The organism is Yoonia sp. MH D7 (assembly GCF_054439475.1).
In genome coordinates this window covers 115343-171018 of sequence record NZ_JBTJCF010000003.1, presented here as the reverse complement: position 1 = coordinate 171018, position 55676 = coordinate 115343, and the positions used below count along the sequence as shown (strand labels likewise).

The 55676-nt window shown below is 53.5% G+C and carries 60 protein-coding genes (2 of these 60 running past the window's edge); 30 read left to right on the top strand and 30 right to left on the bottom strand.

Going from position 1 to position 55676, the window contains the following annotated elements; translation table 11 throughout:
* The 12 genes from ACXLHR_RS18020 to ACXLHR_RS17965 all read right to left on the bottom strand — a co-directional run.
* Nucleotides 1-726, bottom strand: partial view of an NAD-dependent succinate-semialdehyde dehydrogenase gene (locus ACXLHR_RS18020; RefSeq protein WP_458792852.1) — the 5' portion only. The gene continues 651 nt to the left of window position 1, outside the view; 726 of the gene's 1377 nt are visible here — the first part of the coding sequence; the start codon lies at nucleotides 724-726; its stop codon lies beyond the left edge, outside the window.
* 11 nt (nucleotides 727-737) lie between these two features.
* Nucleotides 738-2030 carry an FAD/NAD(P)-binding protein gene (locus tag ACXLHR_RS18015; RefSeq protein ID WP_458792851.1) on the bottom strand — a complete coding sequence of 431 codons (1293 nt, stop codon included), beginning with the start codon at nucleotides 2028-2030 and terminating at the stop codon, nucleotides 738-740.
* On the bottom strand, nucleotides 1976-2359 hold the full coding sequence (locus ACXLHR_RS18010) for an FAD/NAD(P)-binding protein (protein WP_458792850.1): 384 nt from the start codon (nucleotides 2357-2359) through the stop codon (nucleotides 1976-1978). Before ACXLHR_RS18010 ends, ACXLHR_RS18015 begins: the two co-directional genes overlap by 55 nt.
* A gap of 135 nt (nucleotides 2360-2494) precedes the next feature.
* Nucleotides 2495-2947 carry a host attachment family protein gene (locus ACXLHR_RS18005; RefSeq protein WP_458792849.1) on the bottom strand — a complete coding sequence of 151 codons (453 nt, stop codon included), beginning with the start codon at nucleotides 2945-2947 and terminating at the stop codon, nucleotides 2495-2497.
* A complete protein-coding gene (locus tag ACXLHR_RS18000; RefSeq protein WP_458792848.1) occupies nucleotides 2934-3110 on the bottom strand; it encodes a hypothetical protein in 177 nt (58 codons plus the stop codon). Before ACXLHR_RS18000 ends, ACXLHR_RS18005 begins: the two co-directional genes overlap by 14 nt.
* A 50-nt stretch (nucleotides 3111-3160) precedes the next feature.
* Nucleotides 3161-3814, bottom strand: a complete 654-nt coding sequence (pdeM, locus tag ACXLHR_RS17995; protein ID WP_458792847.1) for a ligase-associated DNA damage response endonuclease PdeM — start codon at nucleotides 3812-3814, stop codon at nucleotides 3161-3163.
* Complete coding sequence (locus ACXLHR_RS17990; RefSeq protein WP_458792846.1) at nucleotides 3811-6213, bottom strand: ligase-associated DNA damage response DEXH box helicase; 2403 nt, start codon at nucleotides 6211-6213, stop codon at nucleotides 3811-3813. Before ACXLHR_RS17990 ends, pdeM begins: the two co-directional genes overlap by 4 nt.
* 37 nt (nucleotides 6214-6250) lie before the next feature.
* Nucleotides 6251-6436 (bottom strand): hypothetical protein, encoded by a 186-nt coding sequence (locus ACXLHR_RS17985; protein ID WP_458792845.1) that lies wholly within the window; start codon nucleotides 6434-6436, stop codon nucleotides 6251-6253.
* A gap of 88 nt (nucleotides 6437-6524) precedes the next feature.
* Complete coding sequence (locus tag ACXLHR_RS17980) at nucleotides 6525-6698, bottom strand: DUF1328 domain-containing protein (protein WP_458792844.1); 174 nt, start codon at nucleotides 6696-6698, stop codon at nucleotides 6525-6527.
* Nucleotides 6699-6770: 72 nt separating this feature from the next.
* Entirely contained in the window at nucleotides 6771-8336 is a 1566-nt protein-coding gene (locus ACXLHR_RS17975; RefSeq protein WP_458792843.1) for a phospholipase D-like domain-containing protein, read from the bottom strand.
* 1 nt (nucleotide 8337) lies between these two features.
* A complete protein-coding gene (locus ACXLHR_RS17970; RefSeq protein ID WP_458792842.1) occupies nucleotides 8338-8922 on the bottom strand; it encodes an RNA polymerase sigma factor in 585 nt (194 codons plus the stop codon).
* Nucleotides 8900-9055, bottom strand: a complete 156-nt coding sequence (locus ACXLHR_RS17965) for a NepR family anti-sigma factor (RefSeq protein WP_458792841.1) — start codon at nucleotides 9053-9055, stop codon at nucleotides 8900-8902. The genes ACXLHR_RS17970 and ACXLHR_RS17965 overlap by 23 nt, the downstream gene beginning before the upstream one ends.
* Nucleotides 9056-9189: 134 nt before the next feature.
* On the opposite strand from ACXLHR_RS17965, the gene ACXLHR_RS17960 reads away from it, so the two are divergent.
* From ACXLHR_RS17960 to ACXLHR_RS17915, 10 genes are all read left to right on the top strand, one after another.
* Nucleotides 9190-10011 (top strand): response regulator, encoded by an 822-nt coding sequence (locus ACXLHR_RS17960; RefSeq protein ID WP_458792840.1) that lies wholly within the window; start codon nucleotides 9190-9192, stop codon nucleotides 10009-10011.
* Nucleotides 10012-10082: 71 nt separating this feature from the next.
* Nucleotides 10083-10406 carry a DUF883 family protein gene (locus tag ACXLHR_RS17955; protein ID WP_458792839.1) on the top strand — a complete coding sequence of 108 codons (324 nt, stop codon included), beginning with the start codon at nucleotides 10083-10085 and terminating at the stop codon, nucleotides 10404-10406.
* Entirely contained in the window at nucleotides 10406-10744 is a 339-nt protein-coding gene (locus ACXLHR_RS17950; RefSeq protein ID WP_458792838.1) for a phage holin family protein, read from the top strand. The genes ACXLHR_RS17955 and ACXLHR_RS17950 overlap by 1 nt, the downstream gene beginning before the upstream one ends.
* A 34-nt stretch (nucleotides 10745-10778) precedes the next feature.
* Nucleotides 10779-11798: a phosphatase domain-containing protein gene (locus ACXLHR_RS17945; RefSeq protein WP_458792837.1), complete on the top strand. Its 1020-nt coding sequence runs from the start codon at nucleotides 10779-10781 to the stop codon at nucleotides 11796-11798.
* Nucleotides 11791-12177, top strand: coding sequence for a YidH family protein (locus ACXLHR_RS17940; protein WP_458792836.1), 387 nt, complete (start codon nucleotides 11791-11793; stop codon nucleotides 12175-12177). Before ACXLHR_RS17945 ends, ACXLHR_RS17940 begins: the two co-directional genes overlap by 8 nt.
* Nucleotides 12178-12273: 96 nt before the next feature.
* Nucleotides 12274-12948, top strand: a complete 675-nt coding sequence (locus ACXLHR_RS17935; protein WP_458792835.1) for a Crp/Fnr family transcriptional regulator — start codon at nucleotides 12274-12276, stop codon at nucleotides 12946-12948.
* 89 nt (nucleotides 12949-13037) lie between these two features.
* On the top strand, nucleotides 13038-14147 hold the full coding sequence (locus ACXLHR_RS17930; protein WP_458792834.1) for an HWE histidine kinase domain-containing protein: 1110 nt from the start codon (nucleotides 13038-13040) through the stop codon (nucleotides 14145-14147).
* Nucleotides 14134-14505: a response regulator gene (locus ACXLHR_RS17925; RefSeq protein ID WP_458792833.1), complete on the top strand. Its 372-nt coding sequence runs from the start codon at nucleotides 14134-14136 to the stop codon at nucleotides 14503-14505. The genes ACXLHR_RS17930 and ACXLHR_RS17925 overlap by 14 nt, the downstream gene beginning before the upstream one ends.
* 21 nt (nucleotides 14506-14526) lie before the next feature.
* Nucleotides 14527-15531 carry a ligase-associated DNA damage response exonuclease gene (locus ACXLHR_RS17920; protein ID WP_458792832.1) on the top strand — a complete coding sequence of 335 codons (1005 nt, stop codon included), beginning with the start codon at nucleotides 14527-14529 and terminating at the stop codon, nucleotides 15529-15531.
* Nucleotides 15528-17117, top strand: coding sequence for an ATP-dependent DNA ligase (locus tag ACXLHR_RS17915; protein WP_458792831.1), 1590 nt, complete (start codon nucleotides 15528-15530; stop codon nucleotides 17115-17117). The genes ACXLHR_RS17920 and ACXLHR_RS17915 overlap by 4 nt, the downstream gene beginning before the upstream one ends.
* Here ACXLHR_RS17915 and ACXLHR_RS17910 read toward each other — a convergent pair.
* Both ACXLHR_RS17910 and ACXLHR_RS17905 read right to left on the bottom strand, forming a co-directional pair.
* Nucleotides 17089-18510, bottom strand: coding sequence for a UdgX family uracil-DNA binding protein (locus tag ACXLHR_RS17910; protein WP_458792830.1), 1422 nt, complete (start codon nucleotides 18508-18510; stop codon nucleotides 17089-17091). The genes ACXLHR_RS17915 and ACXLHR_RS17910 overlap by 29 nt on opposite strands.
* Entirely contained in the window at nucleotides 18510-19745 is a 1236-nt protein-coding gene (locus ACXLHR_RS17905; RefSeq protein ID WP_458792829.1) for a putative DNA modification/repair radical SAM protein, read from the bottom strand. Before ACXLHR_RS17905 ends, ACXLHR_RS17910 begins: the two co-directional genes overlap by 1 nt.
* A 730-nt stretch (nucleotides 19746-20475) precedes the next feature.
* On the opposite strand from ACXLHR_RS17905, the gene ACXLHR_RS17900 reads away from it, so the two are divergent.
* Entirely contained in the window at nucleotides 20476-21207 is a 732-nt protein-coding gene (locus tag ACXLHR_RS17900) for a universal stress protein (RefSeq protein ID WP_458792828.1), read from the top strand.
* Between the two features lie 51 nt (nucleotides 21208-21258).
* Entirely contained in the window at nucleotides 21259-21480 is a 222-nt protein-coding gene (locus tag ACXLHR_RS17895; RefSeq protein WP_458792827.1) for a hypothetical protein, read from the top strand.
* 402 nt (nucleotides 21481-21882) lie between these two features.
* Here the strand turns inward: ACXLHR_RS17895 and ACXLHR_RS17890 are convergent, their stop codons facing one another.
* Nucleotides 21883-22080, bottom strand: a complete 198-nt coding sequence (locus ACXLHR_RS17890) for a CsbD family protein (protein ID WP_458792826.1) — start codon at nucleotides 22078-22080, stop codon at nucleotides 21883-21885.
* A gap of 218 nt (nucleotides 22081-22298) precedes the next feature.
* Between ACXLHR_RS17890 and ACXLHR_RS17885 the strand changes: the two genes are divergently transcribed.
* From ACXLHR_RS17885 to ACXLHR_RS17875, 3 genes are read left to right on the top strand one after another with little or no spacing between them, the layout of a single operon-like run.
* Nucleotides 22299-23414 (top strand): AI-2E family transporter, encoded by a 1116-nt coding sequence (locus tag ACXLHR_RS17885; protein ID WP_458792825.1) that lies wholly within the window; start codon nucleotides 22299-22301, stop codon nucleotides 23412-23414.
* Nucleotides 23411-23863, top strand: a complete 453-nt coding sequence (locus tag ACXLHR_RS17880) for a CreA family protein (RefSeq protein ID WP_458792824.1) — start codon at nucleotides 23411-23413, stop codon at nucleotides 23861-23863. The genes ACXLHR_RS17885 and ACXLHR_RS17880 overlap by 4 nt, the downstream gene beginning before the upstream one ends.
* Before the next feature lie 58 nt (nucleotides 23864-23921).
* Entirely contained in the window at nucleotides 23922-24416 is a 495-nt protein-coding gene (locus ACXLHR_RS17875) for a Dps family protein (protein ID WP_458792823.1), read from the top strand.
* A gap of 54 nt (nucleotides 24417-24470) precedes the next feature.
* Here ACXLHR_RS17875 and ACXLHR_RS17870 read toward each other — a convergent pair whose 3' ends face one another.
* Entirely contained in the window at nucleotides 24471-25283 is an 813-nt protein-coding gene (locus ACXLHR_RS17870; RefSeq protein WP_458792822.1) for a response regulator, read from the bottom strand.
* A gap of 115 nt (nucleotides 25284-25398) precedes the next feature.
* Between ACXLHR_RS17870 and ACXLHR_RS17865 the strand changes: the two genes are divergently transcribed.
* A complete protein-coding gene (locus tag ACXLHR_RS17865; RefSeq protein ID WP_458792821.1) occupies nucleotides 25399-25554 on the top strand; it encodes a hypothetical protein in 156 nt (51 codons plus the stop codon).
* A gap of 13 nt (nucleotides 25555-25567) precedes the next feature.
* Here ACXLHR_RS17865 and ACXLHR_RS17860 read toward each other — a convergent pair whose 3' ends face one another.
* Nucleotides 25568-27244: a sensor histidine kinase gene (locus ACXLHR_RS17860; protein ID WP_458792820.1), complete on the bottom strand. Its 1677-nt coding sequence runs from the start codon at nucleotides 27242-27244 to the stop codon at nucleotides 25568-25570.
* A gap of 131 nt (nucleotides 27245-27375) precedes the next feature.
* Complete coding sequence (locus ACXLHR_RS17855) at nucleotides 27376-27729, bottom strand: hypothetical protein (RefSeq protein ID WP_458792819.1); 354 nt, start codon at nucleotides 27727-27729, stop codon at nucleotides 27376-27378.
* Between the two features lie 160 nt (nucleotides 27730-27889).
* Between ACXLHR_RS17855 and ACXLHR_RS17850 the strand changes: the two genes are divergently transcribed.
* The 5 genes from ACXLHR_RS17850 (at nucleotide 27890) to ACXLHR_RS17830 (ending at nucleotide 31910) form a co-directional block, all read left to right on the top strand.
* Nucleotides 27890-28093: an orotidine 5'-phosphate decarboxylase gene (locus ACXLHR_RS17850; RefSeq protein WP_458792818.1), complete on the top strand. Its 204-nt coding sequence runs from the start codon at nucleotides 27890-27892 to the stop codon at nucleotides 28091-28093.
* 290 nt (nucleotides 28094-28383) lie between these two features.
* Nucleotides 28384-29235, top strand: a complete 852-nt coding sequence (locus ACXLHR_RS17845; protein ID WP_458792817.1) for a PRC-barrel domain-containing protein — start codon at nucleotides 28384-28386, stop codon at nucleotides 29233-29235.
* Nucleotides 29236-29536: 301 nt separating this feature from the next.
* Entirely contained in the window at nucleotides 29537-30229 is a 693-nt protein-coding gene (locus ACXLHR_RS17840; protein ID WP_458792816.1) for a hypothetical protein, read from the top strand.
* A 221-nt stretch (nucleotides 30230-30450) separates the two neighbouring features.
* Entirely contained in the window at nucleotides 30451-31536 is a 1086-nt protein-coding gene (locus tag ACXLHR_RS17835; protein ID WP_458792815.1) for an HWE histidine kinase domain-containing protein, read from the top strand.
* Nucleotides 31533-31910: a response regulator gene (locus tag ACXLHR_RS17830; protein ID WP_458792814.1), complete on the top strand. Its 378-nt coding sequence runs from the start codon at nucleotides 31533-31535 to the stop codon at nucleotides 31908-31910. Before ACXLHR_RS17835 ends, ACXLHR_RS17830 begins: the two co-directional genes overlap by 4 nt.
* Here the strand turns inward: ACXLHR_RS17830 and ACXLHR_RS17825 are convergent.
* A complete protein-coding gene (locus ACXLHR_RS17825; RefSeq protein WP_458792813.1) occupies nucleotides 31902-32135 on the bottom strand; it encodes a hypothetical protein in 234 nt (77 codons plus the stop codon). The two genes, ACXLHR_RS17830 and ACXLHR_RS17825, sit on opposite strands and share 9 nt — an antisense overlap.
* Before the next feature lie 155 nt (nucleotides 32136-32290).
* Here ACXLHR_RS17825 and ACXLHR_RS17820 point away from each other — a divergent pair, with 155 nt between their 5' ends.
* From ACXLHR_RS17820 to ACXLHR_RS17810, 3 genes are all read left to right on the top strand, one after another.
* On the top strand, nucleotides 32291-33109 hold the full coding sequence (locus ACXLHR_RS17820) for an alpha/beta fold hydrolase (RefSeq protein ID WP_458792812.1): 819 nt from the start codon (nucleotides 32291-32293) through the stop codon (nucleotides 33107-33109).
* A gap of 4 nt (nucleotides 33110-33113) precedes the next feature.
* Nucleotides 33114-34454 carry a sensor histidine kinase gene (locus ACXLHR_RS17815; RefSeq protein ID WP_458792811.1) on the top strand — a complete coding sequence of 447 codons (1341 nt, stop codon included), beginning with the start codon at nucleotides 33114-33116 and terminating at the stop codon, nucleotides 34452-34454.
* 77 nt (nucleotides 34455-34531) lie between these two features.
* On the top strand, nucleotides 34532-35008 hold the full coding sequence (locus tag ACXLHR_RS17810; RefSeq protein ID WP_458792810.1) for a pyridoxamine 5'-phosphate oxidase family protein: 477 nt from the start codon (nucleotides 34532-34534) through the stop codon (nucleotides 35006-35008).
* Nucleotides 35009-35343: 335 nt separating this feature from the next.
* On the opposite strand, the gene ACXLHR_RS17805 is transcribed toward ACXLHR_RS17810, so the two are convergent.
* The 6 genes from ACXLHR_RS17805 to ACXLHR_RS17780 are packed head-to-tail and all read right to left on the bottom strand — an operon-like array spanning nucleotide 35344 to nucleotide 41624.
* Nucleotides 35344-36471 (bottom strand): RuBisCO large subunit C-terminal-like domain-containing protein, encoded by a 1128-nt coding sequence (locus tag ACXLHR_RS17805; RefSeq protein ID WP_458792809.1) that lies wholly within the window; start codon nucleotides 36469-36471, stop codon nucleotides 35344-35346.
* Nucleotides 36471-37475, bottom strand: coding sequence for a transketolase family protein (locus tag ACXLHR_RS17800; RefSeq protein WP_458792808.1), 1005 nt, complete (start codon nucleotides 37473-37475; stop codon nucleotides 36471-36473). Before ACXLHR_RS17800 ends, ACXLHR_RS17805 begins: the two co-directional genes overlap by 1 nt.
* Nucleotides 37476-37490: 15 nt before the next feature.
* Nucleotides 37491-38417 carry a transketolase gene (locus tag ACXLHR_RS17795; protein ID WP_458792807.1) on the bottom strand — a complete coding sequence of 309 codons (927 nt, stop codon included), beginning with the start codon at nucleotides 38415-38417 and terminating at the stop codon, nucleotides 37491-37493.
* Nucleotides 38414-39481: an S-methyl-5-thioribose-1-phosphate isomerase gene (gene mtnA, locus ACXLHR_RS17790; protein WP_458792806.1), complete on the bottom strand. Its 1068-nt coding sequence runs from the start codon at nucleotides 39479-39481 to the stop codon at nucleotides 38414-38416. Before mtnA ends, ACXLHR_RS17795 begins: the two co-directional genes overlap by 4 nt.
* Nucleotides 39462-40790: an amidohydrolase family protein gene (locus ACXLHR_RS17785; RefSeq protein ID WP_458792805.1), complete on the bottom strand. Its 1329-nt coding sequence runs from the start codon at nucleotides 40788-40790 to the stop codon at nucleotides 39462-39464. Before ACXLHR_RS17785 ends, mtnA begins: the two co-directional genes overlap by 20 nt.
* Before the next feature lie 3 nt (nucleotides 40791-40793).
* Entirely contained in the window at nucleotides 40794-41624 is an 831-nt protein-coding gene (locus ACXLHR_RS17780; protein WP_458792804.1) for a purine-nucleoside phosphorylase, read from the bottom strand.
* Nucleotides 41625-41678: 54 nt separating this feature from the next.
* Here ACXLHR_RS17780 and ACXLHR_RS17775 point away from each other — a divergent pair, with 54 nt between their 5' ends.
* From ACXLHR_RS17775 to ACXLHR_RS17750, 6 genes are read left to right on the top strand one after another with little or no spacing between them, the layout of a single operon-like run.
* Nucleotides 41679-42884 carry a BMP family lipoprotein gene (locus ACXLHR_RS17775; protein WP_458792803.1) on the top strand — a complete coding sequence of 402 codons (1206 nt, stop codon included), beginning with the start codon at nucleotides 41679-41681 and terminating at the stop codon, nucleotides 42882-42884.
* Nucleotides 42885-42923: 39 nt separating this feature from the next.
* Complete coding sequence (locus ACXLHR_RS17770; protein ID WP_458792802.1) at nucleotides 42924-44462, top strand: ABC transporter ATP-binding protein; 1539 nt, start codon at nucleotides 42924-42926, stop codon at nucleotides 44460-44462.
* The gene (locus ACXLHR_RS17765; RefSeq protein WP_458792801.1) at nucleotides 44459-45484 is read left to right on the top strand and encodes an ABC transporter permease; all 1026 of its coding nucleotides are present in this window, start codon (nucleotides 44459-44461) and stop codon (nucleotides 45482-45484) included. The genes ACXLHR_RS17770 and ACXLHR_RS17765 overlap by 4 nt, the downstream gene beginning before the upstream one ends.
* Nucleotides 45481-46380 (top strand): ABC transporter permease, encoded by a 900-nt coding sequence (locus tag ACXLHR_RS17760; RefSeq protein ID WP_458792800.1) that lies wholly within the window; start codon nucleotides 45481-45483, stop codon nucleotides 46378-46380. Before ACXLHR_RS17765 ends, ACXLHR_RS17760 begins: the two co-directional genes overlap by 4 nt.
* Nucleotides 46370-47344, top strand: coding sequence for a sugar-binding transcriptional regulator (locus tag ACXLHR_RS17755; RefSeq protein ID WP_458792799.1), 975 nt, complete (start codon nucleotides 46370-46372; stop codon nucleotides 47342-47344). The genes ACXLHR_RS17760 and ACXLHR_RS17755 overlap by 11 nt, the downstream gene beginning before the upstream one ends.
* A 27-nt stretch (nucleotides 47345-47371) precedes the next feature.
* The gene (locus ACXLHR_RS17750) at nucleotides 47372-49642 is read left to right on the top strand and encodes a molybdopterin-dependent oxidoreductase (RefSeq protein WP_458792798.1); all 2271 of its coding nucleotides are present in this window, start codon (nucleotides 47372-47374) and stop codon (nucleotides 49640-49642) included.
* A gap of 133 nt (nucleotides 49643-49775) precedes the next feature.
* On the opposite strand, the gene ACXLHR_RS17745 is transcribed toward ACXLHR_RS17750, so the two are convergent.
* The 5 genes from ACXLHR_RS17745 to ACXLHR_RS17725 form a co-directional block, all read right to left on the bottom strand.
* Nucleotides 49776-50786, bottom strand: a complete 1011-nt coding sequence (locus ACXLHR_RS17745) for a hypothetical protein (RefSeq protein WP_458792797.1) — start codon at nucleotides 50784-50786, stop codon at nucleotides 49776-49778.
* Nucleotides 50787-51681: 895 nt separating this feature from the next.
* Entirely contained in the window at nucleotides 51682-52764 is a 1083-nt protein-coding gene (locus tag ACXLHR_RS17740) for an ABC transporter ATP-binding protein (RefSeq protein WP_458792796.1), read from the bottom strand.
* A 3-nt stretch (nucleotides 52765-52767) separates the two neighbouring features.
* Nucleotides 52768-53553, bottom strand: a complete 786-nt coding sequence (locus ACXLHR_RS17735; protein ID WP_458792917.1) for an ABC transporter permease — start codon at nucleotides 53551-53553, stop codon at nucleotides 52768-52770.
* 14 nt (nucleotides 53554-53567) lie between these two features.
* Entirely contained in the window at nucleotides 53568-54554 is a 987-nt protein-coding gene (locus ACXLHR_RS17730; protein ID WP_458792795.1) for an ABC transporter permease, read from the bottom strand.
* A 70-nt stretch (nucleotides 54555-54624) separates the two neighbouring features.
* On the bottom strand, nucleotides 54625-55676 hold the 3' portion of the coding sequence (locus tag ACXLHR_RS17725; protein ID WP_458792794.1) for an ABC transporter substrate-binding protein. It continues 58 nt past the right edge of the window; the window shows 1052 of its 1110 coding nt (coding positions 59-1110); its start codon lies off the right edge, out of view; it ends in the stop codon at nucleotides 54625-54627.

The window sequence follows — 55676 nt, the reverse complement described above, 5'->3', positions numbered from 1 at the left end:
ATCTAGCACGAGGTAGGCATCATTGGAGCCGAGCTCTAGCACGGTTTTCTTGAGCGCTTTTGCCGCCATTGCGCCAACGTGCCGGCCTGTGCCGTCGCTGCCTGTCATTGTGACGGCGCGAACGCGCGGATGCGCAATTAACTTGTCGCTGGTGTCGTGGTCAATGAGGACAACTTGGAACAGCTCGCGCGGCAGGCCCGCGTCAATGCAGAGTTCGCGCAACCGCAGCGCTGATCCGGTGCAGATGCTTGCGTGTTTGAGCACACATCCATTCCCTGCCATCAGGTTTGCGGCCAGCACGCGCAGGGGTTGGTAAAGCGGGAAATTCCATGGCTGGATCGAGTCAATCACGCCGATGGGTTGATAGGTCACGATGCCGCGCTTGCCATCAGCGCCGTGGGTTCGATCTTCGTCAGCCAGAAAATCAGGTCCGTTTTTCGCCGTGTACTCAAGGATCGCGGCGCAGAGTTCGACCTCGGTGTATCCATCTTTCAACAGTTTTCCGGTCTCGGCGGTCATGAGCGCGGCGAGTTCGTCTGCATGATCACGCAGCTTTTGCGCGATCTTTGTGAGGTAAGGTGCGCGGTCGGTGTGGGACAGCTTGCGCCAGTCCTCAAACGCTTCGTGGCAGGCTTCCAGTCGGGCGATGGCGTCTTCTTCGCTCATCAGGTCATAGGTTTTGATGTTCTGCTCTGTGGCGGGGTTTGTAGTGGTGATCGTTGACATGGTCACTCCTTTTAGGTTGCCGACCCAACGGTTGTCGCGGACATTGGTTCCTTGGCGATCACGGCTTGCGCCCATTTGGCGGGTTTTGAGCCGAAGCAATCATGGAGCGAATCCACGGCGATGACACTGCCCAAGGTCAGCCGTCCGAGCATACCGGCGTCGCGAGAATGTGTCAGATGCCCGTCGCAAGTGATCTGTGCGCCAAGGTCATCGGTGACGGCCGCCATATGCCACGCGTCTTGCAAGCCGCACAAAAGCGGATCGCTGACGTCGTGCAGGCAGGGTGCGGGCAGTACTGCGTCTATCATCACATGCGCCAGTGTTTCGTCGTCGTTCTCGGACAGCGACCAGCCGTCGGGTGTTGGCATAATGGCGGGGTCGTCGACTTTGCCCAAGGTCACGAGGCCGAGATCAATCAAAGCCAGCAACTGTTCGGCGGCACTGACAGGCGGGCCGTAGCTGTAGCGTTTGAGGCCCTCGTCAAATGCGATAATCGCGGCGGCGGTATCTGGTGGGTGACCTGCGGTGTTAAATCCGTCGCGGATTTCTGTCTGCCATTTGCGCCAGATTTGCCCGATGACATAGCCGATCGAGGGGCTAATGCGGCCATGCGCCATGGCGATAAACGCGGTCAGGCTTTGGTAGGCGGTGCGAGTGTTTTGTGCGCCAGGGTCCTCGCGTTCAACGGCGAGCCATCGGGTAATGTCTTGTGCGGTTTTCGCATCGTTGTGGGCCTGCAAGATGCGCAGGGTCGGCTCAATCAAAGCGGTACAGATAGTTTCGACAGGGCCTTTTTCAATGGCGTGTTGCAGGGCGCGGGTCTCTGTGGGCAGCGGGTCAAATTTGGCGTCTAACGCGGCGGTTGCAGGTTTGGCGGCGGGCGGTTGTCCATTTAGTGAAAAAGGCAGGATTTTGCGTGGCTCGTTCCCTGAAGGGGTGTATTTTCCTTGCGAAAACGTACCCCCGGTGCCTTCGGTTAAGGCACGCAGGACGTCGAAAGTTGACAGACCAAGGCCACGCACAGCCACCGTTTTGCCGTTCCAATCGGCGGCGGCGGCGATCAGGGCATTGACGGGGTACGCCGGCATCAACGTCAGAGCGTGCGCGTGTGCGTGTTTGGTCCAGCGTTGCAGCTGTTTGTCGGGGGTGGTTTCCGGCTGGCCTTGCGACAGCAGAATTTCATCGTAAGGACCATGCTGCCCGCTTTGCGTGAACAACATCCAACCTGAGCTGGTATGCGCGGCACGGATCACGGTGTGTTGCAGGTGGGTGGTGCTGATATAATTTGACAGCGTATCGCGCACCACTTGGGTGCGGGCGGTGAAATACGCGCCAAGATCGCTGCGCGGTGGTAGTCATGCGCAGACCAGTCGGCAAACGTACCAATTTTGCCGGACAGAAACGCGGGCGGATCAATGTCGAGCGCTCTGACAGGGATATTTAAAAGGGATAATGGGCTTTGATCAGGAGCGAAATTCGGGCCTGCGCCGAGATGGTGTTGTGGGTCAAAAATGTCGATTGTGATCTTAGTTAATTTTTGGGTAGATGCGGTTCCCAATGCTTCTAACGCGCCAAGGCCGCGCGGTCCGAACCCGACGATCGCAATGCGGCGGTCTTTGGTGTGTCGCGTCATCTGGCGGGCCTTTGAAATGCAGGTTTGATCGGTGCCAGCAAAGGTGGCGGTGATGAATAAGATATCGGTATCGGCGGGGTTATATGAGCAGGGCCGATGCAGATGACTGCTATCGGCCCCGTGATACGTGCGGTTCTATGCTGCGAGATCGTTCACAAGGATTTTCTCGATGTCTTGCAGCGCGTGGTTGGTTAGCGTTTTGGGGATCTCGGCGATCACTTTATCCGTGACGACCTGATGCAATTTCGCGCGCAGCTCGCCCAAGATATTCGGAGCCGCAGCAAGGATAATCTTTTCAAAGTCGCCGTTGTGCGCCCGCTTGTAAAGAATATCGGCAAGGTCAGCAGCAAAGCGTTCTTTGGCGAGTTCGTGCCAGTCGGTGTCGTCGTAGGCAGATTTGCCATGCGTCGCACTTTGCCCCACACGACCGGGCCTGTTGGCCGATTGGTCAATGTCTTTGGGGTTTTCCTGTTCTTCCTTGCGGATCACTTGCAGGTTCGGGTTTTCCGCATCTGTCTCATTACGCAGAAACAGCGCTTTTTCACCGTCCGCGATTAGCACCCATGTGCCGTTTTCAATCTGCGTCATTGTCATACCCCTCTGTCGGTGCAATTTCATCCGCTGTTTTGCGGGTGTGGCTGACGCCTGTCACAAGTGGGTCATCGCTGTCAGGCTTGCCTTTGGCGCCTGCAACGGATGTGTCTTTTGCCATTTTTGGAGGCTGGTCTTTGGGGTTTTTATCTTCGGCCATTGGTCGTCTCCTGTATTAAATGTCTGCAGAACCAACATGTTTGACGCGAATTAGTTCCTGACCGGCACGGGCAGGGCGGTTTTTCCGGTCAGAACGGCGATTGCGCCTGTTGGGAAAAGAGCGCGTAGAACGGGCCTTTGTGCCGATAAGCCGCCTGTGAAGGTGCCGTAGGCGGGCAGGATTATTCGGTCCCGGTCGTAGAGAAAGCAGGCGCGTGCGGGCCCCAACCCTTTGATCCCGAATTTAGGATGATAATGGCCTGACACCTCTGCCTTCGCCGATGTCGCAATATGGCGAAAAGTTAAGTTCGCATGGGTGAAGGCCTGAAGCGCTGTTCCGCCAAGGCCGGTTGGCGCGGGGTCGTGGTTGCCTTCGACCCATATCCAGTCGCGGTCGGATTGAAGGCTGGCGAGCATTGCGCGTGCATCGTCACTAAGTTCGGTGCTGGCCGTAAGGTCATCAAAGCTATCGCCAAGACAGATGACGGTTTCGGGCTGGTAGCTTGCAATATCCTGACCCAGTCGCAACAGGGTGTCGATTGTGTCAAAGGGGGGGAGCATGGTGCCAGTGCGTCGCGCGATACGTCCCGACTTGCCCAGATGCAGGTCGGATACGCATAATGTTTTCGGTCCCGCCAGCCAGAGCGCGCCAGTGGACGTGGCGGTCAGTGGGGTGCTGGCAAGCGTGAAGTTATGGTTACTCACAGTGGCAGTCCCGAGTTTGTCATAAGTGCTGCGGTCGCGTCTTGTAGTAGTTTTTCACGGCCTAGTCCTGCGATCGGAACTTTGCCCATCTCAAGGATCATCGGGGCTGCGAGCGGTGAGATCCGGTCTAGGGTAACGTGGTCAATAGCTCCTTTTGTGCGGTGCAGCATGTCTTCGATGCGGCCAAAATCGACAAGTCCGCGCATTGCTTCCTCGCGGGCAATACGCAGAAGCAGATGATCGGGATCGTATTTGGACAGCGTATCGTAAAGGATATCGCTGGAAAAAGTAGCTTGCCGCCCTGAGGTGCGGGCTTGGGGTAGGTTACGTTCAATCAGCCCTGCGATGGTGGCCGCGCCCCGGAACGTGCGTTTCATCACCGCATTACCGCCAAGCCAGGCGTTAAATCCGTGGTGCAGGTTGGCCGGATCAAGCAGCGGTGCGGGGTCGGTGATCGCGTCTAGCCCCCATACCAGCGTGGCGTAGTCTGTGGCGACAAAGCCCAGCGGATGCAGACCGGTTTGTTCCATCCTTTGGGTCAAGAGCAGCCCAAGGGTTTGTTGTGCGTTGCGTCCCGCGAACCCGTAGAAACAGGTATAGGCTTTGTCGTCGTGACGGAAGCTTTCGACAAGGATGCGCCCCGATTGTGGTAGCTGCGAGATGCTACGCTGTGTTTGCAGCCACGCGGCGGTGTGGGCAGGGAGTTGTGGCCAGTCGGGTTCCGCGAAAATCGCAAGGATCCGCTCGCTGAGCTGTGTTGACGTGGCAAACCGTGTGCCTGCATAGGTCGCGATTTTCGGAGCTTTTGTGGCGCGGTTTGTGACCTCGACCGTCATGTCGCGCAGCCGCTCGTAGCGCACAACCTTGCCGCCAATCAGAAAGGTGTCGCCAGCGGTCAAGGTCGCGGCAAAGGCTTCTTCGATTTCGCCCAAGGGTTTATGGCCGCGCTGGAGTTTGACTTTTAACGTATCGGTATCCTGGATCGTGCCGATGTTCATGCGGATGCGCACAGCCGCGCGCGGGTCGCGCAATTGCCAGAGGCCGTCGGGCCGTTGAAGCAGCCGTTTCCATTTGTCATAGGCGCGTAGAGCGTAGCCGCCGGTTGCGCAGAAATCGAGACAGTCGTTAAATTCGGCGCGCGAAAGGGCGACATAAGCGCCGACAGATTTGACCTCGTGGTAGAGGGTCGTGTCATCGAACGGGCCGGCGCAGGCGCGGATCAAAATGTGTTGGCACAGCACATCGCGTGGTCCCGCGCCGCGTGGTTCGCCGTCGAGGTCGTGGGCGATCACAGCCTCTAATGCAGCGACACATTCCACGACTTCAAACCGGTTTGCGGGGACTAGCAGTGCCTTTGACGGGGCGTTGTAATGGTGGTTGGCCCGTCCTATGCGTTGCACAAGTCGTTTGACGTTTTTGGGCGCACCGATCTGGATGACCAGATCAACGCAGCCCCAGTCGATGCCCAAATCCAGCGTGCCGGTGCAGACGATTGCGCGTAGATCACCTGCGACCATACGTTCTTCGACGCGGGTGCGTTGCACCCGATCAAGACTGCCATGATGGATGCCGACCGGCAGGTTTTCATCGTTGGCAAGCCAGAGGTTGTGAAAAAAGATTTCGGCCTGCGCGCGTGTATTGTGAAATATAAGTGTGGTTTTATGCTTTTTGACCTCATTTAGAACGGCGGGTATGCTGTATTTTGCGCCACTACCAACCCAAGGCGGTGGTGTGTCAGTAACCAGCATAGAGATATCGGGGTTTGGTCCGGGGTCAGCCATAAGGATTGGACAGGGGTCGGGGTGGTGCGCGAGAAGTGTCGCAATCGCCTGAGGATCGTCGACGGTTGCAGACAGGCCAATGCGCCGCAGGGTCGGTGCCATCGCTTGCAGGCGGCTAAGCGCCAGCATCAGCTGATCGCCACGTTTGCTTTCTGCGAGGGCGTGAATTTCGTCGACGATGACGCGTTGCAGCCCTGCAAACATCAGATCCGCATCAGGGTAGCTGGTCAGCAGTGCAAGGCTTTCGGGGGTGGTTAGCAGGATATGTGGCGGGTCGGCGCGTTGTCTGCGTTTTCGCGCAGAGCTGGTATCGCCTGTGCGGTCTTCGACGCGAATGGGCAATCCAATGTCGTCGATAGGTTTTTGTAGGTTGCGTTTGATGTCAGATGCCAGCGCTTTGAGCGGCGAGACGTAAAGCGTGTGCAGCCCTTGATGAGCGCCGTTCGAAAGCTCGTTCAGGGTTGGCAAAAAACCTGCGAGCGTTTTCCCACCCCCTGTGGGGGCAATGAGCAACAAAGCGGGGGCGTCCGCCTGCGCCAGCATATCGGTTTGATGCGGATGCAAGGACCAGCCGCGCATAGCAAACCAGTTGTTGATCGAAGGGGTTAGGTGGGACATGTAACCAAGGTGTTGCTGCAGTCTTCGCTGTCAAGGTTTAGTCGGGCAGATCCGGCGGAGTGATGTCGGGCAGGTCGGTGGGGGCGTCGTCGGGCACTTCGATCGGATTTGTATCAGGCACCTCTACCGGGCGCGGATTAGGCGTGATGGATGGCTCCGTTACCGGAACTTCAGGGGGTGCGGGTGGTGTGGAATTTGGCGGAATGGGTGTCGGGGTGTTCATTTTTTATCTCCGGAACAGGGGGGCAAATTGGGCAAGGAAAAAGCCACACGCTTGGGCATGTGGCTTTCTCCTTTTGGTCTTGTCCAACTTAAGTTGGCGGACGGCCACGCAGTGCGCGCGACACCATTGCAATGAGGAACAGAACAATGAAGACAAAGAAGAGAATTTTTGCGATGCCTGCGGAAGCGCCCGCGATACCGCCGAAACCTAGCGCCGCGGCAATCAGCGCGACAACTAGAAAAGTAAGAGCCCAGCTTAACATATCTATCTCCTGAATCGTTGAGTTTGTTTTCTGTTAAGATAACGTGATGGGACCTGAATAGTTCCGCAGGTTCTAGACCAACTCTTCAGGCGCGCCCGGAATTGGCAAGCCTAACGCCTTTGCAGGTTCGAGGTCGTATGGCATCACAAACCCTTCACGGTCCTGCGCTGGCTTTTGTGCGTTAGACAGCGCCAGTGCATGCCAACGTTGCAACGCGCTTTGCGGGGCAAAGTAGGACGGGTCGGCATCAGCTGGTAACCAATGGCCGAATACCGCATCGCGCAACTGCTTGACCTGATCGGGTTCCGAGAGAGCAACGCCGGTTTCAACGTCCCATTTCAACGAACGACCGTTCAGATTGGCCGAGCCGACAATCGCGGTTTTTTCGTCAAAAATCGCTACTTTTGCGTGAACATAGACGATCGGGGCTTCGTTGAGCGTTGCGCGATCTTCGTCGCTGTCTTGGGGTTTCAGGGCGCGGGGCTGCACGGGGGTGACGATGAAAAACCGTCGCCCGAAGGCCCGACGTACTTGCCGGATCGTACGGGCTTGAAGGTATTCGCCAAACCTTGCGTCCAGACTATGCGAGCCGTGAAACGCGATGTCGCTGGGGGCTGCGGGCAAAAGCAGCAAGAGTTTCAAGTTCGGAGACCGTTTTGCGGCGGCAACCAGTGCTTTTGCGATGCGCCTGTCGCGGAAATACTGTGTCTCGATATAGATTAAATCGCGGGCAGTGCTGATCTGGATCAGGTGTTCTTTTAGCAGGGTGTCGCTAATGGTGGTGGGGGCCAATGCAAAAATATTCGGGCGCCGTTTGCGAGACAGTGTTGCGCGAAACCCTGAGCTGATCGGGGCAGGGGGCTGTGTGCCTGCCGTGGTTTGGGGCAATGTCTGCAAGAACGCCGCCGCGTCGCGGGCAAGGGCCGTGTCGCGCACAATCAACTGTACATCGTGCCATGTTTCTTGCGCGGGCCTGTCGTGATTTTTATCATCGTATCTGCGATCATTCAGATCCAGCCCGCCAATATATGTGGTGGTGCCGTCAATGACTGCCATTTTCAGATGCAGGGTCACGGGGAACACTCTGGGCAAGGTCCAGGGACGCAACGCCGCGTCGCCTTGCGGCGTTTTGAGCGGTTCGCGCAGGTGGGGGATGAATTTGAAACGTTGCTTTTCGTCAGGTCTTTCGTTGATATCATCAGCAATGGTGTGCAGTTTTTTACGGGTTTGCGGGGCGAAAATTAGACGTGGGATAATCCCGCCAATGGCCGGATGTTGCAGACATGTGACCTTGAGCACCCCCGCATTATCCCCGCTAATTTCGGCGAGCGCATGCAGGATACGCACGGTTTCCCACGCGCCGCGGTGCAGATCGTAACCTGCAATCGGGTCAAAATCCGATATTGTGACATCAATATCCACGCCGCGGTTCAGGGTCGCCAAAATCAGATCGGCCCAATTGTCGCCGATTTTGCGTGCCGCGTCAGAGTGTAGTTTTGTGAGCGGATCAAAGATGCGAAAGCCCAGAAGGATAGATTTTTCCGCGTTCAAAAACAGATTTTCGAACGCGGGATATGCTTCAAAGGCGGTGACGAGAACCGCTAGCGCGCCGGTGCCTGCCGGATGGGCCGAGGTCATGTTAGGCTTTTCTAACGGGCAGTTGTGATGTGAGAACGGCCATGGTGCCTTTGTCAGTCAGCTCCATTGAATCGTCGTCAGCCAGATCAAGCAATTCGACCAGACGCAAACGCGCGCGGTTCACGCGGCTTTTCATCGTGCCGGTTGCCACGCCACACATTTCTGCCGCTTCGTGATAGGCGAAGCCGGATGCACCCACCAGCGTGAGGGCCTCGCGCTGCTCGTCGGGCAGCTGGTCAAAAGCGACCAGAAAATCGGTCATCGCAAGGCGGCCATCGTGATCGGGTTTTACCGACAGGGTCGCGGCGAAATGGCCATCGCTATCGCCCACTTCGCGCGAAGATTTGCGGTGAACGGTATAGTAGGTGTTGCGCAAAATCGTGAACAACCATGCACGCATGTTGGTCCCAACCTCAAAAGACCCGATTGATTTCCATGCTTTCATAACCGTTTCTTGCACCAGATCGTCGGCCATACTGGGGTTGCGGCAAAGGCTAAGGGCAAAAGCACGCAGCACACCAAGGTGTGTGACCAGTTCTTCGCGTGGATCCATCGGCTCGGCGCTACTTGCTACCATTTTGTTCATCTTGACCCCGCAACTGCGCAAGGAGTTCCAACAGGTCTGTCGGCAACTCCTCGGTGGCTTTATCGTCAAACGCGCGTTTAAGGTTTTCTCTGATCAGGTTTTCTTTTCTCATCTCTTGCTTGTCTTCATTCATCACTGCGCCCCGTTTCCGTGCTCTTCATCATAGTGCCCCACATGCCCCGCATTTGCTATAATTTCCAAATCTTACGGAACCAAACCTGCAAGGCGTAGTTTGGTTCCCGAGAAATATGAAATAAAGGGTAAAAAATGTCAGCTAGCGCAGCACCAAAACACTTGTCACTGATTGTCGCGGATATGTTGCCGTTTCTTCGCCGCTATGCGCGGGCGTTAACGGGTAATCAGAAAACCGGCGACCGCTATGCGGCTATGACGTTGGAATCACTCTTGATCGACCGGAGCATTTTTAATGACGCTTCCAGCGAGAAGACCGCGCTATTTGCGACATTTCACCGGATCTGGACCAGCCTCGGCGAGCCGGTTCAAGAGGGGGGGGATGGGCTAGGATTGACGCAAATGGCGTTGTCACACCTGGAAAACCTGACGGCGAATACGCGTGAGGCATTATTGCTGAACACAATCGAAGATTTTTCGGTTCCCGAGATTGCCGAGATTATGCAGACCGATGAGGCGGAGATCGAGCATCTGTTGACGGTTGCGGTGAACGAGATGGAAAAATCGGTGACCGGCGACATTATGATTATCGAAGACGAGGCGATTATCGCCATGCATATCAAGCAGATCGTGACCGAGTTGGGGCACTCTGTCACAGGAGTTGCGCGCAAGGCGAGCGATGCGGTGAAGCTGGCAGACAAAAAACGGCCAAGTCTGATCCTGTCCGATATCCAGCTGGCTGACGGATCTTCGGGTCTGGATGCGGTCAACGATATTCTGGCCGTGCATGGCGACATTCCTGTGATCTTTATCACTGCCTTCCCTGAGCGGTTGTTGACGGGCGAGCGGCCCGAACCGGCGTTTCTGATATCAAAGCCCTATACCGAGGAACAGCTAAGGTCCGCAGTCAGTCAGGCGATGTTCTTTGCCTCTAGTGCGGAAATTTTGATTGATTGATAAACCTGTGGAACCTATTTGATTGAGGGTAGTTTATTCATGAAAGTAACGAAATTTTAGGAGAGACCCAAATGGCACAATCTGTGAAAAGCAGCGCATCCGAGTTGAACGAAGACGTAAGTGCACAAATGGCAGTGTTGCGTGAAGATATTGCAAACCTGACTGCTGCAGTAGGAAACTATGGCAAGGTGCAGGCCACACAACTCAAGGCGGTTGCCTCGCAAAAGGCCTCTGATGTGGCGCAGTCTGGCGTTGAGACGGCAGCGGCGGTGCGTAGAAATGCAGAGATTGCTTATTCAGATGCGGAATCTGCTGTGCGCGCAAACCCTGCGGCAGCTGTTGGTATTGCGGCTGGCCTTGGTTTCTTGGTTGGTATGATTGCAACGCGTCGCTAATGTTTGGCGTTGAGAAAAAAATCGAGGCGGCGGCCCGAAAGGCCGCCCTTTTCTCGGTAAGTGGTTTATTGGCCACGATTGGCGTCGCGTTCCTGACTTGTGCGGCTTGGTTATTATTGACCGAATTAAGGTCCGAGCTTTTTGCGGCGACGGTAATCGGTGCGATTTATCTTGGCTTTGCGCTTATCGGATTTGCGGTTGCGGCCTCGTCGAAAAGAAAAGTGGTTGTGCAGCAGCCACGAGACGACGGTTCGAACGGGCTTTCGCCCCTACAGCTTGTTGTGGTTTCTTTTTTACAGGGGATAGAAGAGGGTGCGCGGAACAAGCGCAAGCTTTGACACCAATTGATCCGAGGCTAACTAGAGCGGTGATATGTTAAAAAAACTCGTTCACCAAACCGCGTTGCGTGTTGAGGATCGGGCCGATCGGATGTTTCACCGCACTGGTACAGGGCGCGAAGTTGATCCCTATATTGGCTATGCGACGCCAGATCATATTGTGGTCAGGGGTCGCGTTTTAAGTATGCTGCGCCACGCGGTCCCCACTCCGGGTCAGTCGCGGGCGCTAAATTTCCGTCAGATGCTCGCGATGTTTATGACAGATGAAGTGCGTGGCGCTGTAGTGCGATGTGGTGATCACATGACGCACAGTGAAGATGAGGGATATTTTAACCTGCTGCTGCCGCGTGACGGGCGCGTTGGTTGGAGCGTCGAATATGTGCAGGTTGACGATATCACGGCGCAGACGGCGTGTCCGGTCTATGTACCTGATCCTGATGCGAAATTCATGATTATTTCTGATATCGATGACACGGTGCTAGAAACGGGCGCGTATTCGTTGATGCGCAATCTTTACACATCATTTTCTGGGAATGCCGTGACGCGGCGAGTGTTTCCCGATGCAATGGCGTTAATGACGGCGCTTGTCGAGGGAGGCAAAAATCCAGCTTATTATGTGAGTTCCTCGCCGTGGAACCTGCATGATTTTCTCGCGGATATTTTCGAGAATGCCAAATTGCCGCGCGGTCCGATATTTCTGCGCGATCTTGGGTTGAGCAAGACCAAGTTTGTGACCGAGGGGCATGGCCACCCTAAAGGCGCGAGTATTGATCTTATTCTTGCCGCGAATCCGACGCTTAGGGCGATTTTGCTGGGTGACACAGGTCAGCACGATGCGCAGATCTACAAGGACGCGATTGCGCGCCATCCAGGACGGATTATGGCGGTAGGCCTGCGTGTTTCGGGCCTGAACGATAGTGAGCGCGCTGACCTTGTGGCATTGAAGGCAAGCGACGTGCCGTGTTTTATGGGGGCGAATTTCGACGATTTTGTTCACGATATATCCGTGTCGCTGCCAAATTTCCTTGCGCGTGAGGGGGCGGTTGATGCCTGATACCAAACTGCCCGATGATCCGTCGTCATACGACCTTGCCGATACCCGTACTGCATGGGCCGAAGACCGCACCATGTTAGCCAACGAGAGAACATTTGCCGGCTGGATGCGCACCGGAATGGCATGTATTGCGCTGGCGCTGGGGTTGAAGGCCGTATTTGACGATACCAGTCATCCGTGGATTGCCAAGGCTGTGTCAGAGGTTTTCATCCTTGTTGCCATTCTGATTTTTTGGGCGGCGGCGAACAAGTGCCGCGACACGCAGCGCCGTATGAGCAGTCACGACATTGAGGCACAGCCACATCAGCGCATGGCGCTGTTGGCGGTCATACTGACGGTCGGCGCAATTGCGACCGGTGTGATATTGCTATTATTATAGCGGATCACTGACGCGCTTTGTGAGCGTAGAAAGAGCAATTCGATGGCCACAAAATGCATTAACTGCCCGATCCGACGCAAATCCATTTTTGCGAAAATGTCAGACGATGACGTAGCTGCAACGCAGCGGTTCAAGGTCGGCGAATTGGTGGTCGATGCAGGTACGCCGATTTTGCTGGAAGGGTCAAACAGTCCCCAGCTTTATACCGTCTTGCACGGCATGGGTCTGCGTTCGCGTAATTTGGAAAACGGACAGCGTCAGGTAATCAACTTTGTCTTTCCGGGGGATTTTCTGGGACTTCAGGCGGGGTTGATGGGCGAGATGGGCCATTCGGTCGAGGCCACCACCAAGATGACGCTTTGTGTATTTAATCGCAGCGAATTGTGGACCTATATCAAGGCCGACCCACAGCGCGGTTTTGAACTGGCGTGGCTTGCGGCTGTTGAGGAACATTTTATGGGTGATGCGCTAACTACGGTCGGACAGCGCACCGCCTTGCAGGCTATTGCATGGGCCTTGGTGCGGATTTACCAACGCAACAATCCTGAACAAAACGAAGGCAGCGGCACCCTGCGATTCCCGTTCCTGCAACGGGATCTTGCGGATGCATTGGGGTTGTCGTTGGTTCATACCAACAAGACCATCGGCGTTTTGAAATCGCGTCAGTTGATCGGTTGGAGCAACGAAACAATCCATATCAACAGCTTGGAAGAACTTGCAAAAATTGGCCTGACCACATTGGAGGGGCCCAAAGTGCGTCCGATCATGTAGCCCGGGTTCCAAATTAGGGTGCATCCCTTTGCTATCTCGTGCGTTGGGCTACGTGATAGTATTCACAGCTTAACCCAAAGGCCTGACATATGACCGATCCCGCCTCTCGCGCTCTTCGTGACGAAATCTCTATGCTGCAAGAAAAGGTTGCGGAGTTAGAGGCAAACAAGGCTCGTCATGCGGCCTTGGCTGAGAGCGCCGCGCAGCAGATGAACCAGTTCAAGGCGATGCTGGACGTCGTGCCGGTCGGGGTTATTTTGACCAATGCAAAAGGGCAGGTATTACTGGGCAACAGTGCGGTTGAAAATTTGCTGCGTCATCCGGTTATTCATTCGCCTGATATCGCAGCGTATGGCGAATGGATTGCGTTTCACAAAGACGGGCGGCGTGTTGCGGCGCATGAATACCCGATAGCACAGGTGATTTCAGGCGCACAGACTGCTGCCAAGTTGAACGTGCATTATCAATGTGGTGACGGCAGCCGGTTCTGGTTGCGCATTATCTCACAAGCGCTTTTGGATGGGCAGGGACAACAGATTGGCGCTGTCGCGGCGCTGGTTGATGTGGATCAGGAGGTCAAGTTGAGCGCGCGGCAGGACATCTTGATTGCCGAGCTGAACCACCGCGTGAAGAATGCTTTTAGCGTATTCAAATCGATCGTGAGCCAATCGTTGCGCAAGGATGATATCCCTAAAGGTGTGCGCAAAACCATTGATGAGAGGTTAAGTGCTTATGCGAGCGCCCATGCAAAGCTGTTGGGGTCAGACTGGTCCGATACGGATCTTGCGACAATGGTGCGTGATGTGGTGGGCAAGATCGCAGGCAAGAGGCTGACCCACGGCGGACCAGCGGTCAGTTTGCCGTCGCGGCACGCGCTTGCAATCTCGATGGCGCTTTATGAATTATGCGTAAATGCGGTCAAATACGGTGCATTGTCATCACCGCAAGGGCGGGTCGATTTGCACTGGCACATAGCGTTCAAAAATAATCGTGAACAGCTTTTTATAAATTGGGTGGAACGCGATGGCCCGCCAGTCGTTAACACTGCAAGGACCGGCTTTGGATCGTTTATTATTGATCGGGCTGTGTCGATGGAAACGGCAGGCGAAGTGACACTTTCATATGCCACCCAAGGGTTGGCGTGGCAGTTATGTGTCCCGCTTGATGAACAGACAGGAGCAGAAAATGACGGTGAATGAGCAGCGGGTTTTTATCGTCGAGGACGAGGTATTGGTTGCCTTCGAGATGAGCGATACCTTGAATGATATGGGCTTCACGGTCGTCGGTCCGAGCGTTCACCTTGCTGACGCCAAAACCCGCGCTGCGACCTCTGACATTGACATTGCGTTTCTGGATGTGAACTTGGGGCGCGGAAAAACGTCCGAACCTGTTGCCGAGATCCTGCGCAAACGCGGCATTCCGTTTGTTTACATCACCGCTTATGACCGCTCTCAAATCGATTTTGTGACTGACAAAGATCGCTTGCTGCGCAAACCCGTTTCAAGCCACGAGATCATGGACGTATTACGCGACATTCTGGATAAAAATTCTGAATGACCGTGCGCGCGCCATATTTCTATGACTGAGGTTCTGACCTTTACGGATCGCGGGATTTACTGTCCTGCGGGTGATTTTTATATCGACCCTTGGCTACCTGTGCCGCGCGCCTTGATCACCCACGGCCATGCTGATCACTCTTATGCCGACATGGGTGACTACCTTGCTACCACAGCTGCTGTCCCCGTCATGCAACACCGCCTTGGACCTACCGCAAAAATTGCGAACATTGCTTACGGTGAAGAGCGCCGGATCGGCGATGCGACCGTGTCATTTCACCCTGCAGGCCATGTGCCCGGCTCTGCGCAGATCCGCGTGGCGGTGAAAGGCGAGGTTTGGGTCGCCTCCGGAGATTATAAGACGGTCGATGACGGTCTGTCCGAACCGTTTGAACCGGTCATATGTCACGCGTTTATTACGGAAAGTACATTTGGTCTGCCGGTATTCCGCTGGACCACGCAGAATATTCTGGCCGAGGATCTGAACGGCTGGTGGGCGGCTAACGCGGCAGCGGGACGACCTTCGATTTTAGGTGCTTATGCGCTAGGAAAAGCCCAGCGATTGATGCGCACCGTTAACGCCAGTATCGGGCCGATTCTGACAGTAACAGCCGTAGAAAACACAAATCAGGTGTTGCGCGGGCAGGGCATTTCTCTGCCCGATACTGTGCAAATCACCGAAAGCGTATCGTACAAAACCCATCCTAACGCATTGATTATTGCGACACCGGGTAGCACCATCCAAGCGTGGGCCAAGCGGTTTCCGAACGCTGTCACTGCCTTTGCCTCGGGCTGGATGGCGCTGCGCGGAGTCAGGCGGCGACGCGGCGCGGATCGCGGTTTTATCGTATCCGATCACGCCGACTGGCAGGGGCTGAATGCCGCTGTACAAGCTACAGGTGCCTCGCGGATTTTTGTGACCCACGGCTATACCAGCCAATTCGCGCGACATTTATCAGCGCAGGGATTAGATGCTCAAGTTGTCGCCACCCAATATTCTGGCGACGAGGCAGAAGGTGCGGCATGAGGCAATTTACCGCCCTTTTCGCTCGCATCGATGAAAGCACAAAGACCAATTCCAAGGTCGCAGCTTTATCCGATTATCTGCGCACAGCACCCGCCGACGACCGACTCTGGGCGATTGCGTTGTTCACGGGCCGCCGACCAAAGCGCGTGATAACCACAACAAAGTTGCGCCTGTGGGCCGCTGAGGTGGCAGGTCTGGAGGATTGGCTATTTGACGAGAGTTATCATGTTGTCGGTGATCTGGCCGAGACGATCAGCCTTGTTTTGCCGCCGCCAAGCCGCGTGTCAGAGCAAAGTCTGACACATTGGATCACATGGTTAAAGTCACTGGGCGCGGAGGAAGAAAGCGATCGGAAGACGGCGATTATTGCCGCATGGGATCAACTTGCGCCGGATCAGAGATTTTTGTTTAACAAACTGCTTACCGGCGGTTTTCGTGTCGGGGTCGGAGCCAAACTGATGACCCGCGCACTGTCAGCTGCGACAGGCCAGAATGAGGCCACTTTGGCCCACAAATTGATGGGGCAATGGTCACCTGACACCGCAACGTGGGATAGCGTGATTGTGGCTGAGGACCCGCGCGCTGACCTGTCGCGACCCTATCCATTTTATCTCGCGCATCCAGTGGACGTTCCCGAGGATTTGGGCGCGCCCGAGCTGTGGCATGCCGAGCGCAAGTGGGACGGCATTCGCGGGCAGGTGGTTTTGCGGGGGGCTGAGTATTTTGTGTGGTCGCGCGGCGAAGAGTTGATGACCGACCGCTTTCCTGAATTTGCACGTTTGCAGGATTACTTGCCGGATGGCACGGTGATTGACGGGGAGATTCTGGGGTATGCGGCGGGTGCGCCGTTAAGTTTTAATTCTTTGCAGACCCGGATTGGGCGCAAGACGGTTCCCAAAAAGGTGTTGACCGAGGCACCTGTAATCCTGATGGCCTATGATTTGTTAGAGCATGAAGGTGCCGATTTAAGGCAGATGCCGTTTGATGCGCGGCGTGCGATTTTAGCCGGCTTGCTGAGGGGTTTGCCTGCCGATGCCCCGATCCGCCTTTCGCCAGAAGTGACGTTCGTAACGTGGGATGATCTAGGTGCTGCCCGTGCGCAGTCGCGTGAATTCGGGGCTGAGGGGCTGATGATCAAGCGCCGAGAGAGTCCCTATTTGATTGGCCGTAAGAGGGGGGATTGGTGGAAATGGAAAGTTGATCCGCTGACCATTGATGCTGTGTTAATTTACGCGCAGGCGGGGCATGGCAGACGGGCAAATCTTTTCACTGATTATACTTTTGCAGTCTGGGATGGCGATGTGTTGACCCCCTTTACCAAGGCGTATTCAGGCTTAACAGACACTGAGTTTGGCCAAGTCACCGCGTGGGTGCGCAAGAATACGATGCAGAAATTCGGCCCTGTGCGTCAGGTCACGCCGCAGCATGTTTTTGAAATCGCGTTCGAGGGGATACAAGCGTCAACGCGTCATAAGTCGGGCGTTGCGTTGCGGTTCCCGCGCATGTTGCGGTGGCGCAAGGACAAGCCATTGGCGGAGGCGAATACGCTTGATGACCTTAAAGAGATGCTCGCGCTATATGGCTAGCGGCGGCTTTGAGGTCGCGTTGAAAATTGGCCTGCGCTTGCGCATCGGGGCGGCGTAACAGGTAAGAAGGGTGCGATGTGATCAGCACGCTGTGACCCGAAATCCCTGTTTCAATCGTGCCTTGGCGCGCAAGAATACCATCGCCATTACCTGTCAACGCCTGCGTGGCGGTCGCGCCCATCGCAAGGATCAGCGTGGGTTTCACGGCCGTTATTTCCGCGTCTAGCCACCAGCGGCAGTGTTCAATTTCAGAGGTGTTTGGCCGTTGATGAAGCCGCTTGCGGCCCTTCGGCGTGAACTTGAAATGCTTGACCGCGTTCGTAATGTAGGCGCCCTTGCGATCAAGCCCGACTTCGCCTGCGAGTGTATCAAACAACTGTCCTGCTGGACCGATAAAGGGCTTGCCGGCCAAGTCCTCAATATCACCGGGTTGTTCGCCAACGATCATCAGGTTGGCGTTTTGCGGGCCTTGGCCCGGTACGGCTTGAGTCGCGTTGCGGTGTAAAGGACAGCGCGTGCAGGCGGATATCGCGGCTGGTAGGGTGCCCTGCGGGCCATCCCACGCCGATGTGCAGTCGGATAATTGCGCCTGAACGCGCCCCATCCGCAACGGTGGCAATGTGGGCGCGGCGTCAGCCATGGCCTGTGCGCGCGCCGTGGCTGACGCGATCATCGCGGGGATATAGGCGGCTTCGGGCATATTTTTCCAATATTTTTTTGGCATCTCGGATTGCATCGCCTTCACTTTAAGCCGCGCGGGGTTAAAGATGTTTTGGAAATAGGTGATCCAGAGCTGTTCGCTAGCATCGTCGGGCAGGTCGGGTTTAGTGTGACCCGTCTCGAACCGCAGCCCATCGCCGTCGAAAATCGCGCTCACCTCGGGAGTGAGAATGCGCCAGTCCATGTCGCTAAATCGTCGCACGAAGAAGTCGGCGGTAGGTTCTATCGTGTGATGTGTCGGCTCGAACCACGCGGCAAAACTGCGCCTATTGGCTCCTGATTGGGTGATCTCGCGAAACCTGACAAAGGCCTTCATTTTGTGCTGGCAGCGGTGAACATTCTTTTCCATCAGGCGTAGGCGTGCCAGATCGGCGTCGCCGCGATCCGACATGAGGCTGGGGGTTTTTCGCAAGCGCCAGAGGAAAGCGTACAGGCGTGCGAAGCGTTCGGGGTCGCTATGCCATGATACGGTGTGCGCCATGCTTATGAAGCTTTTTGGCACAGTAGCGGTGCTGTTTTGCGGCTGCATGTCGCCTGCTGCGAAGAGATCGGGTGCTGCGTGTTGATCATTCCATAAAATTTGTTCGGGGGGGATGCCCGCGGAAAGGTACTGTCGCGCCGCGTCGCGCCATGCGTTTGCCGTGCCAATCGTGGGAAGCGTCGTGCGGTACATCAAAATAGCGAGAGCTGTATTGGCGGCGGCATGAATTTTGCGCGCAAACCCGCGCTATCCGTTGAGTTGCGCGGCGACCAGCCGGCGGCGGTGATAAATGCCTGTGCCTTTTTCATCGAAGCCCCCATGCGCATGAGGTCCTCGTAGCGGAGTGTGCGATGTCTGCGTGTGGTCAGAATGCGGGTCACGGTTTTGACGCCAAAGCCTGGCACACGCAGGAGCATTTCGCGGCTGGCGATGTTGACGTCGAGGGGGAACGCCTCGCGGTGCGCCAAGGCCCACGCAAGTTTGGGATCGATGTCGAGATCAAGGTTGCCGTCAGCGGTGACCGACGTAATTTCGTCGAGCTGAAAATCGTAAAACCGTAGGAGCCAATCCGCTTGATAGAGTCTATGTTCGCGCGCCAAGGGAGGCCGGATCAACGGCAGTTTTGAGCTGCTATCGGGGATAGGTGAGAAGGCGGAGTAGTAGACGCGCTTAAGTTTGTAGCTGGAATACAGCCGCGTTGATTGCCCTAAAACGGCGGCATCATTCGAGCCATCGGCGCCGATGATCATCTGCGTCGATTGTCCTGCGGGCGCAAAGCGCGGGGGGCGTTTTCCGCCGTGCGATACGTCTTTGCTCTCGGCTTTGCGCAGTGTGAAATCAGCCATGGCTTTGCGGATTTGCGCCGGCTTTTTCTCGGGGGCAAATTGGGCGACGGCGGCATCGGTCGGCAACTCGACGTTGATTGATAAGCGGTCGGCATAAAGCCCTGCCTCTGCAATTAATTCGGGCGCAGCGTCGGGGATTGTTTTGAGGTGAATGTAGCCGCGAAAATGTTCCTCAAGCCGTAGTTTGCGCGCGATTTGCACCATATCGGACATGGTGGCATCAGGCGAGCGTATCACGCCCGAGGACAAGAATAGCCCTTCGATATAATTGCGGCGATAGAATTCGACGGTGAGTTTCACGACTTCGTCGACGCTAAACCGCGCACGATCGACGTTGGAGGACACACGATTGATGCAGTAACTACAGTCGTAGATACAAAAGTTTGTCATGAGAATTTTAAGCAGACTGATGCAGCGTCCGTCGGGCGCATAGGCGTGGCAAATGCCGCTGCCCTCGTTCGAGCCGAGCCCTTTTCCATCGCGAGAATCACGTTTTGTCGACCCTGAGGAGGCGCAAGATGCGTCGTATTTTGCCGCATCGCTGAGAATCGCGAGCTTTTGATCCAATGTTTGTTTTGCCATATGTTCACTTTATGTTCTTAATGGCATCTTCGCAATAAATTAGATGGAACTATTTTTCGGAAAATAAAAATTGAGAACGATATTCGATGTGCGGTTTTTGAGCAGTTGAAATAAACCGCATTCAATATCCATTTTAGGGTGTTTGTTTTCATCAAACACAAGAGTTGTGCCCACTGATTTTACGGATATCGAATGTATTCATTTAAAATCAATACCACTAGAGTTTGCATTCCAACTCTGATGGTTTCATTTTTTGCGGCCCACGTCGCGGATTGGCCGCACATCTCGCAGTAACTTCGTTATTGCTTGACCGAACTTTGTATCGGTGGGGGCAGTAAATTCGCGACTGCCGAATTACTACTAGGCGGCAGCGGACCTTCCCGGCGGTATGCGCCGATGTCAGCAATGCCACCATCGCGGCAGTTGGGTCATGTCCGGTTTGTCGCGCCGTTCAACAAACGGTTGCCTGTAGGGCGTTCAACGCAGATGGCGCAGCGCGAACGAGACGGCTAATGGAACCTGACATTGAATTTTCCCTTTGCTTCCCTTATGTCTAGGTAGACGGAGCAAGAACACCCGCGTGATAGCTGGGTGTGAAGCGTGCGCTGGAACATGATGTCCAAGCTGCCCGCAGGTTCCAAACAGACTGATCCCAATAGGACGGTCAAAATCCACATCATTCAGACAGTTGCTACCGATTGATTTTCAATCGCAGTGAAGAAAGAGTGCCATGACAATTTATGCACAAGCAAGAATATCAAACCCTTCGCGCTATTTTGATACACCAGATCATGTCTTGAGCGACGTTAAGCTGGGCCACGCTGACAAAGTCAAAATATTAAAATCAATGGCTGTCGACGCGGATCAAAAGCTGGAGGCAACGTCTGAGGGAATGGCTGGATCAAATCCATCATACAACGCCAAGGAACTACAATCCGCCCTGGTACAACTCGAAAATGTCAAAGATGTTGAGGGGGGCGAGGTCACAAATGTCAAAGCTGCCCAGTTTCAACGCATCGTGGTCGTAACGACCGTTGATCAACATCTTAACTGTGAAGTTGCTGGTGTCGCCTTTGATATGGCCGAAAACGCAGGCGGCAAGGTCTTCTTGCTTAGCGTTGTCCCAACGGCATTCGATGGGGCAGGACTGGCAGCAGCAGGACCAATGGTCACTGCTGGCCCTCACGTCGCGACCGACGATGCTCAAATCATCGAAGACCGCCGAGAGCAGCTTGAAGAACTAAAGTCCGCGTGCGGATCAAATGCTGAAACTGAAATAGAGGTTTGCAGCGGTCAGATCGAGGAGGTCATCGTCGCCTATGCCGGTGAATGTGACGCTGATCTTATCATCGTCGGCTCCCCAAGCAGATCATGGCTTGAGGCACTGCTTGACACGTCCTTTGCCCGCCAAGTTACACGATCGGCCCTCTGTCCTGTTTTGGTCATACCAGAACCAGTGTAGCCCGCTCCATCTAACAGTAATTAATCACCAAATATGTTTAGGAGACTATTAATGGCCAAACTGTCTAAGACGACTGATTTCACATTTGCCAGCCCCGAAAAGGAGACGCCGCTGGATAAGACCACACGTATTGTGAGGCGCATAAACGAAGATGAAGCTGATGTACGCCATCAGAAGGCAGCACATCTTCGCAAAGTCCGCTTTGAGAGCGAGGCTGAAACGCACGATGCGAAGATTGTAGCAGTTCCCAGCAAAGCGAGAAAAAAGCCCTAGTTAATTTCACAAGATGGTTGTCAATAACTCTCCTTTTTGGCGTGCTCGTGAAAATTATTGTTTTATGCTTCCCCGAACCTCGTCCACACCCAAAGTGATTGTTGAACGTTTTTGGCTCTGCGGCGATAGCAGACATTAGCCGCAGTGCAGAAACGCGGTTAAGAGGGCTCATGGCTGCCGTTCGCTGCGTCATCCACAAAGGTCTGCGAATGGCTCTGGGAAAAAGGAGGTTAATGCGTGTCCGAAACCTTCAATTGCGATGACGTTACGCCGTTAAGTCTGATCGTGACACTTACGTGATTTAGTGCGCTTTTTCCAAATGCGTGTTAAAATTTCGTCTCCAAACGCAAGCGGGCTGCACAATCTATGCAGCCCGCGCGTTTAGTGGTGGCAGTTCAGAAATTAATGGTCGTTCAAAAACTGGTCAACTTCGTCTTTTGCCTGTTCTTTCGACTTGCCGTACTTGGATTGGATTTTACCTTCCAGCGCTTCGCGGTTACCCGCCACTTCTGTCAGTTCGTCGTCCGTCAAATCGCCCCACTTGGCTTTGATGTTGCCGGTCATTTCTTTCCACTTACCTTCAACTTGATCCCAGTTCATAACGGTTCTCCTATCTATGTTGCGCCGGATCGCTTCGTTTCTGTGCGTCTGGCCTTGTGATGTGAGAACGGACGGCCGCCCAAATCGTTCCCAGATGTCGGTAAAAAACTATTCGGGATTTTGTTGATGTTGACGGGAACCATGTGCCGTCTGCATAGTTATCTCGCATGCGCTGATGTTAGAGGCGCAAGAAAAACTTCCGAGGGAGCCAATTGAGCATGACGCAAGGCCCGCAGGCTTCCGTAGACGATATTCACCCCGTATTTCATAGCATTCGCCGCAGTCTGGTGGTTTTAGCGACCATCTCCGTGCTGACGACGTTTTATTTTGCCAAAGATTTGGTGATGCCAGTGCTATTTGGCGTGCTTTTAGCGCTGACGCTTAGCCCTGTCTCGCGGTTTTTGGTTAAGCTCGGCTTGCCGCATTTTCTTGCCGCGTTTTTGCTGATCTTTGTCACCGCTGTGTCTATCTCGACGGTCGTCATATTTTCGGCAACAACTGTGAACAGCTGGATGGATGACGCGCCTGCGCTTGGGCGTGACCTGCGCGAAAAACTGTCCGGGGTGTCAAAGCAGATAGAAGTCGTGCGTGATGCGTCGAAAGAGGTTGAAGACATTACAAGCGAAGGCGAGCCGGCAAGTGCGCCGGAGGTGATCATCAAACAACCGACCTTGCTGGATAATGCTCTGAGCACTCTATCTGGTCTTGCCGCAACAATTGCTGTGGCGTTGGCATTGGCGACGTTCCTGCTGGCTTCGGGCGATCTGTTTTACATTAAAATCGTGCAGTCGGTCAAAACCATGTCAGGCAAGAAACGCGCCCTGACCGCCGTTTACGATATCGAGCGAAAGGTCTCGCGCTATCTGTTTACCATCACGCTGATAAACGCAGGTTTAGGGGCAGCAGTCGCGCTGACCGTCGGCGCCTTGGGGTTGGACTATGCCTATATCTGGGGCATTGGGGCATTTTTGCTGAACTTTGTGCCGTTCTTGGGAGGGTTGATCGGCACTGTCCTGATCGGCGCCTATTCGATTGTGTATTTTGATAGCCTTTCCTACGCGCTGTTGGTGCCGCTGGCCTATCAGATTCTGACTGGCGTTGAGGGGCAGGTAATCACGCCATTGCTCGTCGGTAGGCGCTTGGAAATGAACGCGGTCTCGGTGTTTTTGACGGTCGTTCTCTGGGGTTGGCTATGGGGAATTCCTGGCGCATTGGTTGCGGTGCCGTTTCTTGTGGTCTTCAAGGTTGTCTGTGAGAATTTTGAAGGCTTGGAAAATATCGCCAACTTTTTAGGCACATCGGATGGTGTTGGAAAAACAGAGGAAGACGCATGAAATATAAATACATCCCAATCCTGTTCAGCCTGATGGCCACCCCCGTTTTTGCCGACCAAGTGGGCGAAGTGGGCGTTGACTGGCTAGGTAATGACATAATCGTGGAGGCCTTTACCGACCCCGAAGTGAAAGGTGTCACCTGCCATGTGGCCTATTTTGATCGCGGGTTGATTGACCGTCTCAAGAATGGCAACTGGTTTGAGGACCCGTCAAACTCATCTATTTCATGCCGTCAGACGGGACCTGTCGAATTGGGCGATATTGACAAATCAAAAACCGGCGAAAGCGTATTTTCAGAGCGGCGCTCGATTATCTGGAAATCGCTGAAAGTGACGCGCATTTTCGACGCGGAGAATAACACGCTGATTTACCTGACGCATGCTAACCAGTTGCAAGACGGCTCTGCGAAAATGGCGATCTCGACTGTGCCGCTTTATACTGGTGAATAAACAGGTTGGAACCATTGCCGCGACACCTCGTTGGTTCTCTAACAAAAGGAGAACCATCATGGCAATGACATCCCATCCCAAACCCGCAGCGGTTTCCGTCAAGACGGGCGTTGATGCGCCAAAGAAAGTAGCCGAGGCGCTGTCAGGCATTTTGGCAGATACGTATAGTTTGCTTATCAAAACTCACGCGGTGCATTGGAACGTCGAAGGACCACTATTTTACGCTGTTCATAACCTTACAGAAGCACAGTATAATGACCTTTTTGCAGCCACGGATGTGATTGCAGAACGTATTCGCGCCTTGGGCCAGTTAACCGCAATGTCGCCAAGCGCGCTATTAAAAGACAGCGTTGTGGAGGATGTGAAATCGCCGCATGACGCGGTTAGCCTGTGTGAAAGTTTGGCAACAGATCACATGGCGGTGGCCAAGCGGCTTCACGAGGTGATCGAGATCGCGGGCGATGCAAACGACCCTGTTACCGAAGATCTTGCCACCGGCCGCTCGGCATTCCACGAAAAAGCGGCATGGATGCTGCGCGCTCTGGCAGCATAAAGATTCAGGGTAAAGACACCGGCTGGCGGATCATCCCGCCAGCCGCAGTTTTTACTATATTTTAATCACAGCTGATGAAGCAAAGAACATCGCTTGGCTGACCGCAGAACTGATCTGTTCTTCTGTGTAGGGCTTGGTAATCAAGAACGCAGGCTCTGGACGTTCGCCGGTTAGCAAGCGCTCGGGGAATGCGGTGATGAAGATGACAGGAATATCGCCCGCAACGGCAAGTATTTCGTTTACAGCCTCGACACCCGACGAGCCGTCAGCCAACTGAATATCCGACAGAATCAAATCGGGACGCTCTTTTGCCGCAAGTTTCACCGCATCCACATGTTTGCGCGCGATACCCGTCACTGAATGGCCCAGCTCGGTTACGATCTGTTTTACATGCAGTGCGATAATCGCCTCGTCTTCGATAATCATGATGCGGCCACGGCTCGATTTCTCTATTTCGGTCGCGGCGACCTTGAGCAAATGCGCAACCTCTTCCTCATCAAAACCCATGATCTCGGCGACTTGGCTCACGTTGAATTCTTCGACAGTATTTAGCAATAGCGCCTCGCGCGTGTTGGCCGTCAGCCCCGCGAGATGTACCTGCGCCTGTGCGCCAAGACCGGTATCGTCCACGGCAACAGGTGCGCCGAGGCTCGACCAGATCTGGTGGAACGCGCCAAACAAGGCCACGCGGTCACTGGACGCATTGTCAAAAATCGTGCGATCTTCCAGCAGTGCTTCCAATGTCATGGCGGCATAACGGTCGCCAGATGTCTGCGATCCCGTCAGCGATCTGGCGTAGCGGCGCAAGAACGGCAGCAGCTCAGCGACCACAAGAGAGATGTTTTTGGGTGATGGAGTCTGTGACATTGGAGTCCCTTTTAAGGTTTTCTTTAACAAAACGAGATATTTTTCGTTCCGTTCAGCTGATGTTAAACTAAATTACCATTGATATGACATAACAAACAATGGAAGTGATACGAACATGGATCAGGACCAGCAAAATGAAACGCGGAATGCAGCATTGATCAAATCCAACTTGCAGCGCGCGTTTGACGAGCAAGCCGCAAAAGATTTGCCGCCCGAATTAATTGCACTGATCGCAAAGCTGAACGCGCAGGATCTGCAAGACAGATCCTGACGAATGGCATCTGTCACGTCTCACCGCCTGATTTCACTGTCAGCGGATCAATGGGGAACCGCAGCACAATTTTGAAGGTGCTATCAGTTTGGGTGCGCGTCATTTCGCCCTCCAGCTGCATCGAAAATGCGTCCATCAATTCTGATCCCAACCCCGAAGAGGTTGCGCTATCCGGCGCAAGCACCCGCACAGGCAGGCTATTTTCGATCTCGACAACCGCCACACCCGGTTCCGGCCGCAGCAAACGCACCCGCAACCAGTTTTTCTCGCCGGCAGACGCGCCGATGTATTTCAGCGCGTTGGTGATCGCCTCTGTTACAAACAACGACAAGGGCACGGCTTGATCAGTGTTTAACGTCAATTCGGCAAAATCGGTCGACAAGGAAATTTCGCGATCAGCCCGCGCACCCATACGGGTCACCTGCCGCACGATTTCGTCCAGATGTTCCTGCATCGTCACATCAGCCTGACCCGATGTTTGATACAGATTGCGGTGGATCGTGGCCAAGCTATTCACGCGGTCATGTAAGCTTTTTAGCAGGCCCTTCACCTCGGCAGAACGAGACTTGCGCATTTGCATGCTCATGATCGACGCAATCAATTGCAGGTTGTTTTTCACACGGTGATGCACCTCGCGTAGCAAAATATCCTTTTGGCGAAGTGTTTCTTCGATGCGCGCTTCGTCATGCAAAATTTGGTCGGTCATCCCGATAAATGAATCGGATACATCGCGCAGTTCAATCGGCGCGTCCCAGAACACAGCTTCGTTTGGCACACGGCGGGTATCGGCAAACGTCAGCATGGACTTGCGCAATCTGATCACATGTTTTGATACAAACAATGACGTCGCAAACCACGCCACAATCAAACTGGCAAACCACATCAGAATGGGAAATATCGACGGGTTTTTTAGATAGAACGCACCGTTGATATCATTGCCCTCGGGCCATGTCGCCAGCGCATAAAGCTCGTTCTCGACAATCGGCACAAAGGCATAAATCCGTCTTACCCCGTCGAGACCGGTATCCAGAAAACTGGTGGGCGATGACATCAGGTCCTCGCCTTTCACAAGTGCAGGTAAAAATCGCTCGGCGTTCTCTAAGGATTCCGGCGCGGTCAAAATCTGACCAGACGCGCCAACTGTCATTACAATAGCTTGCGATGCGGCTTCGTCTCCGCGGTACAACCTGTCATGCGGCAAAGAAATCGAGGTAAAGCCGATCAATTCACCCGGCGCAGCATAGACAGGAAACGATGCATAAATCACCGACGATTCCGAAATAGGCGCAGCGTCGCTGACCAATAATACAGGTCGCGGATTAACAAGCAGTTCGGTGAACTCGGGTGCCATCTCAAAATCAACGGGACCGTCTGCACTAGAACAAGCAGAAAACCCCTTGATGTCGTAAAATCCGGCGAATGAATAAGGCGTATCAGTCAATTGCGCCTTCATGACCTGATTGCAGGTATCGAGGTCATCGAGCAAGGGGATAATCGTCTGGCTTAAAGAGCGTGAGACCGCCATCGCGCCCTCGATCATCGTCACCTCGTCGCGCACAACGCGCAGGGCTTCGCCGACAAGTGCGGCCTGCGATCGCGCAACTGCTTCGCTCAACACGCTTTGCGAGCGGACAATTGATACGATCAGTAGCGGCAGTAATGCAATCGCTAGCAGGGCTACAAATCGCACGCCTAGACTATCAAAATGTCGCCGCCAAAATGAAACTGCCGCACCGGAACTTATCATCACGCTTCCTTAACTCAACTGCTGCGCCATTGTGGACTGTCACACAGCCGTTGTCAGCGCACATTTGATTTATTCTAGCGTTCTTTTTTCAAAATGCGAATGACGTCAGGCCCAGCAAAGGGACGATCCAGCACATCATAGGGCAAGGCGCCCGCTTTTTCCTCTGCGGCTTTACCCATCAGGACAATTCGCGTGCCAAGATCCGACAATATGCCCGCGAGTTCAGTCTGGATGAAATCGTCAGGATCAACATTTAAAAAAGCGAACCGCACGGATTTTAATGTCGTCACCAGCTCCGCAGCTTCTTGCGCCGTTTGCACAGTAATCGCGCCTAACCCCGGGAATGCGTCCTCGATGATGCCAATAACATCAACCAACACCAGGCCCTTTAATCCGACAATTAAATAATTCTGTATTGTTTTTGGCATAATGCACCCCTTGCAGTCTTACCACGTAACATCAGGGGTCTGTGTTTGGTGCAATCTATGACATAGCGCCTGCCATTTTATCAAAGCGTGCAAGGGCGGGAACCTTTTGCGGCGGTGTCGGTTCATCTTGCAAGAGACACAACAGATCATGGTGAACAAAATGAAGATCAATGATATTCGCTACAACGCTCAGTCCGGTGCTTTTGAAGCGCGCGTCGACATCGAACGCGACGGCCGGATGTATCGTTATCCCTGCACCGTTGCCGGACCGCTCGATATGGAGATGTCAGCCGTGCGCAAATCCTTGGGCCATCAGGCCTGCCGCATGTCAGACACCGGCACGACACTGCAATCCTACCACTGAACGACCCTTCCCTAACCCTCGCTCCGGTCCTTGTGACCGGAGCATTTTTTTATGAAAACATCGGAACGATTTCATTTATGTCCGGTTAATCTCACGAGGCAAATGACAGCTACTTCATAGTCATGCGCCCAAATAGTTAACCAGTAACCGCGAGGTGAGGCTGTCCCCTCAGCTCGCGGATTTTCTGTTTCATTTCCAATTTAAACTCAAATATTTCTTACACTTAGCTGGAACTATTTTTGTATGACGGCGTTCTTACTACATCAATAAATGATACTTAGGAGAACAACATGAAACGCTTTCTAACAACTACAGCAATCGCAATCGTTCTTGGCACGTCCGCAATGGCGCAAACAAACAACACGACGTTCTCGGACGCGCCGTTTGACATGTCAATCAACCTGAACGCATCTGATTTGTTGGGCGCCCGCCTCTATGCAACCGAAGTCGACATCGATCCTACAATGTCGATGACAGCCGCAGATGCAACCGAGTGGGACGACATTGGTGAAATCAATGAAATCATCCTGACACGCGACGGCCAGGCCCAATCTGTGATCGTCGGCGTGGGCGGTTTCCTTGGTCTCGGTGAGAAAGATGTCTCCGTGAACATGGGCGATCTTCGCTTTATCTCTGACGGTGAAAATGCTGACGACTACTTTGTTGTAATCAACGCCAATGCAGCAGGCCTTACCGAAGCGACAGCCTACGAACGTTCAGCGATGGACACTGAACCCGCAATGAACAACGATGTTGTTGCGGCCGACGTGGACAATGAAGCTGTTGCTGATACGGGAATGGCTACAACCGAGGCCACTGACACCATGGGCGCGCCGATTGAGCGTGACGGCTACACAACAGTCGAAACTGCTGATCTGACAACAGAAATGCTGACTGGGGCGCGCGTTTACGGCGCAGCCGATGAAGATGTGGGCGAAATTGGTCTGCTCTTGCTTTCAGACGATGGTCAGTTGGACCGCGCAGTCATCGACGTTGGTGGTTTCCTTGGAATGGGCGAACGTCCGGTGTCGGTTGCAATGAACGAGCTACAAATCGTGCGGTCTGACGCTGGTGATGATGTCCGCGTTTACATCGACAGCTCGAAAGAAGCCCTCGAAGCTCAGCCAGAATACCAAGAGTAATTCGACCGCTTTTAGACTACAACAACTGGCAGCCCTCGCGGGCTGCCAGTCTGCGTTCAGGCTCAATTAAACGTAGTAAATCTTTATAAATTGTTGGTGATCACAGGAACTTTCTTCCGTCTAACAGGTTGTTTTCATAAGAAAGTGCGCCAGCAAACGGCGCGCTAATTATAAAACGAAACGGAGATTTGAAATGCACGGAATAATATACCTCGTTGGTTTGGTTGTCGTTGTCTTGGCAATCCTGTCTTTCCTCGGCCTTGGCTAAAAAGCTTTACACATAATTTGAAAGGACGTTGAAATGATAGATCGAACAGAAACGTTAACACAAAACGCAGTTCCGGCGTATGCCCCTGAGGGCAGCTATGTCGATTGGGCGGCCATTCTTGCGGGTGCTGCCGTTGCCACCAGCATCGCATTTGTCTTCTCCACATTTGGTGCGGCAATCGGGCTGTCTTTTGCGTCGCCTTACGATGGCGAGGGCTCGGCGTTTGCAGCGGCGCTGGCTGTCGGGCTTTGGATGCTCTGGACTACGATTTCCAGCTTCATGACAGGTGGCTATATCACCGGTCGTATGCGTCGGCGCATCGATCAGGCGACAGAGGATGAAGTGCATGTCCGTGATGGTATCCACGGACTGACCGTCTGGGCTGTTGCGGTATTGATCGGCGCTGTTTTGCTTACTTCGGGGGCCGACACAGTGGTGAATGCAACTGCTGATTTGTCGTCAACAGTTGCAATTGCAGCCGATGGTACAACCCAAGCTGCCGTCGCAGCCGACGGAGCAGTTCAGGACGCTGCAAATGCAGTCGCCGCGAACGAGGCCGAGATCAAAGCAGCGGCAGACACCGCTCGTAAAGCTGCAATTCTTTCTGCCTTTGCACTTGCCGCATCCTTACTGATTGCCGGTGCGGGCGCATATTGGGCCGCTGGGGTTGGTGGTCAACACCGTGACGAAGGCCGTGCATTTGGCCGTTTTGGTCGCTGGACATAGAATAGAAAGGATACCCCATGAGATCGATTGCACTATGGCTACTAGGAATTCCTATCTGGATCATCATCCTGATCGCGATTTTCACCTGAAACATCAAAAGCCGTCCCATCGCGGGGCGGCTTTTCTACGTCTCACCCCGCGTTAAGCCTTGCTTTTCCCATCACTTTTCGAACAATACCGCATAGGTCAGTGACATCGTCACACAATTGTGGAAAGTGGAAATGCCTGAACAGATGAATGCAGAACTGCGTCTGGAAATTACGCGACTGCAAGACCAGTTATCCGAGACCTTGGCCGAAAAACAAAAAGACGCAGACCGCGCCGAGCGGGCGTCTAATAGGCTTAATTTACTTGAAGCAATGTTGGAAATTATTCCAGTTGGTGTTGTGCTTGCCGATGAGAAAGGCCAGATCGTTCTGGGTAATTCTAATGTCGAAAAGATGCTGCGCCATCAGGTGATGAATTCTGAAAACCCCGCAGCCTACGGCGATTGGATTTCGTTTCACGCCGACGGCCGCCGCGTTGAAAGCCATGAATATCCGCTGGCCAAAGTCGTTAGTGAAAACCACGATTACGCCGAAATCGACGTCAATTATCAACGTGGCGATGCCAGCAAATTTTGGCTGCGGATCATCGGGCAACCTGTGATAGGAAATCAAGGCGAACGGATCGGCGCAGTTGTTGCATTGATCGATGTTGATCGCGAACACCAGCTTGCAGAACAACAAAAAATCCTGATCGGCGAGCTGAACCACCGCGTCAAAAACGCCTTTAGTGTGGTGAAATCCATCGTCAGCATGTCCATGCGCAAAGAAGGCCTGCCCAAATCAGTGCGTGAGACTATCGAGGCGCGCCTTGACGCCTACGCCAAAGCCCATGCCAAATTGGTCGGTTCGCAGTGGGAACAGGCCGACCTGGGTCAGATTATTCAAGATGTCGCAGGTAATATCGGCGCAGAGCGGATCATCTTTGATGGCCCCGCAGTAAATCTGCCTTCGCGCGAAGCATTGGCGCTGTCGATGGCGCTTTACGAGTTATCAACAAATGCGGTGAAATACGGCGCGCTTTCTAACAGCAACGGCCGCATTGTTGTGTCATGGACCTTAACGCCACAGGATGGACAGGTACGCCTTGCAATCAATTGGACCGAATATGACGGTCCCAAAGTGGCAATGCCGAGCGAACCGGGTTTCGGCTCGTTTATCATCGACACCGCCCTTACAATGGAAACCGGCGGCGAGGTCACGATGGCGTATAATCCTGCGGGCTACACTTGGGACTTTGTGCTGCAACTGGATCGCGCGTGACGGATGAAAGCGCCACACCGCGAAGGGTTTTCCTCGTAGAGGATGAAGTCCTTGTGGCGATCGAAATGGCACAAACCCTGCGCGATTTAGGCTATGTTGTGCTAGGTCCCAGCCTGCGTCTGGAAGACGCCAAAGCAAAAGCTAAAATTGCCGAAATCGACGTAGCGTTGCTCGACGTCAACCTCGGCAGAGGCACAACATTGCAATCTGTTGCAGAAATTCTGCGTGCAAGAAATGTGCCTCTGGTGTTCATCACCGCCTACGACCGCGCCCAGATCTCTTATATTCAACCGCACGATGCGCTGATTAAGAAACCGGTCTACACCGCGTTACTGCAAGACGCCCTTGCTCAAATCTTTGACGTATCAGGATAGGGTATTTAACTCTTCGATCACCTGCCGCAGGTGTGGCCGCTCGCCGCCGTCCAACCCTTCATCCGAAGCCCGGATCAGCGCCTCTTCATCCTCTTGCCACGCCTGCAAAATCTCGCGTCGCTGCGTCACCGAAAATTGCGCGTCCCTTGCTGCATCTTTAGGGGTACCGTAATATTTGCTGGGGTCAAGCAACGCGTCATCAAACGAAAATTTCTTGTTGTTCATGGGGTTAATTCCTTTGTTATGCGGATCAAGTCGTTCGCTACCAACGGTGCATAGCCAAAATAGTTCCATATTCGGCTGAGGGTTGTGCCGTGTTCAGACTTGCGCCAAATTGCAAGACACTGGTAAGTTGTGAGAATTCAATTAGGGCGTTCAAGATGACAACGACGATGGATATCCTACAGCGAAACAATGTTAAAACTGTCGGGCTCACAGCCGACGGGCAGGGCGCGCGTCCTCTGGTGTTTGTTCATGGATATGGCTGCGATCAGAATATGTGGCGCTTTGTGGCACCGCAATTCCAAGACGACCATCAGATTGTGCATTACGACCTTACCGGTATGGGGAAATCCGACGTAAACGCGTATGATTTTGCGACTTATCGCCGCCTGAACCGTCACGCGGAAGATTTGGCCGAAATCCTGCAGGCGCTTGACGTAACGAACTGTGTGCTGATCGGCCACTCGGTCGGCGCAACGATTGCCAGTCTTGCGTCGTTGATCTGTCCCGAACGGATTTCCGGCCTCGCACTGATTTCACCGTCGCCGTTTTTTATGAACGATGGTAACTACACAGGGGGATTTGACCGCGAAACGCTCGACGGGTTAGTGGATCTTATGGACCAGAATTTTCACGGCTGGACCAGCCAAGTTGCCCCGCTGATCGGCAGCAACACCAGTATCGCAAACGAGCTCACAGTTAGTTTTTGTCGGACCTCGCCCGACATCGCCAAACACTTTGGCCGCGTCACATTTTTGTCCGACCACCGCAACGACATGAAAATGGTCGCTACGAAAACAACGATTGTTCAATGTTCTAACGACAGTCTTGCACCGGTCGCCGTTGGTCAATGGCTTGCAGACAATATGCCAGACGCCGCGTTGAATATCATTGACGCAACAGGGCATTGTCCGCACCTGTCGGAACCAGCCGCGACAACGGCACAGATCCGCGCATTTCTGACGCAGCTGGCGTGACCCGATGCCCATAGCCACATTCAGCCAGGAACTTATAAAAGACGCGCCCTGCGGAATTCTTAGCACGAACGCAGGGGGCGAAGTAGTTTATGGCAATGAGACACTTGCGCGCTGGCTAGGATACGACGACGGACGTCTGCCAGTTGGTCTGGTCATCCAGGATGTTTTCAACAAACCCAGCAGCATGTATTATGATGCACAGATTGCGCCAATGCTACACATCCAAAAATTCGTTAGCGAGATTTCCTGTCAGCTCGCGCGGCACACCGGCGACGGGAACCGTCCGGTCATGATGACGGCCAAGCTGCGCGAAACAGCAAATGGCACCGTGGAGCGGATCGATTTTGTGTTCTTTGATGCCACAGAGCGGCAACAATTCGAAAAAACCCTGCGCAGCGCGCGTTCGGAATCCGAGGAGCTCGCCGCTATTGTTAAAAGTGCGACCATCGGCATCGTGCGGATCGACAGCGACGGGAAACTCAAGCGCTGGAACCCTACGGCCGAGCAGCTTTTCAGCGGCCCGACCCCACCAGCGGAAGGCACCCATATCGAGGAAACCCTCGACCTCGCGAGCATTAACAGCGGCTGGTTTGCCGCGGCAAAAGACCGTGTCGCGCAAGACGGTGATTACCATTTCGAGACCGCAAACGTGCAGGGGGTGTTTCTAAACATATCTGTTGCCGAGATTGCCAATACCCACGATCCGTTTGCGCAGTCCGACTATTCGATCATCTTGCGCGATATTACCGGACGCATCCAGAACGACAAACGGCTCACCGCCATGGTGCAGGAATTGAACCATCGCGTGAAAAACACCTTTGCCATTGTCTCTGCGCTGGTGCGGCAATCTCTGCGTGATCCCGCCCTTCACGCCGACCGTGAAAAACTGATGGACCGCCTGCAAAGCGTCGCGGCATCCCACAGTATTCTGACCGCTAACTATTGGCAAGACGTTGACATATCACACCTTATGGCGCCGCTCGCCGCACAGGTGACCGGCCAAAGCCGCTTTGAATATCACGGGCCCAAGCTGCTGCTATCGTCCAGCCAGTTCAAAGGTGTCTCGATGGCGCTACACGAACTGATGACCAATGCGCTAAAATACGGCGCACTTTCGGACGGGCAGGGCAAGGTCGTGGTGCGCTGGGATCTTGGTGGTGCGGACAACAAGGACCTGTCGATATCGTGGGTCGAAACTGGCGGCCCGACAGTCACTCCACCCGTAAAACGGGGCTTCGGCTCGACCATGCTTGAAGATATGCTCGCAATGGAGTTTGGCGGCACGTCAGAAATCACATTCCCGCCTGAAGGGCTACAATTCTATTTCAAAGGCTCGCTTGGTTAACCCATAACTGTGATGCGTTGGAACTATTTTCACCGCAAAGGGTTTTTGGAGAGAAATCAAACCGATGGGAATATGACATGGAAAATCTACGCAAAGAATTCTGGGACCGCTTCGAAGATGTACGCTCGTGTATGCTTGGCACGACTGACGGACCGCTGGTCGCTATGTCCCCGCAGGTTGACGACGATAAGCCTGGCAAAGTCTGGTTCATCACCGCAAAAGGAACCGACCTTGCAAATGCTGTTGCGACTGGCCCGATAGACGCGCGCATGGTCGTATCCGATGACAAACAGGGGCTCTATGCTGACGTTTTGGGGCGCTTGGTGCAGTCGACTGACCGAGACGAACTGGAAGAAGTTTGGAGTTTTGTCGCTGATGCATGGTTCGAAGACGGCAAAAACGACCCCGATGTCCGCTTGCTTTGCTTCACACCAGTGAGCGCTGACGCATCAATCACATCAACCAGCGGCGCAAAATTCTTTTATGAGATTGCAAAAGCAAATCTCACCGATGAAAAACCCGATATGGGCCGACAAGGTAAGATCAGCTTCTAACCCACAATCGCCCGCCTTAAATGAAAACGTAAGGCGGGCGCCTTGCACAAAACCAAACGCCGCACTGCCTGCAACTATAAAGTCTAAATAATGACACAGAAGTTGTGGGATTGTTGCGCACTTCTACGATAGGAAACTTTGTTGTTAACCGAGCAAACGTTTTAGGGCTGCGTGATCTTTCTCGACGCGATTTGTTTCGATATGAGCGATGTATCAAAATACGGACTTTATTGGTAGTTTATCCCTCGAGCAACGCTCCAATAGATCGGCGCTTTGTCCGTGCCAATCGCTGTTGTTTGGCGCAACGCTCTATATCGTTCGAAACTGTAACGTTTTTATGCAGATAATGCTTCGCGCATAGCTTTGATTGTATCGCCAATTCTATCGCCGTCACGCAGTAGGCTTCCACCCAGAAGGTATACGCAATCTTCGCCATATTGCGCCATCATGTCGCCGAGACGGTCGACCGACATACCGCCGCCCGGGCTTGGCAGGATCGCTGATCCCATGCCGTTTTTGTAGCGGCAATGGGCAACAATCTCGTTGCACTCATCCTTTGTGAACCCGAAACGACCGCCATGGTTTGGAAATACAGAGATGTCCGCCCCAGCCAGACGCATCAATTGCCCAAAGAGCATTCCGTGCCCGTAGCCATGATCCGGCGACAGAACATAGGGGCCCAGATGGCTGGGGTGGGCCATGATTGGCAGATTAAAGTCAGCGTCTTGCGCCAACTGGTTGATTGTGTCGAACCCATAGAGGCCGGGAATTAGCAGGATCCCATGCGCGCCGCACGCTTTGGCATAATAGGCATTTTCGCGGATTTTATCGGCAGGTCCGCTGATGTTTGGAAAATATAGCGCTTGGCTGCTGTCACCTTTATCACTGCGTTCTTGGTTGGCGCGGGCCACCGCATCGGCACAAGCTGCGACACGATCTTTGAACGGAGCGGCGTCCTGATTTGCAAGGCCGTGGTCCTCTTTTACGATGTCGGCCCCAGCGAGGGCTGTTTGATAGCAGAGCTCTGCTAGCGTCTCAATTGAGCTACCTTGCGGTTTGATCACAGGGCACACGAAACCACCCGCGGTGCGTCCCGTTAATTTGCGAACGCCAGTCGCGCCGAACCGTGCGCCGGGGAAGCGCGCCGTGAGTGCCGCGTTGGCGGCTAGATCTATGGCTTTCACGCCGCGCAAAATAGAGGCATTGCCCAGCACCACGTTCAACAGTTGCGGCAAGTCGTGGCCCACGCAATCTACATGGTAGCCAATTTGCGCGGTCCAGACGTTGCCGCCTTGGGCGCTGACGTCGATCACTTTGCCAAGGATGGTATCTTCTACATAGCCTTTCGGGACCACATTGCGTGGAATTTCGACGGTGTCTTCGAGCGCAATCGCCTCGGCGCGCGCTACCGCATCATCGCCGTGGTCGGCCACAATACGGTAGGTCACGACAAAGCGGTCCATCACAGACCTTCTGCCTTGACCAATGAATGCACCGCATCGACCCGTGCTTCGGTCAGATCTTGTTCAGTGATGTTCAGTTTTTGGCCCAGCAGGTCTTCGACGCCTTGGGTTAATGCCAGCGCGTCCAACCCGTAGTAACGCATCAGATAAGCACGGCTACCGCCGTGGGCATAGGTGTCTTTTAAGCCCAAGCGGCGAAGTTTTTTACCGACGCCGTTGTCCGCCATTATTTCGGCCACGAGGGACCCGATGCCGCCTTCGGTCAGGTGGTTTTCCAAGGTAATCACGCCGCCTTTGACGGACATGATATGGTCGAGGAGAGCCTTGTCGTCGAACGGTTTGATCGTGTTCAGGTGCAGGTGGCGTACGGAAACGCCGGACGCTTCGAGTGCTTTGGTAGCGCGAAGGGCTTCTTCGGTGGTGATGCCCGCTGTGACGACAAGGATATCATTTCCAAGGCTGATTTCACGCATCTGACCGACCACAATAGGTGTGTCAAACAGGCGCGGCACCGACCCGCGCAGAACGCGGCAATAGACTGGTCCGTCGATGCTGTCGGCGGCTTCACAGATGCTTTCGACCTCGGTCGCATCGCCCGCTTCTAGGATGGTCATGTTCGGCATCGAGCGCATGACGCTGATGTCTTCAATCGCTTGGTGTGTCATCCCGCCGGGCGTCGTGATGCCGGGAAGGAAACCCATGATCCGCACTTTGCGGCGCGGATAGGCGATGGACGCCATCAATTGATCGTAGGGGCGGCGGTAGGTGAAAACGCCAAATGTGTGAATAAAAGGACGATATCCCGCAAGCCCAAGTCCGCCGCAAAAGCTCATCATGTTTTGCTCTGCCATGCCCATGGACAAAAATTGGTCAGGGTGGTTGTCACGGAATTTATCGATCTCGCAGGACGAGGTCAGATCCGCCGATATGCACAAGACATCAGGGTTGGCCAAGGCATGTTTCTCAAACGCCCGCTCGTAGGGACGGCTTACCATTTCTACCATTATTCTAACTCCTGATCAGTGTGCGTAATCGATGGGATCAACGCCCAGCGATTCTGCAATTGAGATATTCATGCGGGCGCGTTCATCTTCAGATTTGAAGCGCACGTAATGTAGACGTGGGAACCGTTCCTCGAGAATTGGCATCGCGTGGAAGGGGTTGGATTTTGCCAATATAATTAATGGTTTTCCATCGTGTTTGGTCTTTGCCGCCTCACGGATATCGTCGATATTATGCGCATCTACTTCGACGACCACTGCGCCAAAGCTTTCCATTTTGGATTTGAGATCGCCAACTTCCATGACGCTATCCATCGCGCCATCGCATTGCTGATTGTTCACGTCCATGATCGCTTTGACGTTGTCGATCCGGTGGTGGGCGCAGCATTGGATGGCTTCCCATGTCTGGCCTTCTTGCACTTCGCCGTCGGACATATAAACCCAGACGCGTCCTTTTTCGCCGCGCTTTTTGCGCCCCCACGCGAGGCCCGCTGCGGTGGATAGTCCGATGCCAAGTGTCCCGTTATGTACTTCCATGCCAGGGCTATGTTCTGCACCGATCATTTCGACCGAAGAGCCGTCTTTGTTGAACATCTCAAGGCCTTCGGCAGCCATGCGTCCAGTTTCGATCAAGGTGGCATAGGCCACCAGCGCGTAGTGTGCGGGCGCAATGAAGAGCCGATCAAAGTTGGGTTCAAACGGTCCGTTATAACCTGCGCCGGTATGATAGTTAGGGTTGTTTGCGTGTGGCACCCCTTCGAATGGTTTGGGGATCATGGGCAGTGTTGGTTCGCCCAAGTTGAGTTCTTCGTTGTAAAGCCACGCAAGTTGTTCGGCTGACGAGCAGGCCTGTGAAAGATAGCCGCCATTGTTGCGCATGGCGTGTTCAAATACCCGTCGGCGGATGCCGAGTGCGATGTCTGCTGTCGACTTTTCGTTTTTCATACGACTTCCTTAAGAGCATTTTCTTGCAGGTTTTTCATGGCCAGCAGGCTTTGTGTAAAAGGCGGGCGGGCAATGCCCCATTCGGTGATGATCCCTGCGATATGACGGTTGGGGGTCACGTCAAAAGCGGGATTGAACGCAGGCGCATTCAACGGTGCAATGGCCTGTCCGTTGATCTGGGTGATCTCGCTGTCGCCGCGTTCTTCAATCTCAATGTCGTCGCCTGACAGTGTGGTGAAATCGATGGTCGACATCGGCGCGGCCACATAGAAGGGCACGTTGTTGTCGGCAGCCGCAAGTGCGAGATTATACGTGCCTATTTTATTGGCCGTGTCACCATTTGCGGCAACGCGATCACAGCCGACCACTGCGATATCCACGTTTTTAGTGCGCATGATGTGTGCGGACGCGCCGTCGACGACAATCGCGTGTGGCACACCAAATTGCATCAATTCAAAAGAGGACAGTTTCGAGCCCTGAAGCCGTGGCCGTGTTTCGTCGAGGTATGCGAAAACTTCGTGACCTGCTTCGTGCGCGCTGCGGATGATGCCAAGGGCGGTCCCAAGATCAACAGTTGCCAGCGAGCCTGTGTTGCAGTGATGGAAGAACGTCACCTTTTGCGGCAGGATTTCCAGCGCATGTTTTGAAATTGCGCGGTTCACGGCGATGTCTTCTTGCTCGATTGCGAAAGCTTCTACGCCCAATGCGGCAATTAGCGCGTTGGTGTCGGTTGCGTTTTTCCAGACCCGTTGCATACGGTCGAGCGCCCAAAACAGGTTGACCGCTGTCGGACGCGATGCACGCAGGACGGTATCGGCCTGTTGCAAGGTTTTTTGCATGCTGTCGGCTGTCGCATCTTTAAGTGTGCGTGCCGCTTGCAAGATCCCGAATGCGGCCGCAACGCCGATGGCCGGAGCACCCCGCACGGTCATGTCAAAAATTGCCTGTGCAATCTCGGTAGGCGTTTTCAGGTCGATATACTGCACGTCGTGCGGTAATATTTTCTGGTCGATCAGCCGCAGTGTATGTGTGTCATTCAGCCATTCAATTGCGCGAAATGCCATCTTGGTTTCCTTCTTTGATATTTTTTGCCAGCTGCTTAATGTCGTCGGCGAGTGCATGTATCGGTGCCGTCAGGTGTCCGTCTAAAACAATGGCTGTGCCGCGCGCAAAAACGTGTGACACGTCTTCGCGTCCTGCGCTGTAAACGAGGGTTGAATAGGGGTCGTATGCGGGAAGGTTGTGCAGTGCCGATATGGCGACCACAGTGACGTCAGCTTGTTTGCCTACGGTCAACGACCCCGTACGATTTGAGAGCCCAAGCGCCTTGGCGCCGTTAGAAGTGGCCATTTTTACGATGTCACGCGCGGCCAATGTGTTGGAAGTCCCCGTGCGCAAATTATGCAAATAGCTGGTCATGCGCATGGTTTTAAACATGTCGAGATCATTGCCGCTTGCTGCGCCGTCGGTGCCCAAAGATACGGTTACACCCTGCGCGACCAGATCACTGATGCGCGCCATACCAGACGCAAGTTTTGCGTTTGAAAGCGGGCAATGCGAGATGGCAGTGTTTGCGTCACGCAGTATTGCGATTTCAGCGTCATCTAGGTGCACCGCATGGGCTAAGAGCATAGGTTGTTTGAGGAGACCTGCGGCCTCTAAAGCGCGGATTGGCGTAGTACCGTAGGCGTTTTGAACCAGGTCCATTTCCCATGCGGCCTCGGCTGCGTGGATATGCAAGCCGCAATCTGCGTTTTGCGCAAGTTCTGCGATCTGCGCCAGTTTATCGGCATCCAACGTGTAGCAACCGTGCGGCACCAGCATGGGCTGTACCGCTTCATCATCCGCATAGCGTGCCAAAAATGATTTAGTAAATGTAATCCGATCGTCCCATGACAGCCCGTCAATGCCTTCAACGTTGATCATGGGCGGTCCAGAGGTGATCCCAACGCCAATGTGTTTGGCCGCGTTAATGGTCGCGTCGGGGTACCAATACATGTCGAGAAAGTGCGTTATGCCGCCCAACGCCATTTCCGCGATGCCCAACGTCGATCCGGTTTCAACGGAAGCCGGATCGATATGTGCCGCCTCTGCGCCCCAGACGGTTTGCAGGAACTGGTCGAGATTTGTGTTATCAGCAAGCCCGCGAAACAGGGTCATTGCGGCGTGACAATGGGTGTTAATGAACCCCGGTAGAATTATCCCGCCTTGCGCATCGATTACTGTGTCCGCGACAATGTCGTCGTCCACCGGACCACTGCTGACCTGTGTGATCAACCCGTTTTTAATGGTGACAAAACCTGCTTCATGGCAGGTATAAGTGTCATCCATCGTCAAAACGGTGCCGTTTTTGATGAGTGTATCAACTTGCATCGGTTAGCTGGGTTTGACTGGTAAGGCGGGGATGAGGGATTTCATCAGGGCTAATAGCTTGGGCTCAATGATTTTGATCGAATCCCAGACCTCGGCTTCGTTGGTGATATGGGCGTCCGAGACGCTGCTCACGGCGATATTTGTTACTGCCGAGAGTGCAAAAACCTTAAGCCCCATATGGCGCGCAACAATTACCTCTGGCACGGTCGACATGCCGACAAGATCAATGCCCGCCAATTGCATCAGGCGAATAAGCGCGGGGGGCTCAAAGCTTGGCCCGATTGCGTGGCCGTACACGCCGCGCAAAATGTCCGGTGCAAGGGACTGCGCAAGGTCGATAAGTGCGGGGTCATATGCTTGGTTCATCGAGACAAACCGTTCGCCAAGTTCAGGATCGTTTTCGCCGCGCAATGGATCGTGTCCACATGCCGTGGCAAGGGATAGATGGTCTTCAATGGCGACCAGATCGCCGACTTTCATATCCGCGCGCATACCGCCCGCCGCATTTGTGATGATCGCCGTATGCGCGCCAAGTGACGCCATGACCCGCATTGGGAAGGACACCTCTTGGGCTGAATACCCTTCGTACATGTGCACACGGCCTCGCATGGCCACGCAAGTCCGACCAAAGAGCGTCCCGACCAGTAATTTGCCGTCATGACCCGTGACCGTGGATACTGGAAAGTTTGGTATTTCGGAGTAAGGAATCGAGACACCGTCAATTTGATCAGCTAATGGGCCGAGGCCCGACCCTAATGTAAGGGCGATTTCGGGTGTGCAGTCGGTCAGGTCGCGGATGGCCTGAACGGATTCTGAAATTTGATTTTTAAGCATGTCGGCCCTCTTGGGGTTGTGCGATTCTCGTATGGTCATAGCAGTACGGAATGCATGATTGCAAGAAAAAGTGCAAATGACATTGCTGTTGACTTTTGGACACTAAATGACGAAAAGCAGCCGTATAGGTGGGCTTCAATGACGACCGCTTGTCGCCTGTATAAAAAAGGACATACTGCTTTGGGTACAGAATTTTGGACTAAACTCAGAAGCGATCAACACAGGGAGCCACGCAAAATGGCAAAGATTTCAAGAAATGCACTCGTCTCAGGGATAGCGGTTGCGCTTATAGCCGCAGGCTCGACAGTGTCGGCGCAGGACAAGTCGATTGTTTATGTCACGCCTAATCCAATCGGAAATAACCCTTTTCTTGTTATGGGTCGCGATGGTGCTGAGGCTGCAGGCGAGGCAATCGGTGCCTCTGTTGCCACCTATGAAAGTGATGCACCTCAAGCGGTGTTGGAAAACTTGTACGCTGCCGCCAGTGAAGGTGCTGACATTGTCATCGCAATCAGCTTTTCGGCTGTTGATGGCGTTATGGAAGTCGCGCCAACGGCGCCAGACACACAATTTCTGTTAGTTGATGCCTGTCCAGAAGGTGACCGCGCTGCAAACATCCATTGTGCAGTATTTCGCGAGCACGAGTCTTCGTTCCTAATGGGCGCAATCGCTGCCTTGAAGACACAGACGGGTACTGTCGGAGTTATCGGTCCGATCGACATTCCTTTTATGCACCGTTTTACCGATGGATTTGCTGCGGGCGTTAACCATACCAATGCGGATATTAAGGTGGAAACGCGCTGGGTCGGTGGCCAGAACCCTTTCTCCGATCCGGTCCGCGCAAAAGAGCAGGCCCTGACGCTAAATGCAGCTGGTGCCGACATCATTTATTCAGCAGCAGCGGGAGGATCGTTTGGCGTATTTGAAGCGGCGGCCGAGAGCGGCTTTAAGACAATGAGCGTCGATACCAACCTGTGTGAAATCGCGCCTGGTACGATGTATGATGTTGCGTTAAAGCGCGTCGATCAGGCAATTTTACAATCCGTAGCGGCAATTGAAGGCGGCGCGGAGGCAAGTTTCGCATCATATGGTTTGGCTGAAGGTGGCATGAGTGCAATGGCCGTTCTTGGTGGTGATGCGCTTGCCGACAGCGGCTGCCTCATTGCTGAAGATGCCGAGCTCACTGCGCAAATTCTAGCATTATCTGAGCAGATCATCTCTGGTGAAATTGTGGTTGATGACCCGTTGATGGCAAACTAAGCGAGCATTGTTGAGTAGTCGCTGCGTTAGGGGAAAAGTTTGGAAACGAATAAAGCATCAGGGCCGCCGGTTTGTCGGCTGATTGGCATATCCAAGTCATTTGGGTCAACAAAGGCCCTGCAAGATGTTTCATTCGAGGTACGACAGGGTGAGTTTCTGGCGCTTATCGGCGAAAATGGCGCCGGTAAAACCACGACGATGAGCATTCTGTTCGGCCTTTTGGACCCTGACGCAGGGAGTATTGAAATCGCAGGCAAACCACAGAAAATGCGGTCTGCTCGTGATGCGATTGCAGCCGGATTTGGTATGGTTCATCAGCATTTTATGCTTTATCCGGACCTCACCGTTTTAGAAAATATTATTGTTGGTCAAGAGGATACGGGTGTAAGCGGGCTTATCCCTTTGAATGATCACAGGGCGCGAGCGGAAAAAATCATTGGCGAATTTGATTTTGCGTTAAACCTTGATCGCAAAGTTTCAGAATTGCCCGTTGATGCACGCCAACAACTCGAGATTGTGAAGCTGCTGTATCGTGGGGCGTCAGTGGTTATTTTGGATGAACCTACGGCAGTCCTGACACCACAAGAAAGCATTGCACTGTATAAAATGCTGGCCCGATTGCGCGCGCAGGGGACTTCAATTGTTTTGATTACGCATAAGCTGGATGAAGTGATGCAAAATGCGGATCGTATTTTGGTGATGCGCCGCGGGAAGCTTATCGCGGAGCGCGATTGCAACGCCACAAATAAGACCGAATTGGCCGAGCTTATGGTTGGTGATAAAATCGATGTGATTGCCAAGCGCAATGTCATGACACCTGAAATTTCCGTCAGTGTGAAAGACCTGACTGTGACCCGTCGGCAGGGAAAACCCGCACTGTCAGGTGTATCATTTGATGTCAGGGTCGGAGAGATTTTTGGCGTCGCGGGCGTGTCTGGAAACGGACAAAAGGAGCTTGCAAATGCCTTGGTCGGCTTGGAACCGGCGCGTGGTCAGATCATGTTTAAAGGGCGTGACATATCGGGCCTTGATGTATCTGAGCGGCGCAAAGCTGGTCTAGGTTACATGGCGGAAGACCGTATGGCTATGGGGCTGGCTTTGCACGGCACCGTCTCTGAAAACCTGATTTCAGGACGAGAAGGCACCGAGGAATTTTCTGGCAAGGGTATCCTGAAGAAACAAAATATACGCGAATTCAGTCGCGCATTGATTGAGCGCTTTGATATCCGCACTCCGTCTGCAACCCAAACAGCGGGCAATCTTTCAGGTGGAAACCAGCAAAAGATTGTTGTCGCGCGCGAGTTGTCGGCAACGCCCAAATTTCTCGTTGTTGAAAACCCGTGTTGGGGGGTTGATGTTGGGGCGATCACGTTTATCCACAAACAGATTTTACAGCTCGCGAAAGATGGCTGCGCAATTGTGCTGATCAGTAACGACCTTGAAGAGCTTTTTGCTTTGAGCGATCGGGTTGGCGTTGTTTTCGACGGTAAGCTGACGACCATTTTTGAACGCAATGAGCTTGATTCAATCGCCGTAGGGGCTGCGATGTCGGGACAACACAAGGACCGTGTGCAATGAGCAAATCGCTCCGCCTTTTCCTCGTGCCGCTTGGGTTTGTGACTTTCGGGATCCTGATCTTGCTTGCCTTTGGACCTACGCGCGAAGCCGTTTTGGCCTTTGTGAACGGAGCGTTTGGTGGCCGCAATAACTTTAACTTGTATTCAACCCTAAGCCGCTTTTCTATTTTGCTTGGCTTGGCGATGTCGGTGCTTGTTTCATTCCGCGCGGGTCTTTTGAACATCGGGGCAGAGGGCCAACTTGTGCTTGGTGGACTAACTGCGGCGCTTGTTGGAGTTTACTTGCCGGCGCCGCCATTGGTTGTGGCAATTGCCGCGTTGCTTGCGGCGATGACCGTCGCGGCAAGTTGGGCCGTTCTTGCAGGTTTGATCCAGCGAACGACCCATGTGCCGCTATTGATCGGGTCGCTTTTGCTGAACTATCCCGCGTCATATATTGCGTCATATTTTGTGTCGCATCCGTTTCGTGACGTGAACAGTGGGGCAACGCAATCGTTCCGGATCATGGGCGAGGCGGCGTTGCCACGGTTTACGGGCACAATTTTGGACTACGGTATCCTGTTAATCGGTGGCACCGCATTGCTGGTCATTGTCCTAGAACGGACCTCTGTTTTTGGCTACCGGGTGCGAATGCAGGGTTATAGCTTTCAATTCGCGCAAGCCTCCGGATTTCCGACTGCGAAACTCTATTACCGGACATTGATGATAAGTGGCGCGATTGCAGGGATGACGGGGTTTGTTGCGGTGTTTGGTTTGAACCAGCGGTACATCGATGGCATGCTCACGGCGCCGCTTTATGCATGGACAGGGATTGCTGCGGTGCTGATGGCTGCGATCATTCCTTGGGTCACGCCGCTGACCGCTTTTTTCTTTGCCGCACTCGCTACTGGCGCAATTGGCATGGAGCGGTCCGTTGGTATCCCACGCGAAGTTGGCCAAATCATCCAAGCCGTCATCGTTCTCTATTTATCAGGCGTTGCGGGTAAAATGCTCTCTGGAAGCGGCAGGGGAGGAAAATCATGATATTTTTTGATAGTGCGATTATTGAATCAATTCCGCGGCTCGTGACCCCAGTCCTGCTAGCCGCGATTGGCAGTGCACTTTGCGAACGGGCGAACGTATTCAACATTGCGCTTGAGGGCATGATGTTGATTGGCGCGTTTGCGGCCGTGGTCGGGACTTATTATACGGGGAGTGCGATGGGCGGGCTCGGCTTGGCGATAGTCGCGGGTGCCCTCTCAGGGCTCGTTTTTTCGTATTTCGGCGTAACCCGTGGCGGGGATCATATTATCGTCAGTATCGGGTTTAACGTGCTGGCGATCGGGTTGACGGCATTTTTAATCGGACAAATTTTCGGCGTGTCAGGTCAGTTTGACGATCCGCGTATTGTGCAACTGCCGCGTATCGACCTTGGACCGATCGCGGATATCCCGATCATCGGTGATTTCTTTTCGGGGCAGTCGATCCTTGTTTGGTTCGCGGTATTCATGGTTTTTGCGGTCCATTGGTTCTTGAAGAACCATAAGTACGGGCTGCGGCTTCGTGCGGCGGGGCAGAATGCAGTGGCGATGCGCACAGTTGGCGTGTCGCCCAATATGATGAAAATGTCTGCATTGATCGCTTGCGGGATACTTTGTGCTTTGGGTGGCGCACAACTTTCGATCTCGAATGTGACGCTTTATACCGAAGGCATGAGCGCGGGGCGTGGCTGGATCGCTTTGGTGATTGTGATGATGTGTAGCGCAAGATTGCCATGGATTTTGCCGACGGCCATTTTGTTCGGTTTTGTAGATGCCTTGGGCTTTCGTATGCAAGGCCTTGGTTTACCCCAACAATTGACCGAGAGCTTGCCCTATGTTCTGGCAATCGTCGTATTAATGCTCGTGTTCAAGAGCAGGGCATCCCAGCATGCAAGCTAATATTGCCAAGTCCCCCAGCGTAGCGCAATCGCGTATAGAGCAGCAAGTTATCGAAGCGGCATGGTGTTATTTCCACGACGACATGAGCCAAGCAGAGATTGCGAGCCACCTTGGGCTGTCACGCAGTACCGTTGTCAATTATTTGGCGCAGGCCCGTGCGAATGGCTATGTGCGCGTTTCCTTACAAACGGACGTTTTTCGGGACCGCAAAATTGCGGAAGACCTCAAGGCCAAATTCGGATTGGTTGATGTTCTTGTGGTGCCAAGCGTGGCCGACAGTGCAGCCGCAAATCTCAGACGGGTGGCGCGTGTTGCTGCCGACTGGCTTCCTGAACTCTTGGAGCCGGGGGATAGACTTGGTGTTTCTTGGGGCGAGACTGTCTATCAGATTTCGACGGCAGTTGAAAAAGTGATGATACCGGATTTGGATGTCGTGCAACTGGTTGGGTCGCGTGCAACGCCGTTAGGCTTTGCAGCTGAAATTTGTTCGGCAAACCTTGCGGAAAAATTCTCGGCAAATTGCATCAACTTACATGCGCCGCTTTTGCTTGAAAGCCGTGAATTGGCGGCAATGTTGCGGCAGGAGCCGGTCATTGCGGAACAGCTACGCGCAGTGCGCGAGTGCAACAAAATTATCTTTGCGGCGGGGTCCGTCAGCATGAACAGTCATGTTGTTAAAAGTGGCGTAGTTAGCCAGAAAACTTTGGCGGCATACATCAAAAATGGGGCTGCTGCTGTGATTTGTGGCCGTTTTATTGATCGCGATGGAAACCCAATTCCAGGAGAGATCGACGACCGTATCATCGGTACAACTATAGCCGAGCTACAGGGAAAAGAACTGGGCCTTCTTGCCGCTTCGGGCGCAGATAAAACCGATGCAACACGCGCTGCGATTAAAGCTGGGTTCACAACCCACCTAGCAACTTGCTCCGCTATCGCAGCGGCGCTGCTCGCGGATGATTAGTATCAAAAGAACAAAGGCCTTTCTAGCTTGAAAAAATCGTCATGGCCTCTCACCGCAATGCATTGGGGCACGTACCGTGCTGAAACAGATGGTAAAACGCTGCGTGCGTTGCATCCGTTTGAAGAAGATAGTGACCCGTCTGGGATCGGTCAGGGGTATTTCGGTGTGCTGGATGGACCCACGCGCATCACGTCGCCCATGGTCCGAAAAGGGTGGCTGGAAGACCCGAAGGGCCGCAGCCGTGGAAAGCGTGGTTCGGACGAGTTTATCCCTGTTTCATGGGGTGAGGTGTGCACGCTTATCGCGGATGAGTTGACCCGAGTGACATCAGAGCATGGCAATGAGGCGATTTATGCCGGCTCCTACGGTTGGTCCAGCGCAGGCCGTTTTCATCATGCACAGGGTCACATGCGCAGGTTTCTGAATATCAACGGCGGTTATACCAGTTCGTTGAATACCTACAGTCTTGCTGCAGGAGAGGTGATTTCAGGTCATGTTATAGGTGGGTTTTGGGTCGCTGCCGCCGATACGACCGATTGGCAAAGTATTATTGATAACACGGAATTATTTGTTGCATTTGGTGGACTACCTGCCAAAAACGGGCAGATCGCGCAGGGCGGTGTTGGCCGTCACCGCCAACGCGAAGCAATGCGAGACGCCCATGCCAAAGGGGTCACATTTGTGAATGTATCGCCTTTGCGTGATGATGCTATCAGTGAAATTGAGGCAGAGTGGATCGCGCCCAGACCTTCGACCGATGTGGCGATGATCCTTGCACTGTGTCATTGCTTATTGAACGAGGGTCTGCACGATGCGGTGTTTTTGGAGCGCTATACTGTCGGGTTTGACCGCTTTGCCGACTATCTATCGGGGATCTCGGACGGGGTCCCCAAAACTGCCGCTTGGGCCGCAGAGATATGTGATATCGATGAACAGACCATAATTGATCTTGCCCGACGAATGCACAAAAGCCGCACTATGATTTCTGCAAGCTGGTCACTCACGCGGCAAGACCACGGCGAACAACCGTTTTGGGCGACGATCACGCTCGCGGCCATGCTGGGTCAGATTGGTTTACCGGGCGGCGGTTTTGGCTTGGGGTATTCTGCTGTCAATTCAATGGGCTTGGAGAACAACAGCTTAAATTATGCTGCAATGCCGCAAGGCAAAAATCCGATCAAAACCTTCATTCCTGTTGCGCGTATTTGCGACATGCTAGAGAGTCCGGGAGGGCAGGTTGACTACAACGGTCAAACGTTAGTGTACCCCGACATCGAGATGATTTGGTGGACGGGTGGTAACCCGTTTCACCACCACCAGGATTTGAACCGCTTCCGCGAAGCATGGAAGAAGCCAAGCACTGTGATTGTGAACGACTGGTGTTGGACCGCGACTGCTATGCACGCCGACATTGTGCTGCCCTCGACCAATCCACTTGAGCGGCAGGATATCAGCATGGGGGGCCGCGACCCTTATGTGATTGCAATGGAGGTTGTGTCTGAAGCGCCCGCGCTTGCGAAAGATGACTTCGAAATATTCCGCGAACTTGCGCGCAAATTGGGGCAAGAACAAGCGTTTACCGAAGGGCGCAGCGCCGATGAATGGCAGAGGCATCTTTACACTAAAAGCCGGAAAATTGCAGCAGAGGTTGGGGTCGCGTTGCCCGATTTCGACCAATTGCGCAGCCAACGCTGGCATAAGGTAGACACCCCCCACGTTCCAAATGTCATGTTTGACCAATTTCGTGCCGACCCAGAGGCGCACCCGATTCCCACGAAAAGCGGTAAAATTGAGATTTGGTGCGCGGATATTGCCACTTATAATTACGACGACTGCCCACCACATCCGACGTGGATGGAACCGTTTGAATGGCTTGGCGACGCTGTTTCAGGCGAGCTGCATCTCATCTCGAACCAACCCGGAAACAAGCTACATTCGCAGCTTGACCACGGTCCCTTTAGCCAAAATGACAAGGTGAACGGCTTTGAGCCGTTGCGCCTGAACCCGCTGGATGCCTCCGATCGCCGCATTGAAACTGGCAACACTTTGGAGGTCTATAATGGGCGTGGTGCTTGCCTTTGCAGTGCTGTGGTCGACGATGCCCTGCGCCGTGGCGTTGTGCAAATCAGTACCGGCGCGTGGTTCAAACCATCTACTGAAGTGGCGGGGATGTGTTTGAATGGAAATCCGAATGTTTTAACACTGGACAAAGGCACGTCAAAACTTGCACAGGGCCCGACCGCCCATACGTGTCTTGTAAAACTGCGTAAGGCGTCAAGATTGTCACAAAGCGTTTAATCAAATAGGTCTAATGATGTTCGGAATACCCGAGATAGGTTATTTGGTTTGAGCCCGCCCCTGTGGCAATATTGTTTGATCGAGGGGCGGGCATAGAAGCAGGATTGAAAAAGAAGGCTCCAATTGTTCGCTGCTATTTAAAGTCGCCGTTCATGTAACGGAAGAAGGCGGGGTTCACCCAAACCTCAACGGTTTCAACAGAGTCGATCTCGGACACGGATCGAAATTGTGTCGCCCTTTCCGCGGCGGTCTCGGTCAATGCCGCCAAGTCTGCTTGATACTCACCAATGGTCAGAATGTTTTCACTGATCGGCTCATATCGGTCCATCGCAGTGTATGAGCGATAGAAAGGCTGCCACCAAGAATCGATAATCAGCCCTGGCTCATCTGCGGAATCCTTTTTCGCAAATGTGTCAATCAAATCCATAAACGCTTGCCGACGCTCGGTTGTCTCAAACTGAAAGTCGATATTATACTCGACCATGACATTTATCATCAGGCCGTTTTCAAATGTGACAACACTGGAAGGTGGTTCGCCCCACTCTGGCAGAAATATGAACGCAGAGGATTTTGGTATGAACTGAACTTTTGGATCAAACCCTTCACTTTTCATCAGATAAAGCAGCTGAACTGCATGTTCGATACTGCTATGCCCGTAACGCAGCATCAAATTAGGATCAAATTTGGACAGGTCGTCGGTATTAAGAACATTATACCCTGTCGTATATCCGCTTAAAATGAGGCCGTTGAGTGTCGCCAATACATCCTCGTCCTGAATGACCGTCGACTCTTCCCACTCCATCATTATACGCTCAACGATGTTGCGATCCGACACGTTGCCTAGGTAGTGTTCAGACAGATCGAGTTGATCGGTAACGAAGTGGTCCAATTTCATCGAAACTGTTGCAGGATCGGCCAGATCCCCAACCATGAGAACGCCCATATCAATCAGTAGCGCATCGCCTTGTGATGTGCTTTTGCCGTGTGTGGCGGCTTCAGTTTTTTCGACACTATACGTTGCAGCAAGTTCGCTTAGATTAAGGCTTTCGATAGCTTGCCCTAAAGTCAATTCCTGTGCGCTTGCCTGTGCTCCGAAGGAAACCACTGTTCCTGCCAGAATGCCCCAGATGGTCCGTCTATTCATGGATCTAATCCCTTCTTATTTCAATTTTCGACATCATTGCCCTGATTAATAACTGGGCTGTTTTTGTCATGCGACATTCAATCCAAAGATGGCGCATGAACATTGCATGCAGCTTTCTCGAAAGAGATACATCGGATGTTGGCTCTCTTAGCTCTCAGCGGGGAGTCTGATGGCATAATTACGCAAATGTCAATGATGGTGTTCAATGGCTAAATAGTGGCACGCTAAAAGATCCACTGCTCTTGTTGAATTTAGATTAGATGCCTCATCATATTGTCTCCAGCATCCTTTATTAGAACACTGCTGCAGGTGTCTTCCAGCTCAAGCTTCTGCTTAAAAAGCGTCAAATCACCATCCCCACTCTTACCTAAATTGCGTTTTGGCTGCCGGGCAGTAGATGAACGTAAACCTCAAGGCTTTTGGCTTGCGAAGATCCCTTCGGGGATTGCTTCACATTCCATCCACTGGTTAGCGCAATCCGCACCGCATCTTGCCTAAATTCGTCTGTTCATTTCTGTCCCACAGTCCATCTCCTTTGTTGCAGTAAGTATTATCAAAGAAGCGGCATCAAACCGCGACAAGTCCAATGCTTTTGCGGTCGGTGTAGAAATTTGTGTCCAATTCAACGAAGTGCGAGGACGATGCATAAGCATCATAATCCTTGGCTTTATAACGCTACTCATATCAATAAAAATGTGACGAAACAAATTCATCAAGAGTAAGCACACAAGCTATTAGGGCCCGCAGATTGAAGGCGAGTTATATACCATTCTAGCATTTGCATAATCAGTGAATGCACTAACTTCCATTGAGGCGGCAGCCTCATCCTTGAATAACGCCGCACACCCAATGGCAGTCATAGTGGTTTGTCCAAGAGCCGTGTTTTGATTCCGGCTCAGTCCGTTAGCAAGGCCATGTTGTCCGCCTCCCAGCTGACCCAAATAGTATCGCTGCCGATCGACTGGCCGGTTTCAGCATCCACATAAGCTTTGAGTAGCGCCCCTTTCTCGCCGACTGCGATCTGAATCGCCATGCGAGAGCCTAGGAAGGTTCTGCCAACGACGCGTCCCTGCACCGCATTGGCTGTCTGCGGCCGTTCAACGCTGATGCTCAGTTTCTCTAACCGCACTGACGCGGTGATTGGCTGTCCAGCGACAGGAAGACCCACAGGCGCTTTGCCCAGAAGAGTTATGCCTTCCCAGTCCATCACCACTTTGTCGCCCTCGGTGCCACGCATCACGCCTGACAATAGGTTGGTTTCGCCGATGAACTCGGCAACGAAACGGGTAGCGGGACGGAAATACAAGTCTTCGGGGGTACCGTCCTGTTCGATCCGGCCTTTATTCATGACCACGATCCGGTCGGACATGGTCAGCGCCTCTTCTTGGTCGTGGGTCACGAAAAAGAAGGTCTTGTTGGTGCGCCGTTGGATCGACTTTAACTCCTGCTGGACTTGGCCGCGCAGTTTTGCATCAAGGGCGCCCAAGGGTTCGTCCAGCAGCAAGAGCGCCGGATCGGGGGCTAGTGCACGTGCCAGCGCCACACGCTGCCGCTGTCCGCCTGAGAGTTGCGCGGGATAGCGGTCGCCAAAAGCGATAAGTTCAAGAAAGGACATAATCTCTTCCGAGCGGCGTTTGATATTTGCCTTGCTCATGCCCTTCAGCTCCAGTCCGAAAGATACGTTCTGCGCAACGGTCATGTGCGGGAATAGCGCATAATCCTGAAACACCATATTTACATGGCGTTTTTCTGGTGGCTGATTGGTCACATCCTCGCCGTTTAGGATCACCCGGCCAGCGGATGGGCGCTCGAATCCGCCGAGGATGCGTAGTGTCGTGGATTTGCCGCAACCCGAAGGTCCGAGAAAGGTCACAAACTCGCCTTGTGCGATGTCCAGCGACAGGTTTTCCAATGCAACGGTCTTGCCGAAGTGCTTGGATAGCCCTTCGATGCGGACAAGCGGTGTCTGGTTGTTCATAGCTCAGGATTCCTTGTTCATGCGGCGGGTAAAGCGTTCGGCCCAGATGCCGATGGCGGCAGTCATAAATAGCGCAACTGTTGCGATGGCGTTAATTTCCGGACTCATACCCGAACGTAGTTTGGAAAAAATCAGCACTGGCAGTGTCGGCTCATAGCCACCCAAGAAGAATGAGCGGACAAAATCGTCGAATGACAGCAACAGACAGAAGATAGACGCACCGACGATCGCGGGTATCAGATAAGGTAGTGTGATCCGGACGAAGGTGATCAGCGGGTCGGCACCAAGGTCGCGCGCTGCATCAATCTGGCTTTTTGGCATGGTCGACAGGCGCGCCATGACCACGAGCACGACGAATGGCACGTTGTGCACCGCGTGTGCCCAGACGATGGCACCCATGCCTGGCTCGATGCCAAGATAGCGGGCGTAGATGCGGAACGCGATTGCAGAGATGATTCCCGGTACCAGCGCTGGTAGAACGGCTAATCCGAAGACCGCCATACGGCCGATGAAGCGGCGCCCCTCCAGCAATACTGCGATCCAGGTACCTACAAAGATCGAAATTAGCGTTGAGAGCACAGCAATAGCCACTGAGTAGCCAAAAGTGGACAAGATCTGCGCATCGGCAAAGATGCCCGTATACCAGCCTAACGTCCATGACTGGATCGGAAACCCGATAAAGTTGCTGTCCTTAAAGCCCATCACGATCATCAGGATCAGCGGTACAAAAATATAAAGAACGAAGACCCAGTAGATGCAGGCCAAGAGTATCCGATTGCCGCGGAACATTTCGACACGATTGTTCATTTGCGATCTCCCTTGCGGAGTGAGTTCATTAACTTCTGGAACGTCGCGGTTATGATTAGGGCGGCCAAGAACATTACCGTCGCAAAGGCCGCTCCGGTAGGCCACTCATTCCCCGCTACGTGGAAGAAGCCCGCAATAGTTTCGGAAAACACCGTAGTCGACGGCCCACCCAGCAAAACGGGCGTGGCGTAAAATCCAGTAGAAATCAAGAAAACCAGTGTGCAGCCCGAGGAAATCCCCTCGATTGTCATTGGTAAAGATATCCGTCGAAACCGGGTCCACGGCCCCGCACCCAGATCGGCAGCGGCCTCGTTCATGCTCTTGGGCAACTTCTCCAAAGCCGAATAAAGCGGCAGCAGCATGTAGAGCGCGGTCAGGTAGACGATGCCAATACCCATGGAAAAACTAGTGTACATGAAGGGGATCGGCCGTTCAATCAGGCCAAGGAACTTGAGCAGCATGTTCACCGCGCCGGTATTGCCCAGCAGGATCATGATCGCGTAGGTTCGTACGATTTCACCCACCCAAAACGGAATCAAAAGCAGTAGTAAAAACAACATCTGATTGCTGCGACTGACATGGCGTGCCAGAAAATAAGCCACCGGATAGGTAATGATCAGTGTGCAAAAGGTGAAAACCCCAGCAAAGGCCAGCGTACGGAAGAACGGCATCCAGAAGATGCTATCTCCGAAGAAACGAATATAGTTGTCCAGCGTGAAATGCTGTTCCACTCCCGGTGCAACCGGATATGCGTCGGTAAGTGATACCCTGAGCATCTGCAACATTGGCCCCAGATGCTGGGACAGGACCCAGAGGAGCGGAAAAATCGCAAGAAACAGAAATTGTCGCCGGGGTGACGCCGTGACCAGCGCCATTAATGACTGATACGGTCCCCAATTAGCCAACCCGCCCCAAAATGTTCGATTGGACGCCTCGCTCGTCATGTCTGACGGATCTTCCGCCGCTGATAAGTCGTTTTTCATATGGTTATCTTTCTCGGATCGCTGGTTGCCCTGCTCCGCGAACGGCAGAGCAGGTTCCGTGCGTTGCAGGTCAGGCCGCCTTGATGGCCTCAACTGCGGGGTCCATCAGGCCAAACTTCAAATCGTTTTCCTCGGTGCGAAGGAAACGCATGGTGGCCAACTGCTCATCAGGAAAGCTGGTCGATTTCTTCTCGAGATCGGTCAGATATTGCGAAGCGTCCTTGTAGGTCGAGATGAAGCCCGACTTTCTGCTCATGGCCGCGCCAATTTCAGGCGAGGACAAAATGGCATCGAGGAAAGTATAGGCATTGTCGGCGTTCGGCGCATTGTTGGCGACGTTTAACGTATAGACAAACCCGTAAGAGCCTTCTTGCGGGATACTCATCGCCAACGGGAAACCGTCATTGATCAAAGCCGCAGCCGGGCCGTTCCACGAATGACCTAGAACGATGTCTTGGTTCACCATCATCTGCTGGAATTCGGCGCTACCGTCGTAGTATTTACGTACCAGCGGTTTATTATCGATCATGAACTGCTGTACTTCGGCCATAATTTCGGCGGCGCGCGCGTGATCGTCGCCATATTCGATGAAGTTGGCGTCATAGCCTTTCATAAGCATAACAATGGAAAGCATGTCCTGAATAATATACGCGGTCTGACCGCGGAACTTTTCGCTGAACAGCGTGTCCCAAGTCTGGGCTTCATCTTCGGTAACATAGTCGGTGTTATACGACAGCACATTCATGCCCGATACGATTGGCGCGCCCCACTTGTTGTCATTGATCGTCGACCAGTCGGATTCCGAGAAGGCAGGGTTGATACGATCCCAGTTGGTCAATCGGCCAGTGTCTAGCGGTGCCAGCATATCGTTTTCAATAAACTGAAGGAAGCGGTGGCCTGCGACTGTTATGATGTCCACGGTTGGGTTCGGCTGCTCGGCGGACAGCAGGTTGAACTGCTTACCTTGGTCGTCGACCAGACGGACGTTGACCTTGATTCCGGTATCTTTCTCGAATTGTACGCGGAAATCCTCGGGGACAAAATCATTATACGTCCAGATGTTGACTTCTCCACCCGTCTGGGCGGCGCTACGGCGCAAATAGACGGGCGAAGCTAGTAGCG

Coding starts and splice junctions, on each gene's coding strand:
- mtnA (WP_458792806.1), bottom strand. CDS start 39,481: ATGGCATTTCGCGCAATTGAATGGCTGAATGACACACATACACTGCGG.
- ACXLHR_RS17890 (WP_458792826.1), bottom strand. CDS start 22,080: ATGAACTGGGATCAAGTTGAAGGTAAGTGGAAAGAAATGACCGGCAAC.
- ACXLHR_RS17885 (WP_458792825.1), top strand. CDS start 22,299: ATGACGCAAGGCCCGCAGGCTTCCGTAGACGATATTCACCCCGTATTT.
- ACXLHR_RS17920 (WP_458792832.1), top strand. CDS start 14,527: ATGACTGAGGTTCTGACCTTTACGGATCGCGGGATTTACTGTCCTGCG.
- ACXLHR_RS17945 (WP_458792837.1), top strand. CDS start 10,779: ATGTTAAAAAAACTCGTTCACCAAACCGCGTTGCGTGTTGAGGATCGG.
- ACXLHR_RS18000 (WP_458792848.1), bottom strand. CDS start 3,110: ATGGCCGAAGATAAAAACCCCAAAGACCAGCCTCCAAAAATGGCAAAA.
- ACXLHR_RS17980 (WP_458792844.1), bottom strand. CDS start 6,698: ATGTTAAGCTGGGCTCTTACTTTTCTAGTTGTCGCGCTGATTGCCGCG.
- ACXLHR_RS17905 (WP_458792829.1), bottom strand. CDS start 19,745: ATGGCAAAACAAACATTGGATCAAAAGCTCGCGATTCTCAGCGATGCG.
- ACXLHR_RS17925 (WP_458792833.1), top strand. CDS start 14,134: ATGACGGTGAATGAGCAGCGGGTTTTTATCGTCGAGGACGAGGTATTG.
- ACXLHR_RS17870 (WP_458792822.1), bottom strand. CDS start 25,283: ATGTCACAGACTCCATCACCCAAAAACATCTCTCTTGTGGTCGCTGAG.
- ACXLHR_RS17820 (WP_458792812.1), top strand. CDS start 32,291: ATGACAACGACGATGGATATCCTACAGCGAAACAATGTTAAAACTGTC.
- ACXLHR_RS17810 (WP_458792810.1), top strand. CDS start 34,532: ATGGAAAATCTACGCAAAGAATTCTGGGACCGCTTCGAAGATGTACGC.
- ACXLHR_RS17910 (WP_458792830.1), bottom strand. CDS start 18,510: ATGTACCGCACGACGCTTCCCACGATTGGCACGGCAAACGCATGGCGC.
- ACXLHR_RS17780 (WP_458792804.1), bottom strand. CDS start 41,624: ATGCTTAAAAATCAAATTTCAGAATCCGTTCAGGCCATCCGCGACCTG.
- ACXLHR_RS17785 (WP_458792805.1), bottom strand. CDS start 40,790: ATGCAAGTTGATACACTCATCAAAAACGGCACCGTTTTGACGATGGAT.
- ACXLHR_RS17965 (WP_458792841.1), bottom strand. CDS start 9,055: ATGAATGAAGACAAGCAAGAGATGAGAAAAGAAAACCTGATCAGAGAA.
- ACXLHR_RS17805 (WP_458792809.1), bottom strand. CDS start 36,471: ATGGACCGCTTTGTCGTGACCTACCGTATTGTGGCCGACCACGGCGAT.
- ACXLHR_RS17990 (WP_458792846.1), bottom strand. CDS start 6,213: ATGTCCCACCTAACCCCTTCGATCAACAACTGGTTTGCTATGCGCGGC.
- ACXLHR_RS17775 (WP_458792803.1), top strand. CDS start 41,679: ATGATTGCAAGAAAAAGTGCAAATGACATTGCTGTTGACTTTTGGACA.
- ACXLHR_RS17975 (WP_458792843.1), bottom strand. CDS start 8,336: ATGACCTCGGCCCATCCGGCAGGCACCGGCGCGCTAGCGGTTCTCGTC.
- ACXLHR_RS17970 (WP_458792842.1), bottom strand. CDS start 8,922: ATGAACAAAATGGTAGCAAGTAGCGCCGAGCCGATGGATCCACGCGAA.
- ACXLHR_RS17955 (WP_458792839.1), top strand. CDS start 10,083: ATGGCACAATCTGTGAAAAGCAGCGCATCCGAGTTGAACGAAGACGTA.
- ACXLHR_RS17845 (WP_458792817.1), top strand. CDS start 28,384: ATGAAACGCTTTCTAACAACTACAGCAATCGCAATCGTTCTTGGCACG.
- ACXLHR_RS17935 (WP_458792835.1), top strand. CDS start 12,274: ATGTCAGACGATGACGTAGCTGCAACGCAGCGGTTCAAGGTCGGCGAA.
- ACXLHR_RS17950 (WP_458792838.1), top strand. CDS start 10,406: ATGTTTGGCGTTGAGAAAAAAATCGAGGCGGCGGCCCGAAAGGCCGCC.
- ACXLHR_RS17740 (WP_458792796.1), bottom strand. CDS start 52,764: ATGAACAACCAGACACCGCTTGTCCGCATCGAAGGGCTATCCAAGCAC.
- ACXLHR_RS17960 (WP_458792840.1), top strand. CDS start 9,190: ATGTCAGCTAGCGCAGCACCAAAACACTTGTCACTGATTGTCGCGGAT.
- ACXLHR_RS18005 (WP_458792849.1), bottom strand. CDS start 2,947: ATGACGCAGATTGAAAACGGCACATGGGTGCTAATCGCGGACGGTGAA.
- ACXLHR_RS17985 (WP_458792845.1), bottom strand. CDS start 6,436: ATGAACACCCCGACACCCATTCCGCCAAATTCCACACCACCCGCACCC.
- ACXLHR_RS17730 (WP_458792795.1), bottom strand. CDS start 54,554: ATGAAAAACGACTTATCAGCGGCGGAAGATCCGTCAGACATGACGAGC.
- ACXLHR_RS17815 (WP_458792811.1), top strand. CDS start 33,114: ATGCCCATAGCCACATTCAGCCAGGAACTTATAAAAGACGCGCCCTGC.
- ACXLHR_RS18010 (WP_458792850.1), bottom strand. CDS start 2,359: ATGACGCGACACACCAAAGACCGCCGCATTGCGATCGTCGGGTTCGGA.
- ACXLHR_RS17760 (WP_458792800.1), top strand. CDS start 45,481: ATGATATTTTTTGATAGTGCGATTATTGAATCAATTCCGCGGCTCGTG.
- ACXLHR_RS17735 (WP_458792917.1), bottom strand. CDS start 53,553: ATGTTCCGCGGCAATCGGATACTCTTGGCCTGCATCTACTGGGTCTTC.
- ACXLHR_RS17865 (WP_458792821.1), top strand. CDS start 25,399: ATGGATCAGGACCAGCAAAATGAAACGCGGAATGCAGCATTGATCAAA.
- ACXLHR_RS17930 (WP_458792834.1), top strand. CDS start 13,038: ATGACCGATCCCGCCTCTCGCGCTCTTCGTGACGAAATCTCTATGCTG.
- ACXLHR_RS17855 (WP_458792819.1), bottom strand. CDS start 27,729: ATGCCAAAAACAATACAGAATTATTTAATTGTCGGATTAAAGGGCCTG.
- ACXLHR_RS17875 (WP_458792823.1), top strand. CDS start 23,922: ATGGCAATGACATCCCATCCCAAACCCGCAGCGGTTTCCGTCAAGACG.
- ACXLHR_RS17880 (WP_458792824.1), top strand. CDS start 23,411: ATGAAATATAAATACATCCCAATCCTGTTCAGCCTGATGGCCACCCCC.
- ACXLHR_RS17895 (WP_458792827.1), top strand. CDS start 21,259: ATGGCCAAACTGTCTAAGACGACTGATTTCACATTTGCCAGCCCCGAA.
- ACXLHR_RS17745 (WP_458792797.1), bottom strand. CDS start 50,786: ATGAATAGACGGACCATCTGGGGCATTCTGGCAGGAACAGTGGTTTCC.
- ACXLHR_RS17915 (WP_458792831.1), top strand. CDS start 15,528: ATGAGGCAATTTACCGCCCTTTTCGCTCGCATCGATGAAAGCACAAAG.
- ACXLHR_RS17795 (WP_458792807.1), bottom strand. CDS start 38,417: ATGAAAAACGAAAAGTCGACAGCAGACATCGCACTCGGCATCCGCCGA.
- ACXLHR_RS17850 (WP_458792818.1), top strand. CDS start 27,890: ATGAAGATCAATGATATTCGCTACAACGCTCAGTCCGGTGCTTTTGAA.
- ACXLHR_RS17825 (WP_458792813.1), bottom strand. CDS start 32,135: ATGAACAACAAGAAATTTTCGTTTGATGACGCGTTGCTTGACCCCAGC.
- ACXLHR_RS17835 (WP_458792815.1), top strand. CDS start 30,451: ATGCCTGAACAGATGAATGCAGAACTGCGTCTGGAAATTACGCGACTG.
- ACXLHR_RS17800 (WP_458792808.1), bottom strand. CDS start 37,475: ATGGTAGAAATGGTAAGCCGTCCCTACGAGCGGGCGTTTGAGAAACAT.
- ACXLHR_RS17765 (WP_458792801.1), top strand. CDS start 44,459: ATGAGCAAATCGCTCCGCCTTTTCCTCGTGCCGCTTGGGTTTGTGACT.
- ACXLHR_RS17900 (WP_458792828.1), top strand. CDS start 20,476: ATGACAATTTATGCACAAGCAAGAATATCAAACCCTTCGCGCTATTTT.
- ACXLHR_RS17940 (WP_458792836.1), top strand. CDS start 11,791: ATGCCTGATACCAAACTGCCCGATGATCCGTCGTCATACGACCTTGCC.
- ACXLHR_RS17840 (WP_458792816.1), top strand. CDS start 29,537: ATGATAGATCGAACAGAAACGTTAACACAAAACGCAGTTCCGGCGTAT.
- ACXLHR_RS17755 (WP_458792799.1), top strand. CDS start 46,370: ATGCAAGCTAATATTGCCAAGTCCCCCAGCGTAGCGCAATCGCGTATA.